Source organism: Amycolatopsis keratiniphila (assembly GCF_000400635.2).
Lineage (GTDB): Bacteria > Actinomycetota > Actinomycetes > Mycobacteriales > Pseudonocardiaceae > Amycolatopsis > Amycolatopsis keratiniphila.
This window is the reverse complement of record NC_021252.1, coordinates 8,269,492-8,325,897: the sequence shown is the minus strand read 5'-3', so window position 1 is coordinate 8,325,897 and position 56,406 is coordinate 8,269,492. Positions and strand designations below refer to the sequence as shown.

Here is a 56,406-nt window from a genome sequence, read left to right as displayed (position 1 = left end):
CCCCGGCCCGGCCGGTGTGCGGTGATGGGCATCCTGAACGTCACCCCGGATTCCTTTTCGGACGGGGGCCGCTATCTCGGCGTCGAGCAGGCACTGGAGCACGCGCACGAGATGTGGGCGCGCGGCGCGGATCTGATCGACGTCGGCGGGGAGTCGACGCGGCCGGGAGCGTCCCGGGTGGACGCCGGGACCGAGATTTCCCGGATCATGCCGGTGATCCGCTCGCTCGCCGCCGACGGTATCGCGATGTCGGTGGACACCACGCGCGCCGAGGTCGCCCTCGCCGCGATCGAGGCGGGCGCGTCCGTCATCAACGACGTCTCCGGCGGGCTGGCCGATCCGAACATGGCGAAGGTCGCCGCCGAGACCGGTGTCCCGTATGTACTGATGCACTGGCGCGGGCACAGCAAGGACATGAACGCGCTGGCGTCCTATGAGGACGTCGTCGCGGACGTGCGTGCCGAACTGCTGTCCCGAGTGGACGAAGCGCTCACTGCGGGCGTCGATCGCAGCGCGATCGTGCTCGACCCCGGGCTGGGTTTCGCGAAGAACGCCGAGCACGACTGGGCGTTGCTGAACGGCCTGGATTCCTTTCTGTCACTGGGTTTTCCGGTCCTCGTCGGCGCGTCACGCAAGCGGTTCCTCGGGCGGCTTTTGTCCGGAAAGGACGGAAAGCCCGCTCCGCCGGCCGGCCGGGAGAACGCGACCGCGGCCGTATCCGCGCTCGCGGCGGCGGCCGGTGCCTGGGGTGTGCGGGTGCACGAGGTCGGCGCGAGCATCGACGCCGTGACCGTCGCGGCGGCTTGGCGGAAGGGGAGTCCCGTTGTCTGACCGGATCACGTTGACCGGATTGAAGGTCTTCGGCAGGCACGGGGTCTTCGACCACGAAAAGCGGGACGGGCAGGAGTTCGTCGTCGACATCGTGGTGTGGCTGGACCTCGGTCCTGCCGCCGCGTCCGACGACCTGACCAAGACGCTGCACTACGGCGAACTGGCCGAACTCGCCGCCGGGATCGTGGCGGGTGAGCCGTACGACCTCATCGAGAGTGTCGCCGGGAAGATCGCCGAAGAGGTGCTGCGCGACGAGCGGCTGACCGCCGTCGAGGTGACGGTGCACAAGCCGTCCGCGCCGATCCCGCTGAACTTCGACGACGTCGCCGTCACGGTGCGACGCGAACGATGAGCCGCGCGCTGCTCTCGCTCGGCTCCAACCTGGGTGACCGGCTCGCGTACCTCCGGTCCGCCGTCGACGCGGTCCGGCCCGCGGTCGTCGCGGTGTCGTCGGTGTACGAGACCAAGGCTTGGGGAGTCGAGGACCAGCCGGACTTCCTCAACGCCGTCGTCCTGGTCGACGACCCGGCGCGCGACCACTGGGACTGGCTGCGCACCGGGCAGGCCGCCGAGCAGGCGGCGGAGCGCGTGCGCGAACTCCGGTGGGGTCCGCGCACGCTGGATGTCGACATAGTGACCGTGGACGGGGTTCGCTCCGACGACCCCCAGTTGCTGCTGCCGCATCCCGGCACGCCGGAGCGCGCGAGCGTGCTGATCCCCTGGCTGGAGATCGAGCCCGACGCGGTGCTCCCCGGTCACGGTCCCGTCGCCGACCTCCTCGCGGCCCGCCCCGCCTCGGACCGCGACTCCGTCCGCCTCACGCATTTCGTCCTCTGAATGCGGTAGTCGACCTGCGCATTCAGAGGACTAAACGCGCGTTAGGCGAGCGCGGAGCGCAGGGCGGCGATGATCCACTCGGCCTGCCGCATCTGCGACGGGAACGACGGCCAGCCGTTCATCTTCCCCAGCAGTAGCCAGTACCGCTCGGCTCGCGGGTCGGAGCTGATCGCCATCCCGTCGGTCAGCCGCTTCCGCCAGGCGGGGTCGTGCGGGTCCCGGCCGTTGCGCGAAGACTGCGTGAAGATCGTCTCCGCCAGCTCCCGGCCTTCGGGCGAGTCCGGCGCGAGGCCGGCTTCGAGCGCTTCGGTCGCCTTCGCGCTCCACGCCGTCCACAGCTCCTGCTGCTTCGCGCCGAAGTCCGCCCCGTCCTGCTTCCGGAGCTGTGAGTGCCACTCGCTCATCCGGCGGATGGACGCGCGGAACTCGTCGTCCTGTACGAGTTCGGCGAACTCGATCCAGGCCTCCAGCTGCTCGGGCGTCGGGTCGTCGGGCAGTTCCGGTTTCGCCGAGCGCATCCGCTCGTAGAACTCCGGATCCAGATCGAGCCCTTCGACCATGTCCGCCCAGAACTCGTCGAGCAAACGTTTGCGGTCTTCGTCCGACATCGACGCGAGTTTGTTCATCAGTTCGACCTCCTCCAGTGGTGAGTCCCGTTTGGCCACCGCTCGCAGGACCGCGCGGCGCAGTTCCAGCCGCCGGATCTGCTCGTCCAGGGCGGCGACGTGCTGGACCGCGAGGTCCCCGATGGTCGCTTCCCTGGTCAGCGCCCGCTCCACGTCCGCGAGACCCAGCCCGAGTTCCCGCAGCGTCCGGACCAGCTCCAGGCGCGCCATCGCGGTGGCGTCGTAGAGGCGGTAGCCCGAATCGGTGCGGCCGGTCGGGGGCAAGAGCCCTTCGTCGGAGTAGAAGCGGATGGTCTTCACCGGCAGGCCGGTCCGTTTGGCCAGCTCCCCGATGGTGAAAACCGCTGCGGTGCCCATATGCTTCATCGTCGACTCTCCAGTTGGTGGAGAGTCAAGCCTGCCAGGTAGCGTTGGACCATGCACTTCACCCGGCCACGCGAGCTGGCGGTGGCCGGCCTCCTGGGATTGGTCCTGGCCTATCTGCTCTTCCAGGTCGCGTACGGCTCCATCCCCGCGCTTCCGCTCTTCGCCGGAATCACGCTGCTCGTCCTCGCGCTCTGCGAGGCCGTGCTCGCCTTCATCATCCGTGCGCGGATCAAGAGCAACCGCGTGCTCTCCGCGATCTCCGTCGCCCGATCGGTGGCCCTCGCGAAGGCCTCGTCGCTCGCCGGATCCGTGATGACGGGGGTCTGGCTGGCGGCTTTCGCGTATCTTTTTCCGCGACGTGACGAACTCCTCGCGGCGAGCGGTGATCTCCGCTCGGCGACGGTCGGGATCGTCAGCTCGGTGGCGCTGGTAGCTGCGGCTTTATGGCTCGAACACTGCTGCCGGACCCCCGAGGGCGGTGATCGGGACAGCCATCCCGAGCCGACCGGTTAACGCGCGAGAGCCACCGCTCGAAGTACCGACTAGGTCTCGTTCGGATTACTAGAAGGTACGGTGTTGGGCATGACCGGGGTGGGTGACGACTCGCGCGGCCGCCTTGCGGGTAGGCCGTGGCTTGTCGTCGGCTTGGTTCTCGCCGTCGGCGCGACTCTCGCATTGGTGCTTTCCGACGACCTCCGCTACTTGCGGTTGGGCATCGTCGCGGCGCTGTGGGCCGCCTTGATCGGTGCGTTCCTCGCGGTCCGCTACCGCAAACACGTGTCGCAGAGCGAGGACGCCGTCGCCGAGGCGCAGGCCGTCTACGAGCTGGAGCTGGAACGCGAGATCGCCGCCCGCCGCGAGTTCGAGCTCGAGATCGAGGCGGAGACCCGGCAGGCCGCCGAGAGCCGTTCCCAGGAAGAGCTCGAAGCGCTCAGAGCCGAGGTGAGCGCCCTGCGTGAAAGCCTCCAGTCGCTCTTCGGCGGCGAGGTGCTCCTCGAACGCGTCGCGCTCACCGCGCAGGCCACCCGGATGCGGTCCCTCGACAACAAGCAGCTGATGAGCGCGGGGTCCGAGAACGGCAACGGCAAACCCCAGCTCATGGCGGCCAAGAGCACCACGATCGACGTCGACGAGCGTGAGCGCGAGCGCGAGCGCCCGACCGAGATGATCGACCGCGTCCTCGAACCCGCTTCCGCGCGGGCGGGCACCCCGCCCGCCGCCCGCCGCAAACCGGCGAATGGCCAGGTCAACGGCACGAACGGGTACGGGCAGAGCAATCAGGTCCAGCGGCCGAAGCCGGTCGACGAGTCGACTCGCCGCAGTATGCGCAAGGCGGACGCCCGCGCTTCGAAGGCGGCCGAAGCGCTCGCCGCCGAAGCCGCCCGCCGCGAGCGGCTCGAGATGTCGAACCCCGGGATGTCGCCCGCCGAGGTCTCCCGGCCGATGCCGAGGGTCGACGCCCCGCGCAAGACCCCGCCGCCGGTGACGCCCGCCGAGGTGTCCCGCCCGTCGATGCCGGGGGTGTCGCGCGCCGAGGTTTCGCAGCCGTCGATGCCCACCATCGCCCGGCAGCCCCAGCGTCCGGAGCCCCCGCGCAACGAACCGCCCCGCCGCCCGCAGCAGTCTTCGCTGCAGCAGCGGCTCGACGCCGGCACCGTGCAGCGTCCTCCCGCTGCGCGGCCCGAGGAGCAGACCCGGAAGCAGACGCCGCCGGTGAAGCCCCCGGCGCAGGCGAAGCCGGTCAAGAAGGTCGAGCCGGACCGTCCGCGGCCGAACCGCGAGCTCGGCCTGACCCGCCCCGGGATGAAGCCGGTCGAGCGGTCGCGGCCGGCCGGTGGTACGCCGCCGCCCGCGAACAAGCCCGCCACGCCGGAGCCGATGGAGGCCACCGGCGAGTGGAAGCCGTCGTGGACGCAGGAGCGTCCGGTCTCCGATCTGAGCGCGGCGTTCCCCCGGAAAGACGACTTCCAGGACCGGCTGCGTCCCACGCCGCCTGCCAAGCCCCAGCCCGCCGCCGCCCAGTCGCGCCCCGAGCCGAGGCCGGAGCCGCGTCGCGAACCGGAGCCGCCGACCCCGCCGTCGATCCCGGCCGTGTCCGAGCCACCCCGCCGGGCCGAGCCGGTGCGGCAGCCGGAGCCCGAACCGGTGCGCCGTCCGGCCGCCGAGGCGCCGTCGCGGCACAGCTCCCCGCCCGTGGAGGAGCCGCCCGCGGTGAACCCGACGTTGCCCGAAGAGATCCGGCTGGCGCAGGGCGGTGGCGGCGGACGCCGTCGCCGGGCCGCCGAGGACTCCTCGGTCTCGATCACCCCGGCGCCGAACGTCCCGGAGCCCACCGGTGGCGGCCGTCGCCGTCGTCCCGATGGGGAGCCCCCGGCCTGGCAGAGCGCCGCCGCCGAGTCCAGCGGCGGCCGTCACGGCGGCAGGCGGGCGAAGCCGGACGACGAGACGCCGTCCCGCAACGGCTCGTCGCACAGCCGTCCGGAGACCTCCGACGCGGGCTCGCACGCGTCCGGCCGCTCGGTGATGGACCTGCTCGCCGCCAACGGCGCGAACGAATCCACTCCGCGGCGCAGGCGGCGCGCCGAAGACTGACCGGATCCCGACGGTAGGGTGACCCGCTGTGAGCGAGCCTTCCTCCCCGGCGCCCGGTCTCGACCGGCCCCGCCGGTCTCGGTCGATCACCGTGCTGCTGCCGGTGCTCGGGCTGATCGCCGTCGCGCTGTGCGGGCTGTTCGTCTTCGGCACGGTGACCGAAAAGGTGGGCCCGCTCGCGGTGGGGATCGGTGTGCTCGCGGCGCTGGTCCCGGTCGCCGTGGTGGTCACCGCGTTCCTGTGGGTCGACCGCTGGGAGCCGGAACCGCCGAAGCTCCTGCTGCTTTCCTTCGTCTGGGGCGCGTGCGTCGCGACGATCATCGCGTTGCTGCTCAACAGCGGTGCCGAGGCCGTCGGCGACCTGCTGCTCGGTACGGGTGTCGGCGGCAAGATCAGCGGCCTGGTCTCCGCGCCGCTGGTCGAGGAGGCCGCGAAGGCCGCGTTCATCCTGTTGCTGTGGTGGCGCCGCCCGAGCGAGTTCGACGGCGTCGTGGACGGCATCGTCTACGCCGGGTTCACCGCGGCGGGCTTCGCGTTCACCGAGAACATCTATTACTTCGGCCGCGCGTTCGCCGAGCACGGCTTCGGTGACGGCACGAGCGCCGGCGTGCTGGCGGCGTTCTTCCTGCGTGGCGTGCTCTCCCCGTTCACGCATCCGCTGTTCGCCGTGATGACCGGGATCGGCCTCGGGGTCGCCGCGAGCAGCAAGGTCCGCTCGCTGCGGATCCTGGCGCCCATCGGCGGCTACCTCGTCGCCGTGCTGCTGCACGCGCTGTGGAACGGCGCCGCGCTGCTCGGCGGCGCCAAGACCTTCCTGAACGTGTACTTCCTGATCATGGTGCCGCTGTTCATCGGCGTCTTCTCGGTGGTGGTCATGCAGCGGCGCCGCGAGCAGCGGATCGTCGCCGCCGCCCTGCCGATGATGGTCGACGCGCGCTGGATCGCCCCGTCCGAGGTTTCGCTGCTGGCGAGCCTCTCCGGGCGGCGGTCGTGGCGCAAACAAGCGCGGAAGCAGTCGGGACGGGAGGCGGCGAAGGCCGTCGGCCGCTACCAGGCCAGCGTGACCGAGCTGGCGTTCCTGCGGCGTGGCCCGAAGCTCACCGACGAGGCGAAACAGCGGCAGAGCGAGCTGTTGCAGGTGCTCAAGACGTCGCGGGCCGAGGCCGTGCGGCTCGCCGACGGCGCGCCGCGCGGATGACCACGGTCAGGTGAAGCTGGTCACGAGCGCCGGTTCAGAGCCGGGCCGGAGGGTTACCCTCGCGCCGTCGTCTGGTACCCGCGACCGCAGAGCGGGACTGGAACGAGTTGAGGAGTTTTCGACCATGAGCGTCCATTGGCGCACGCCATGATGAGGCCCGCTCGCCTGGCCGTGGGCGTCGTTTCCGCAGGCCGCGTGGGCAGTGTCGTAGGCGCGGCGCTCACCAGGGCCGGGCACACGGTCGTCGCCGCTTCGGGCCTTTCCAACGCTTCGGTGCGCCGGGCGGAGCAGCTGCTCCCCGACGTGCCGCTCCTGCCGCCCGACGAGGTCGCCCGCCGGGCCGATCTGGTCCTGCTGGCCCTGCCGGACGACGCGCTCGCCGGGATGGTGCGCGGTTTCGTCGCCACCGGCTCCGTGCGCCCCGGGCAGATCGTCGTGCACACGTCCGGGTCGCACGGCATCGACGTCCTCGCGCCCGCCGCCGAGGCCGGTGCGCTGCCGCTGGCCCTGCACCCCGTGATGACCTTCACCGGCCGCCCCGAAGACCTCGACAGGCTCGCCGCCTGCAGCTTCGGCGTCACGGCGGCGGAGGGTGACGAAGCGGCGTGGAACGTCGGCGAGGCGTTGACCGTGGAGATGGGCGCGGAGCCCGTCCGGGTCCCTGACGAGGCGCGGGCGCTCTATCACGCGGCGCTGGCGCACGGGGCGAACCACCTGATGACACTGGTCGCCGATTGCGCGGAACTGTTGCGGGAGGCGGGAATCGCCCAGCCCGAACGCCTGGTGGCTCCGTTGTTGTCGGCGGCGTTGGATAATGTTCTGCGACACGGGGACCGGGCACTGACCGGGCCGGTGGCCCGTGGTGATCTCGGCACCGTGCGCAAGCATCTCGCGGTGCTGGCCGAACGTGGCCCCGGCATCGCCCCGAGCTACCGCGCGCTCGCCAAGCGCACGCTGGCGCGCGGCGACGCCGCCGGGCTCTTGGACGCCTCGGCCGCCGCCGAGCTCACCGAACTCCTCAGTGATCCCGCCGAAGGGCAGCAAAACCAGTGACCACACCGAAATTCGCCCGAGGCACGCTGCACACCTTCCAGCCGCCGGAGCAGGTCAGCCAGGTGACGCGTGCGCTGCACGGCGTCGGCCGCAAGGTCGCGCTGGTGCCCACGATGGGTGCCCTGCACGCGGGGCACCGCGAGCTGATCCGCCGGGCGAAGCGGCTGCCGAACACGGTCGTCGCGACGTCGATCTTCGTGAACCCCCTGCAGTTCGGGGAAGGCGAGGACTTCGAGGCGTACCCGCGTCCGCTGGACAAGGACCTCGAGGTGCTGAAGGAGGACGGAGTCGAGCTGGGCTTCCTGCCCAAGGCGTCGGATCTGTATCCCGAAGGGGCCACCGTCACGGTGCATCCCGGCGCGCTCGGCGACGAGCTGGAAGGCGCGGTGCGGCCGGGGCATTTCGCCGGCGTGCTCACCGTGGTGGCGAAACTGTTCAACATCGTGCGGCCGGACTACGCCTTCTTCGGGGAGAAGGACTACCAGCAGCTGGTGCTGATCAAGAAGATGGTGCGCGACCTGAACTTCGACACCCGCGTCATCGGGGTGCCGACGGTACGGGAGCGCGACGGGCTGGCGTTGTCCTCGCGCAACGTCTACCTGACTCCGGAACAGCGCGAGGACGCGATCGTGTTGTCGGCGGCGCTCACCGCGGGTGCCTTCGTCGGACGCGACGGAGCGGAAGCCGTGCTGGCGACCGCCAGGCAGACTCTCGCCGCGCGACCCGCGGTCGAGGTCGACTATCTGGAACTGAGGGGAACCGACCTCGGGCCCGCGCCCGTCGACGGTGAGGCGCGTCTGCTGATCGCGGCCAGGGTGGGGAGTACCCGGCTGATCGACAACGTCCCGGTGGTGCTCGGCGCGGCCGTGGACCATCCGGAACACGCGCCGGACGCAGGGGAATAGGGAGAGTCCACGATGTACCGCACGATGCTGAAATCGAAGATCCATAGGGCGACGGTCACCCAGGCCGATCTCCACTACGTCGGATCGGTGACCGTCGACGAGGACCTGATGGACGCGGCGGATCTGCTGCCGGGCGAACAGGTGTCCATTGTGGACGTCACCAACGGCGCACGGCTCGAAACCTACGTGATCGCGGGTGAACGCGGCAGCGGGGTGCTCGGGATCAACGGCGCCGCGGCGCATTTGGTGCACCCGGGCGACCTGGTGATCCTGATTTCGTACGCGCAGATGGAGAACGCCGAGGCGGCCGCGTTCCGGCCGCGGGTGGTCTTCGTCGACGCGGACAACCGGATCGTCGAGAAGGGCGCCAACCCCGGGCACGCGCCGGAGGGCTCCGGTCTGCTGAGCGGCACCGTGACCCTGGCCGACGACGACACGATGACCTTCCCGGTCGCCGAAACCGCCGACGCCCGCCGTCTCGACGCGCTGCTGCACGCCGAAAGCTGAGTCCTTGCTGCTCACGATCGACGTCGGCAACACCAACATCGTTCTCGGGCTGTATTCGGGAAACGAGCTGGCCGGTGACTGGCGGATGCGCACCGACGCGAGGATGACCGCCGACGAGCTCGCGCTCACCATGCGCGGGCTCCTCGGCTCGCACGCGGACGCGGTCACCGGGATCAGCGCGCTGTCCACGGTTCCCGCCGTGCTGCGGGAGCTGCGTGTCATGCTTTCGCGGTACTACGCCAGGGTGCCGAAGATCGTCATCGAGCCGGGGGTGCGCACCGGTGTGCCGCTCCTGGTCGACAACCCCAAGGAGGTGGGCGCGGACCGGCTGGTGAACACCCTGGCCGCGCATCACCTGCACCCGTCGACCGCCTGTGTGGTGGTGGATTTCGGGACTTCGACCAATGTGGACGCCATCTCGGCCAAGGGCGAGTTCCTCGGCGGCGCGTTCGCCCCCGGGATCGAGATCTCGGTCGACGCGCTGGCCGCGCGGGCCGCGGCGCTGCGCAAGGTGGAGCTGGTGCCGCCGCGGTCGGTGATCGGCAAGAACACCGTGGAATGCCTGCAATCCGGCATCCTCTACGGGTTCGCCGGCCAGGTCGACGGCCTCGTGAAGCGGATCAAACGCGAGCTCTCGCCCGGCGGGACGGATCCGGTCGCGGTGATCGCGACCGGCGGCCTCGCGCCCCTGGTGCTCGGCGAGTCCGAGACGATCACCGAGCACGCGCCGGATCTGACGCTCCTGGGCCTGCGGCTGGTCTACGAGCGCAACCACCGCGCCTAGTGAGGGGCAGAGCAAACGTGGCGTGATCGGTGCAGGTGGTCGTGAGTGGCGTTTCGGGTTCTAACCCGAAACGCCACTCACGACCCGCGCTTGACCAGGGCTGAAGGCTCCCTTCGCCGCATTAGATGTGGTGAAGGGAGCCTTCACCGTCGCTGGCCCCGGCCGCGACACGCCACCTTTGCCTTACCCCTCCATAGTCCTCTGAATGCGGTCCTTGCGTGGGCAACTACCGCGATCAGAGGACTAAACGCGGCGGGAGGCGATCATCAGCACCCGCCGCGTCATGAGGTCCTGGTTCCGCAGCGTCTGTTCGAGGCTCGCCCGGAGCCTCGAAGGGTCGTCGCCCGATTCGGCCGCGAGTTCCTCCAGCCGTTCGAGCGAAAGCTCCACGGTCCGCCGCTGCCGGGCCCGCCAGTCCGGCGTCTCCTCGTAGGAAAGGACGTCGAAACCGGCGGCCTCCAGCAGCGGCCGGTGGTCGGCGACCTGGGGCGGCCGGTTCACCGGCTGCCCGTCGAAGTCCCAGGTCGTGACGAGCAGCCGCCCGCCCGGCGCGAGGATCCGCGCGAACTCCTCGCAGGCGCGCCGCTTGTCGGGCGCGAACAGCAGCGCGTCGACACTCATCACCGCGTCGAACGAGGCATCGTCCAGCCCGGTGTCCTCGAAGTCGCCGATCCGGAACTCGGTCGCCTCGACGTCCATCGCCTCCGCGCGGCGCCGTGCCGACGCGAGCGCCGTCGCCGCGATGTCGATGCCGGTGAGCGTCGCGTAGGTGCGGGCGGCGACCCACAGCCCGGGACCGCCACGCCCGCAGCCGATGTCGGCGAGCCGGCCGCCCGGCTTCAGCCGTGCTTCGGCCGCGATACGGCGCAAGTCGGTCCGGGTCACGAAGCTGTAGGTGTCGAGCTCGGCGGGGTACTCGTCGCCGTACACCTCGGCCCAGATCCGCGCGGACACCGCCGACGCGGGAGCGCCGAACGTCGTCGTGAACGCCGCCTTCCAGTCGGTCATCGCTTCCGTGCCCGGAAGACGGTGGTGGTGATCGGCAGGTCGAATTCCCCCGTGGCGGTTTCCGGATTCCGGTCGAGGAATTCCCGCGCCGTGCGCAGTTTGGCTTCGCGTTCCTCCGCCGTGGCCACCAGCATGTGCGAATGGGTGGCGAGAGTGGCCACCAGGGTTTCCGCCGTCCTGGGTTGTTTGTGACCGAACGTCTTCTTCTCGAACGGTTCGAAGGCCTCGTGTTCCGGCAGCGATTCGTAGTCGCTCAGCCAGCGCCTGCTCATCGACGTCTTGATCAGCGCGTTCAACTCCGCCAGCCAGGCCGTCGACTCGTCGTCGTGGTTCCACAGCGCGGCAAAGACTCCGCCCGGTTTCAGCACCCTGGCCATCTCCGGATAGGCCCGGTCGAGGTCGAACCAGTGGACGGCCTGGCCCACCAGCACGGCGTCCACGGAGCCGTCCGGCAGCGGGATCTCTTCGGCGGTCCCGACGAGCGGCGTCACGGCGGGGAGCGTCCTGGTGAGCTCGGCGAGCATCTTTTCGTCCGGCTCGACGGCCGTGACCTCGACGCCCAGCGCCAGCAGTCCTTCGCTGACCTTGCCGGTCCCGGCCGCCAGGTCGAGGACCCGCTCCGGGGTTCCCGCCGCGCCGGCCAGCCCCCAGGCCAGTGCCTTTTCCGGATAGTCCGGCCGATGCTCGGCATAGGCGGCGGCCTCCGCGCCGAACGAGGCGGCACGGCGTGCTTGCAGTTCGGGTTCGATGCCGGGAGTGGATGAGTTCACGCGCTCAAGGTTAATGGAGAGAAAACCGGCCGGTCCGGACCCGGAAAAGGTAATCCGGTTGGCGTAGGGAAGTGGCGGGTTCGTACGCTAGGCGCCATGACTGAAATCCCCGCATCCGAGGGCGTGAGCCCCGACGAAGACCTGCCGGAACAGATGCGGGTGCGCCGGGACAAGCGCGACCGGATAATCGCGGAGGGTATCGATCCGTATCCGGTCGAGGTGCCCCGGACGCACTCGCTGGCCGAAGTGCGCGCGAAGCATTCCGGTCTTCCTGCCGACACCGCCACCGGCGACATCGTCGGTATCACCGGCCGGGTCATGTACATGCGCAATACCGGCAAACTGTGTTTCGCGAGTCTTCGTGAAGGCGACGGCACCGAGTTGCAGGCGATGCTCAGCCTCGCGAAGGTGGGCGAAGACGCGCTCGCGGCGTGGAAGTCCGATGTCGATCTCGGTGATCACGTATTCGTCTCCGGCGAGGTCATCACCTCCAAGCGCGGTGAGCTTTCCGTGATGGCCGACTCCTGGCGCATCACGTCGAAAGCATTGCGGCCGTTGCCCGTGGCGCACAAAGACCTGGCCGAGGAAACGCGGATCAGGCAGCGTTATGTCGATCTGATCGTGCGTCCCAAGGCCCGGGACGTGGTCCGCACCCGCGCCGGTGTGCTGCGTTCCCTGCGTGACTCGTTTCACGGCCGCGGATTCCTCGAGGTCGAGACCCCGATGCTGCAAACGCTGCACGGCGGTGCCGCGGCGCGGCCATTCGTCACGCATTCGAATGCCTTCGACCTCGATCTGTACCTGAGGATCGCGCCGGAGCTGTACCTCAAGCGTTGCGTGGTCGGCGGTATCGAGAAGGTCTTCGAGATCAACCGGAACTTCCGGAACGAGGGCAGCGACTCCTCGCACTCGCCCGAGTTCGCCATGCTCGAGTACTACGAAGCGTATGCGACCTATGACTCCAACGCGGTGATGACGCGGCAGCTCATCCAGGAGGCGGCACAGAACGTTCTCGGTACTCAGGTGGTCACTCTCGCCGACGGTTCGGAGTACGACCTGTCCGGCGAGTGGACCACGCTCGGAATGTACGAGTCGTTGTCGGAGGCGTTGTCGGAAGAGGTCACTCCCGAGACGTCCGCGGACAAGCTGCGTTCCTATGCCGAAGCGCGAGAGCTGGAGCTCGACCCAAAGTTAGGCCACGGCAAACTGGTCGAAGAACTTTGGGAACATCTCGTCGGCGATCATCTCCACGAACCCACTTTTGTCCGTGATTTTCCGGTCGAGACATCCCCGCTGACCAGGCAACATCGCAGCAAGCCGGGGGTCGCCGAGAAGTGGGATCTGTACGTGCGCGGATTCGAACTGGCCACCGGATACTCCGAGCTGGTCGATCCCGTGGTGGAGCGTCAGCGTCTGGTGGAACAGGCCCGGCTGGGTGCGCAGGGCGATAGTGAGGCCATGAACCTGGATGAGGATTTCCTCCGCGCGCTGGAGTACGGAATGCCGCCGAGCGGTGGTGTCGGAATGGGGATCGACCGGTTGCTGATGGCGCTGACCGGCCTTGGTATCCGGGAGACCATCCTGTTCCCGCTCGTCCGACCCGAATAACCCGTCCGCGTGACAGATACCTCGATCGTTCTCGTAAACAAGATTTGCGTTATGAGTCGGTAGCGGGTATTAATGTCGCTAGACAAAGTCTTCTGTCCGGGGCATGCCCCGTACCAGATCATTCGTGTAAGCCCCCAGCAGGAGGAAACAGATGGCACAGAAGGTGCTCGTCTCGCTCGTCGACGACCTCGACGGCACTGAGGCGGAAGAGACCGTCGAGTTCGGTTTGGACGGTGTGAGCTACCAGATCGACCTTTCCGCGGAAAACGCGGAAGAGCTTCGTGACGCGCTGGCCCAGTATGTGGAGCACGCCCGTCGCGCGGGTGGCCGTAAGCGCACCGCCATTCGTCCGGTCGCCGGCGTGAAGGCCGCCGCCCGTCCCGCGACCGTGGACCGCGAGCAGAACCAGGCCATTCGCGCCTGGGCCCGCAAGAACGGCTTCCAGGTTTCCGACCGCGGACGTATCCCGTCCGAGGTCGTGGAGGCCTACCACAAGAAGAACTGAGGTCTTTCAGACCAGACGGCCGCCGGGAAACTTTTCCCGGCGGCTTTCTTGTTCTTGTACACGGTTCAAGCGGGCGTACTCGCTGGGCGCCCATCCGGTCACGGAGCGGAAATCCCGGGTGAAGTGCGCTTGGTCGCTATAGCCCAGCGTGAACGCCAGTTCCGCGTAGTCCGGCCGTTCCTCGGCCGCGATCCGTGCCGCCGCCTCGTTCAATCGGTATACCTGAATCGCCCATTTGGGGGCGGTGCCGACATGTTCGGCGAACAGGCGTTGCAGGCTTCGTTGAGACAGGCCTGTCCGGCTTGACAGCTCGGCGACCCGGGTAATGGCCTGATCACCCGCGATTGTTTCCACCGCTTCGATGGCCTTCGCGGCCGCGGCGGTGAGCACGGGGTGTTTCGCGAGGAGCAGTTCCTCCGCGGCACGGACCATTTCGAAGTCGTCCGTCGCATTCCGTACCGATTCCGTCACTGCTGCGGCGCCGGGGAAGAGATCGGTGAGCGGAACGGAACCGCCGGAGATCATCGAGACCGGACCGCCGAGGAATGCCCGGAATGCCCCGGGGCGGAATCGCACGCCGATACCGTGGTCGGTGCCCTCGACGAGGTGGCGGAAAGGTCGTTTCCCCGGCCCGTACGCGCCCGCCGCGCGGCGGAAGAACGTGACGTTCACCGCGAGATTGGGCAAAACCGCCTGTTCCTCGCCCGGCAGGCCGCGCAGATCCCAGCGCAGCACCCAGTGGTGGTCGACGTACGGGCGCAGTTCGGGCCTGGGCGGATGCCGGACGAGGCTGAACTTCGCCGCCCGCGCGTTGACGATCCCCGCCGGGATCCGGTGCCCGCTCACCGGATCAACCTAACCCTGTCGCGTTTCTTCAAGACAGTGCGCCGGTGCGCGGGATTTCCTGCCCACATGACCGAACACGCTGCCCTGATCGCCCCCGCCGCCGCGGAATTCACCGGAATCCTGTGCGGGATCGGCGAATCCGGCCTCTCCGCCCGCACACCGTGCGCCGAGTACGACGTCCGCGCGTTGCTGAACCACCTTCTCTACTGGGGTCCCTGGCTCGAAGCCGCCGGGCGCAAGACGGCACCGCCCGAGATGTCCGTCGGCGAGGCCGAAGCGGGCCTCGCCGACGGCGAATGGCTCAGTGCCATCGAGAAACAGACCGCGCGGCTCGTGGACGTCTTCGGGACATCCGGGGCGTGGCAGGGCATGACGGCGCTCGGCGCGGCGGAAATGCCGTCGTCGATCGTCGGCGACATGGTGCTCGGCGAGTTCGTCTTCCACGGCTGGGACCTGGCGAAGGCGACCGGCCGCACGCTCGACGTCGCGCCCGAAGCGGCTGAAGCCGTCTTGGCGTCCGCCACGGCGATGGGGGAACAGGCCCGGACGATGAAGGTGTACGGAGAAGAAGTGGCCGTCGCGGAAGAAGCGACGCCGTTCGAGCGCGCTTTGGGAGTGACGGGACGAAACCCCGGCTGGACCCGTTAGCGGCTTCGCGGACAACCTCCGCATTCCGATTCCGCCGGAAGCAGATAGTTGAAACAGCAGGCCTCGCGGATTCTCGTCCACTCGCGGCTTCCGTCGGCGCAGGTGGCCAGCGTCAGCTTCGACGAAGAGGTCAACGGCGGGAACCGGGCTTCGAGGACCAGGGCGGCGTCCGCGACCCCGGCGCCCTCGGCCTCCGGAGTCCCGCCCAGCCGTCCCGCCGACCACAGCGCGTTGTCGAGCGCGTCCGTGGCGGCGGCCCACAACTGACGTCGCCCGAGCCTCGTCAGCGGCCCGTAGACGTCGATGAACCGGCTCGCGTGCGCGACGTACCGGCCCCGCAGGACGGTCGCCAGCGCCCGCTCGTCCGGGACCACGACGGCCCTCGGGTGCGCCGAGCCCGGGTCCGTGGGCAGGCAGTGGAACGTTTCGCCGAGGACGGCCACCGAGTCCGGGTGGGGCCGGTCGGCGCCGATCCGGAACGCCAGCGCGGACGGCGCCAGCGACGGGACGCGGCGTTCGTGATGGAGCAGCAACGCGCCGGCCAAGGCCGGGACGTGCAGGTACCAGGACAGGATCCAGCTCGCCGAGGTCCGCTCGGGGATCGTGGCCGCCTGCGGATACGTCTCGGCCAGCCAGCCGGTGAGCCGCTCCCGCCAGCGCACGAGCCCGGCCGGCTCGCCGAGCAGATCGCCGCAGCGGACCCAGCCCGGCTCGCCCTCCGGTACGTCCGCGCGGAGCCGGGTGTCTTCGGGCATCCTCGACAGGGAGGCGCGGAGTCCGTCCTCGCGCGACGCGAGCGTGTGAGGATGCGACACGCCGACCTCCCGTCATTAGGTACGGCTAACCTTACATACCGTCCGTGACTACTCCGGTCGGGTGTCCATCCACTGGGCGGAGCCGTGTTCGCGCTCAGCGGACAACCCTCGTCCGGCGGAATCCGGACGCGTGTTCGCACGTTGGGCTTGACGTAAAGGTGCAGGGCAACCGGAAGATGAAAGAGCGCACGGCCGGAGAACGGCCGGGGCGCGAACGGGCCGCAATCAGCCGTAGTGGTACGCCAGCGCGACCGCATGGCTACTAGAGTGGTCTCACGGTGCTGAATCCATCGCGGTGAAAGCACGATGGAAACGGGCCGCCGTCGCAGCAGTCGAGGGAGTGCACATGTTTGAGAGGTTCACCGACCGCGCGAGGCGGGTGGTCGTCCTGGCCCAAGAAGAGGCCAGGATGCTCAACCACAACTACATCGGCACCGAGCACATCCTCCTGGGTCTGATCCACGAGGGTGAAGGTGTCGCCGCCAAGGCGCTGGAATCGCTGGGCATCGCGCTGGAGGGCGTCCGCCAGCAGGTCGAGGAGATCATCGGCCAGGGGCAGCAGGCCCCGAGCGGGCACATCCCCTTCACCCCGCGGGCCAAGAAGGTGCTTGAGCTGTCGCTGCGCGAAGCGCTGCAGCTCGGCCACAACTACATCGGCACCGAGCACATCCTGCTCGGGCTGATCCGCGAGGGTGAAGGCGTCGCCGCACAGGTGCTCGTCAAGCTCGGCGCGGACCTCAACCGGGTGCGTCAGCAGGTCCTGCAGCTGCTGTCGGGCTACCAGGGTGGCAAGGAGTCGACCGAGACCGGCTCCGGACGCGGTGAAGGCACCCCGTCGTCGTCGCTGGTGCTCGACCAGTTCGGCCGCAACCTGACCGTGCAGGCCCGCGAAGGCAAGCTCGACCCGGTCATCGGCCGGGGCAAAGAGATCGAGCGGGTCATGCAGGTGCTGTCGCGGCGCACCAAGAACAACCCGGTCCTCATCGGTGAGCCCGGCGTCGGCAAGACCGCCGTCGTTGAGGGGCTCGCGCAGAACATCGTCAAGGGCGAGGTCCCGGAGACGCTGAAGGACAAGCAGCTCTACACCCTCGACCTCGGCTCCCTGGTCGCCGGTTCCCGGTACCGCGGTGACTTCGAAGAGCGCCTTAAGAAGGTGCTCAAGGAGATCAAGACCCGCGGCGACATCATCCTGTTCATCGACGAGCTGCACACGCTCGTCGGCGCGGGTGCCGCCGAGGGCGCGATCGACGCCGCGTCGATCCTGAAGCCGATGCTGGCCCGTGGCGAGCTGCAGACCATCGGTGCGACCACGCTCGAGGAGTACCGCAAGTACATCGAGAAGGACGCCGCGCTGGAGCGCCGCTTCCAGCCGATCCAGGTCGGCGAGCCGTCGCTCGAGCACACGATCGAGATCCTGAAGGGTCTGCGTGACCGGTACGAGGCGCACCACCGCGTCTCGATCACCGACGGCGCGCTGGTGCAGGCGGCCACCCTCGCGGACCGCTACATCAACGACCGCTTCCTGCCGGACAAGGCGATCGACCTGATCGACGAGGCCGGCGCCCGGATGCGCATCCGCCGCATGACCGCGCCGCCGGACCTGCGCGAGTTCGACGAGAAGATCGCCGACGTGCGCAGGGACAAGGAGTCCGCGATAGACGCGCAGGACTTCGAGCGCGCCGCCCGCCTCCGTGACGAGGAGAAGACCCTCCTCGGCCAGAAGGGCGAGCGGGAGAAGCAGTGGAAGGACGGCGACCTCGACGTCGTCGCCGAGGTCGACGAGGAGCAGATCGCCGAGGTCCTCGCCAACTGGACCGGTATCCCGGTGTTCAAGCTCACCGAGGAGGAGACCACGCGTCTGCTCCGCATGGAGGAGGAGCTGCACAAGCGGATCATCGGCCAGGAGGACGCGGTAAAGGCCGTCTCCCAGGCGATCCGCCGCACCCGTGCCGGCCTGAAGGACCCGAAGCGCCCCTCCGGCTCGTTCATCTTCGCCGGCCCGTCCGGTGTCGGTAAGACCGAGCTGTCCAAGGCGCTCGCGGCGTTCCTGTTCGGCGAGGACGACGCGCTCATCCAGATCGACATGGGCGAGTTCCACGACCGCTACACCGCTTCGCGGCTCTTCGGTGCCCCTCCGGGCTACGTCGGCTACGAAGAGGGCGGCCAGCTGACCGAAAAGGTGCGGCGCAAGCCGTTCTCGGTGGTGCTGTTCGACGAGATCGAGAAGGCCCACCAGGAGATCTACAACACGCTCCTGCAGGTCCTCGAAGACGGTCGTCTCACCGACGGTCAGGGTCGTACGGTCGACTTCAAGAACACCGTGCTCATCTTCACCTCGAACCTGGGTACCTCGGACATCTCCAAGTCCGTCTCGCTCGGGTTCTCGTCCGGCGGTGACAGCACCAACCGGTACGAGAAGATGAAGCAAAAGGTCAACGAGGAGATGAAGAAGCATTTCCGGCCGGAGTTCCTGAACCGGATCGACGACATCATCGTCTTCCACCAGCTGACCAAGGAACAGATCATCGAGATGGTCGATCTGATGATCGCCCGGGTCGAGACGCAGCTCAAGGCCAAGGACATGGAGCTGGAGCTCACGCCCAAGGCCAAGTCGCTGCTCGCCAAGCGCGGCTTCGACCCGGTGCTGGGCGCGCGGCCGCTGCGTCGCACGATCCAGCGCGAGATCGAGGACCAGCTGTCGGAGAAGATCCTGTTCGGCGAGGTCCAGCCCGGCCAGATCATCCTGGTCGACGTCGAGGGCTGGAACGACGAAGAGGGCGAGAAGGACGACAAGGCGCACTTCGTCTTCCGCGGCGAAGCCCGCCCCTCGTCGGTCCCGGACGCCCCGCCGGTGAGCATCGGTGCCGGCTCGACCGAAGAGAACGGTGAAGCCGAGGGCGAGTGACGCCTCTCTGCTCCGGAAGTGCCCGTCGCGGTTCGCCGCGGCGGGCACTTCCGCGTTTCCGGGTGTGTCGTGTCGTCCGTCCGATCACGCGAGTTCGCCCTCCAATCACGCGAGTTACGTGCCCAATCACGCGAGTTACGTCTTTCCGCACGGACGCCATTCGTGTCTGGGTGGACGACACGTGTGCGTGGATGGACGACACGCGTGATTGGGGGCGCGACTCGCGTGCTTGGGCGCGTGACTCGCGTGATTGGAGGCGGAACTCGCGTGCGGTCCTTGCGGTTGCGGAAGGTCCCAAGGCAAAAGCGCACCTTCGTGGGAACTCTGGTCTTCGAGCCTCGACCGATATAAGGTCTACATTATGGTCGGCTGATGCAGTGGGAGATCGAACTTCACGAGGAAGTGGATCGCTGGTTCGCGGCGCTGTGTCGGGAAGAACCGCGTACGGCCGACCGGGTCGAAGAGGCGATCGACATGCTGGCTCGTGAAGGTCCCCGGCTCGGGCGGCCACTGGTCGACCGGATCAGCGGCTCGCGAAGACACAACTTGAAAGAGTTACGCCCGGCGTCGGCCGGGCACACCGAGATCAGGATCCTGTTCGTCTTCGACCCGGTGCGCCGGGCCGTGCTCCTGGTAGCCGGTGACAAGGCCGGAAACTGGAAACGGTGGTACGACATCAACATCCCGATCGCGGAGGAGCGATACCGGCGGCATCTGGACGCGATGGAGGAAGGCTGAAATGGGTCGGTCCTGGAAAGAGGTCAAGGCCGAAAAGCTCGCCGCGGACCGTGAAGCCGGTCGCGACGTCGAAGCCGCGCGTGCCGAGGCGCGAGAAGCCACTCAGGCCTACGTTCTCGGCTTCCGGCTGTCGCGACTGCGTGAGGACATCGGGCTGAGCCAGGCCGAGGTCGCCAAGCGAATGGGCGTCAGCCAGCCGCGGATCAGCCAGCTCGAACAGGGTGATCCGAGCCAGATGGAGTTGGACACGCTCCGCAGGTACATCGTCGCGTTGGGCGGCCGCATGCGCGTGGTCGCCGATTTCGACGATCACGACGTCACCATTTCCACCGCCGTCTGAACCCGCCCCGGTCTCCCGATCTTCGCGTGAGACGATGCCATCGGGTCCGGGAGGGGGTCAGGTGGACGTTCTGGCGATCGATTTCGGTACCTCCAGCACGGTGGGGGTGCTTTCGATCCACGGCAGGGGGACGCAGGTCGTCGAGATCGACGGATCGGTGACGATGTCGTCCGCGATCTACGCCGACAAGGACGGCACGGTCTTCGTCGGCCGGGACGCCGAACGCCGGGCCCGGCTGGATCCGAGCCGGTTCGAGGCGAATCCGAAGCGGCGCATCGACAAGGGTGCCCTCCAGCTCGGTGACGTCTCGCTCCCCATCGCCGACGCCTTCGCCGCGGTCCTGCGCCGGGTCGGCGAGGAGGCCGAGCTGCTCCTCCAGCGGATGCCCGCGCAGGTGCGCATTTCGCATCCCGCGGGCTGGGGACCGGATCGCAAGCAGATCCTCCGCGACGCCGCCCTCAAGGCCGGATTTCCCACCACGGTGCTCATTCCCGAACCGGTCGCGGCAGCCGCGCATTACGCCTCGCTCGACAACGGCAGGCGGCCGCCCGGTCCGATCGCGGTGTACGACCTCGGGGCGGGCACCTTCGACTGCGCCGTCGTCGGGGTGAGCGCGCAGGGGTTCGCCGTGCTCGCCGAGGACGGGCTGCCCGATCTCGGCAGTCTCGACATCGACCAGGCGCTGCTGGTGCACATCGGCCGCGAGGTGTCGCATTCCGATCCCGCGCAGTGGCAACGGATCCTGCGCCCGCAGTCGGTCAGCGACCGCCGGACGCGCCGGTCGTTGCTGCAGGATGTCCGTGACGCCAAGGAAAGCCTGTCGCGGCACCAGCAGACCGAGATCCCGATGCCGGAGCCGTTCGGCGACGTGCGGGTGACGCGGATGGAGCTCGAAGCGCTCGTCCGGCCGAGTTTCCTGCGCAGCGGCGAACTCCTGGCCACCACGATCCATCGCGCCGGGCTGACCCCGGACCGGCTCGGCGGCGTCTACCTCGTCGGCGGGCCGAGCCGGATGCCGTTGCTGGCGAGCCTGCTGGCGAACCAGCTCAGGATCGCGCCGACCACGCAGGACCAGCCGGAGACGGCGGTCGCGTTCGGGCTGCATCACGTGCCCGCCGGTGGTGAGGATTCCCAGCTGACCGTGCCCGCTTTCGCGCCGGTTCGGCCACAGCCCGTCCAGCAGCCGGTGCAGCACCAGCCCCCGCCGCAGCGTGCCCAGCCGCCGCGTTGGACGCCGCCCCCGCCGCCGCCCGGCCGGAACTGGCAGAAGCCCACGACCTACGGCGTCGTGGCGCTCGCCCTCGCGGCGATCGTGACGACGATCGTCCTGCTCAGCGGCGGCAAGGAGGAGCCCGTCGCCGGGCCGGCCCCGGCGAAACCGGTGAGCTGCGATCAGCCCGGCCCGAAGGACGCGCAGGGGTTCACGGACTGTCTCCGCCGGATCGCCGCCGTCATCCCGCAGCGGGACGAGTGCCGGGACGCGCCCGACGCGGCCGCCACGGTGGGTGCGGCGTCGGCGGTCACCTGCGTGTTCAAGGACGCCAAGGGGTCGAACGCGATCAACTACTACCAGGGCGTCGCGATGACCGGCCTGGAGGACGGCGTCCGGCAGCGGATGACCAAGGGCAAACCCGCGGAGGGCACCTGGGCGGCCGACGGCCTCCGAGGGCGCTACGTGGCAGGCGTAGGCGCGCGAAGCGGCATCGTGCTCTTCGGGACCGAAGACGCGCCGTTGAGCGCGATGCTCGTCTCGACCCGCAGCGACGGCACCGCGCGGACGACCGCGGAGATGGTCGAGTTCTTCACCGCCCAGCTCAAGCCTTGATCAGTGCAGGGTGCCCGCCGGTGTCGAAAGGTCTTCGGTCACCGAAAGCGCCGTGTCCACGATGATCTCCAGCGCCTCGGCGGAGCGGTGCACGGCCAGGCTCGGCGCGGTGGTCCGCGCGGCCTGCTCCGGGGTGTACGGCACATGCACGAAACCGCCGCGCACACCGGGAAAGTCGTTGTCCAGCAAGTGCATCAGCCCGTAGAAGACCTGATTGCACACGTACGTCCCGGCGGTGTGCGAGACCGACGCCGGCAGCCCCGCGTCCTTGATCCCCGTGACACAGGCCTTCACCGGCAGCGTGGTGAAGTACGCGTTGGGCCCGCCGGGGATCACCGGGACGTCGACGGGCTGCGAGCCCGCGTTGTCCGGGATACGGGCGTCGATCAGGTTGATCGCGACCCGCTCCGGGGTGACGTCGGGGCGGCCGCCCGCCTGGCCGACGCAGATCACCAGATCCGGGCGGTACTCGTCGATCGCGTCGCGCAAGGTGACCAGCGAACGCGAGAAGACGCACGGCAGTTCGACGGCCACGGTGTCGTGCCGCCGGCCGGTGAGCAGGGAAACCGCCTGCCACGACGGATTCACCCGCTCACCGCCGAACGGTTCGAAACCGGTGAGGAGCACAGACGCCATGCCCTCACCCTAACGTGTGACGCAGGTCAGGCTGTGTCTCTCAAGGCGCGCTTTCGGATTTCCGCAGCCGGGCCGTGGTGTGGGGTGTTCGACTCACTTTGTGCGAGAGCGCGGCCCGTCTTCGCAAATCCGAGGCCTTCGGCCGAAGAGAAACGCGCGCGCGTGTCCTCGCTCGACCTGCCACCTCATTCGGTGAGCACACCTCAGGCGGCGGGCTTGAGGTCACCCGGGTAGAGGTACTCGGGCGCCGGCTTGGTGCTGCCGTAGAACCACGCGTCGAAGAAGCCCTGGAGGTTCTTGTGCGCGACGCGCTCGGCGAACTTCTGGAACTCCGGAAGGCTCGCGTTGCCGTCGCGGTGGATGGCGGGCCACGTCTTCAGGATGCGGTCGAACGGCGCGGCGCCGATGTAGTTCTTCAGCGCGTGCAACGCCACCGGGCCCTTCGAGTACACGTAGGTGAACTCGTTGCCGGGCCCCATGTCGTACAGCTTCCCGGCCCAGAACCGGTCCGTCGCCTTCTGCACGGCAATCAGGTAGCGCGCCTTCAGGTCCTGGCCCGACTTCGCCTCGGACCACAGCCATTCCGCGTACGAGGCGAAGCATTCGTTGAGGCAGACGTCCTTCCACTTGTCGACGGCGACCGAGTCGCCCCACCACTGGTGGGCGTTCTCGTGCACGATCGTCGGGATGTTGCCCGCCGCGCCCGAGTAGATCGGCCTGCTCAGCGTCTCCAGCGAGAACCCGATCGGCTCGGCGAGGAAGATGCCGCCCGCCGCGTCCACCGGGTAGCGCCCGAACTTCGACGCCAGGAAGTCGATGATCTCCGGCAGCCGCGCCTCGGCCTGTTTGGTCGACGCGGGGGTGCCGGGGGCGTAGGCGTTGACGACCGGGGTGCCGTCGGACAGCTTCGTCCGCTCGAATTCCCATTTGTCGATCGCGACCGTCGTCATGTACGGCACGGCCGGGGTCTCTTCGGCCCAGACGTAGGTGGTCTTCGCCCCGTCGGCGAAGTGCCCGCGCTCGCGGCCGTTCGAGATGACGCCCCATTCCGAGGGCACGGTGACGGCGAGGTGGAAGGTCGCCTTGTCGCGCGGGGTGTCGTTGACCGGGTACCAGGTGGTCGCCGATTTCGGCTCGCCCGCGACGAACGCGCCGCCGGATTTCGCGTACTGCCAGCCGTTCTCGCCCAGCGCCGGATCCTCGATCGGCTGCGGGACGCCGTGATACGCGATTTCGGCGGTGAACCGCTCGTGGTTCCGCAGCGGACGCGCCGGGGTGATCACGAGTTCGTGGTCGCCGGTGCGGGTGAAGGCCGCCTTCCGCCCGTCGACCTTGACCGAGTCGACGGTCAGCCCGTGCAGGTCGAGGTTGAACGAGCTCAGCGCCTGGGTGGTCCGCCCGGTGATCGTCTGCAGGCCGGTGAGCTGTTTGGTGGCGGGCTCGTAGCCGATTTTCAGGTTGTAGTCGCCGACGTCGTAGCCGCCGTTGCCGTCCTGCGGGTAGTAGCTGTCGCCCGCGCCGTCGGCGCCGGGTTTCCCGGTGTCGGCGAGGGCGGTCCCGCCGCCGAGGACACTCGCGGCCAGAACGGCGGCGACGACGGCCGCACTCCGGTACCTCATTCACGCTCCCAGTCGATCGGCTGTGACTTGGTCCCGAACGTAGCGCCGTGACCTCGGCCTTCCGCCCGGAAAGATCCTTCGTGCCCGGATAATCCCCACTTCCGTCGCCTGACCGGGGTATGCGTTTGCGGCTTCTGGAAAGCTGGGGTCCGTGCGTGTGACGCTGCTGGGCCCGGTCGGAGCGGAGGCCGGTGACGGCACCCCGGTCGACATCGGCGGTGCCCGCCTCCGCATGCTCTTGGCCAGGCTCGCGCTGGACCCCGGCCGTGCCGTCCCGGCGACGGCCCTCGTCGACGGTCTCTGGGGCGCGGAGCCGCCCGCCGACGCGGCGAACGCGCTGCAATCCCTGGTCTCGCGGCTGCGCAAGGTCCTGCGTGCCGAAGACGTCGCCCTGGACTCCGGGCCGGGCGGTTACCGGCTGGACGTCGCCCGCGAGGACGTCGATGTGTGCCGTTTCGAGCGGCTGGCCGCGGAGGGACGCGCGGAACTCACGGCGGGCCGGGACGCCGGGGCGGCCGCGATCCTCGCCGAGGCGCTCGGGCTGTGGCGTGGGCAAGCGCTGTCCGACGTCCTCGACGCTCCTTTCGCGCAGGCACCCGCGACCCGCTTGGAGGATCTGCGGCTCGAAGCCGCCGAAGACCGTTTCGAAGCGGAGATCCGGCTCGGCGGGCACGACCGGGTGCTGGCGGATCTCAAGGAGGCCGCCGGGCGGCATCCCCTGCGCGAACGGCTCGCCGGGCTGTGGATCCGGGCGCTGTGCGCGGCCGATCGCCAGTCCGACGCCCTCGCCGTCTACGAGGAGGTCCGGGAGGCGCTGGCCGATCAGCTCGGCGTCGACCCTTCGGCCGAGCTCCAGGAGATCCATCTCGCCGCGCTGCGTGGCGAACTCGGCCCGCCGCCCGCGCCCGCCGACCATCTGCCGGTGCGGCTGACCAGTTTCGTCGGCCGTGACGACGAGTTGAAGCTGATCGCCGAACTCCTCGCCGGTGCGCGGCTGGTGACGCTCGTCGGGCCCGGTGGCGCCGGGAAGACGCGGCTGGCCACGGAGGTCGCGACGCGGCATCCGGCGCACGCGCGCGGACGTGTCTGGTTCGTGCCGCTCGCCGGCGTCCGCGACCCCGGCGACCTGCCCGGCGCGGTCTTCGCGGCGCTGGAGCTGTGGGATCTCGGCCTTTCGCACGCCGGCGACCCGATGCGCCGCCCGGCGGACGCGCTGGCCAGGGTCGTGGAGACCCTCGGCGCCGGTGAAGCGGTGCTGGTGCTGGACAACTGCGAGCATCTGGTCGACGCGGCGGCGGAGCTGACGAACACCCTGCTGCGGCGCGTGCCGACCTTGCGCGTCCTCGCGACGAGCCGGGAGGCGCTGGCCATCGACGGCGAGACGCTGTGCCCGCTCGGTCCTCTGTCCGTCCCGGAGGGCACGCCGACGGTTTCCCAAGCGGCCGAGGCGGGCGCGATCCGGCTGTTCGTCGACCGGGCGGTGGCCGTGCGCCCGGACTTCAGGCTCGACGAGTCCACAGTGGACGACGTCGCGCAGATCTGCCGCAGGCTGGACGGGATGCCGCTGGCACTGGAGCTGGCCGCGGCGCGGCTGCGGTCGATGACCGTCGCGCAGATCTCGCAGCGCCTCGACGACCGGTTCCGCCTGCTGACCTCCGGCAGCCGGACGGCACTGCCGAGGCAGCGCACGCTGCGTGCCGTCGTCGAGTGGAGCTGGGACCTGCTCGACGACGCCGAACGTGTGCTCGCCAGGCGGCTTTCGGTGTTCGGGGGCGGTGCCGAGGTCGAAGCGGTCGAAAGCGTCTGTGCCGACGACGACCTTCCCGTCGAGGACATCCTGTACGTCCTCGGCTCACTCGTCGAGAAGTCCATTGTGGACGCGACCGCGGGGGAGCACGGCGAGCCCCGCTACCGCATGCTGGAGACCATCCGGGCGTACGCGGCGGAGCGGCTCGACGAGGCCGAAGAGCGGGAACGGCTGAGGAAGGCCTATCACCGCTACTACGCGCAGCTCGCCGAGAGGCTGGAGCCGATGCTGCGGACGGCGGATCAGCTCGTCGCCATCTCCCGCTACGACGTGGAGCACGGCAACATCGTGACCGCGCTCCGCCAGGCCATCGACGCCGACGACGTCGACATGGCGATGCACCTGTTCGGCGGCACGTTCTGGTATTGGCTGATCAAGGGAGACAGCGAGCGGGTCGAGTCCTTCGTCGCCGAAGTGCTCACCTTCGGAGACCGCCTGGAGGACGACTTCGCGGCCGCGTTCCGGGCGATGCGCGAGATCACCACGATGGTGCCGGGCGTCGGCGACCCGGTGGCCGTCCGCTCGCTCATCGACGAATGCGTGCGGACCGACGCGTACCGCCGGTTCGCCGGGCTGGCCATCGGCCTGCCCATGCTGGCCTTCTTCTCGCAGGACAAGAAGCTCGCGCACCGCGAGGTGGAGCGGGCACTGTCGAGCGAGGACCCGTGGGCCAGGGCGGCGGGATCGTGGGCGCACAGCTTCGTCCTCACCGACGACGGTGACCCCGACGGCGCCGAACAGGCCAGGGACCGGGCCTACGAAGGCTTCCTGGCGCTGGGCGACCGGTGGGGCACCGCGATGGCGCTGGGCATGAAGGCGAGCGACATCTCGATGTCCGGCGATCACGAAGCCGCGCTCGCGCTGTACCGCCGAGGGCTCGCGCTCGCGCTCGAACTGGGTTCGCAGGACGACGTGATCCAGCAGCGCTGGCGGCTCGCGACGGAGTACGCGCGGGCGGGCGACCTGGACACGGCGACGCGCGAGATGTTCGAGGCCGAGCGCTACGCGACCGAGAAAGGCAACGCCCAGCTCGCGGTGATGGTGCTGGTGGGCAAGGCCGATCTGCTCTGCCGAGCCGGACGTGTGGACGAGGCCCGCGAGGTCGCCATCCGGTTCCGGGAGAAGATGGCCCTGGTCGCGGCACCGGGCATGTTCGGCGAGGAGTTCGGCGGGTACATCGACACCGAGATCGCGCTGGCCGCCGGGGATCCGGACGCGGCCGCGCGCGGTGCCGCGGTCGTCGTGAAATCCACCGCGGAGCGCGGCGACATCGCCGACCTCGGGCGGATCGTCGAGGTCTGCGGCCTGATCCGGTTCCGGCAGGGTGACCCCGAGACCGCCGTCCGGCTGCTCGGCGCGGCGAAGCTGCTGCGCGGCAGGCTGGATCTCGGCGAGCCTGCCATCCGGGATCTGATCGGCGAACTGCGCGGGCGATTCGGCGAAGAGCGCTACGAAGCGTTGCTCGTGCAGGACGCCGGGCTGTCCCGGGCCGACCTGATGTCCTGGATCCTGCGGGAAGTGGGCGCGTGAAGAAGGGCCCCTCGCCCGGCAGTGGCGAGGAGCCCTTCACGCGCGTTCCCCCTGACCCGGAGTCAGACGCGCTTCCGGTAGGCCCAAGTGGCGAGCGGGAAGAAGACCGCGAGCGCGGCCGCCATCCAGATCAGCGCCCCGGTCAGCGGGCCGGCGATCGGTCCGCCGTTCATCAGCCCGCGCAGGACGTCGGACATCTGTGTCACCGGGCTGATGTCGGCCCACGCCTTCAGCCAGCCGGGCATCGTGCTCGTCCCCACGAACACGTTGCTGCCGAAGGTCAGCGGCATCAGCACCACGAACATCAGGCCCTGCACCGCGCCGGGGCTCTTCACCAGCATCCCGACGAACACCGAAGCCCAGCAGAACGACAGCGCGAACGCGATGACGAGCAGGATCGCCAGCGCGAACTCGGCGGGGCCGGTCTGGATCCGGTAGCCCATGATCGTCGCCACGACCATCAGCACGACCAGGCACACCAGGTACCGCACGATATCGGCCAGCACGGCGCCGATCAGCGGCGCGGACCGGGCGATCGGCATCGCGCGGAACCGGTCGAACACGCCCTTGGTGACGTCGGTGTTCAGCTGGACGCCGACGGTCATGCTGGCCTGCAGGATGTTGAACACCATGATGCCGGGCACGATCATCTGGAGGTAGCTCTCGGTGCTGCCCATGATCGCGCCACCGAACAGGTAGACGAACATGACCAGGAAGATGATCGGCGCGAGCGTGACGTCGGCCAGCTGCTCCGGGTTCTTGCGGATCTTCAGCACGCCGCGCCAGGCGAGGGAAAGCCCGTGCCGCGTGCTGCTCGACAGTGAAACGCGCCGTGGTGCGGGCGCGGCGATGGTCGTCATACCAGGCTCCCTTCCGGAGTAGTGTCCTTTGTGGACTCGTCGGTCTTCTTGCCGGTCAGCGCGAGGAACACCTCGTCGAGGCTGGGCAGCCGCAGCGCCAGCTCGTCCGCGGTGATCCCGGCTTCGTCCAGCTTGCGGACCAAAGTGGACAGCAGGACGGGATCGGCGACGGGCGCGGTGAGCAGCCCGGTGTCGTCGTCCCGGTTCGGCCGGACCCCGGTGAGCCCGGCCAGGATGCGCTCGACGGCGTCGAGGTCGGCGAGCGCGGACGGCCGCACCTGCAGTGTCTGGCCGCCGGTCCGCCGCTTGAGCTCGTCGGCCCGGCCGTTCGCCACGACGTGCCCGTGGTCGAACACGGTGATCGTGTCGGCCAGCTGGTCGGCCTCCTCCAGGTACTGCGTGGTGAGCAGCACCGTCGTGCCGTCGGCGACCAGCGTCCGGACCACGGCCCAGACCTCGTTGCGGGCGTGCGGGTCGAGGCCCGTGGTCGGCTCGTCGAGGTACAGCACCTTGGGACGGCCGACCAGGCTCGCGGCGAGGTCGAGCCGCCGCCGCATCCCGCCCGAGTAGGTCTTGATCGCGCGGCCGGCGGCGTCGGTCAGCTCGAACCGCTCCAGCAGTTCGGCCGCGCGCTGCTTCGCGTCCGCCCTCGAGAACTCCAGCAGCCTGCCGATCAGGACGAGGTTCTCCGTACCGGAAAGGTCCTCGTCGACCGACGCGTACTGCCCGGTCAGCCCGATCATGCTCCGGACCGCCATCGGGTTCTTGACGACGTCGTACCCGAAGACGCTCGCGTGGCCGCGGTCCGGCCGGATCAAGGTGGCCAGGATCCGGACGGCGGTCGTCTTCCCCGCGCCGTTCGGCCCCAGCACCCCGACCACCTTGCCCGCCGGGACCTCCAGATCGACCCCGTCGAGCGCCTTCGTCTCCCCATAGTGTTTGACCAGGCCCTCGGCCCTGATCGCGTGAGTCATCGCTTTCCTCCTGTGGATCTCGCCCCGCGGACAAAGGTGCACCCCGGGCCTGGCAGACCGCGCACAGCGCGCTGGCAGCGGCTGACAGGGGCTGATAAGCGCTGGTAGACGCCGTGTGAGGAGGTTGTGAAGGTGTTGTGGAGACCGCCGCCCCGGCGCGCGTGATCGGCATACTCGACGGCATGGTGATCGAAGAACGTCCGGTTCGTCCGGCGGCGCGTCCCGGCACCGGACGGAAGCTGGCCGGCGGGATCCTCATCGCGGCGGTCGTTCCGTTCGCGGTGCTGACCGCGCTGCGGCTGGTCGGCTACGACGGCAACACGTACACGATCGCGGCGCTCGCGCTCACCCCGTACGCCGGGATCGCGACGCTCGTGCTCGGCCTCCTCGCGCTGGGCCTGCGGCGCTGGTGGACCGCGGTCGTCGCACTGGCGCTGACCTGCACGATCGCGTCGATGGTCCTGCCGCGCGCGTTCGCGAACGAGCAGAAGGCGCTCGACGGGAAGCACGTCCGCGTCCTGGCGTCGAACATGCTCGGCGGCGGGGCGGATCCGGACAGGATCGTCGGCTACGTGAAGGAACACCAGGTCGACGTCCTGAGCCTGACCGAGCTGACCCCCGAGGCGATCACCGCGCTCGACCGGGCGGGGCTGTTCCAGGTCCTGCCGTACCGCGTGCTGCATCCGGCCGAGTGGGCGTCCGGCTCCGGGCTGGTGTCGAAGTACCCGCTCACGCCGTTGAAGCTGAGCGGCGACTCGGATCACAAGCAGCCGAGCGCGAGCGTGGATCTGGGGGACGGCGTCCGCGTCGAGGTCGTCGCGGTCCATCCGTCGGCGCCGATGTGGGACCGGTACGAGTGGGTCGCCGAGGCCAAGGACCTGCCGTACGCCGACGCCGAGCACGACATCAGGATCCTGGCGGGCGACTTCAACGCGAGCCTCGACCACGCGCTCTTCCGCGAGCTGCTGACCAGGGGATACGTGGACGCGGCCGATGAGCTGGGGAAGGCCTTGCAGGGGACCTGGACGAACGGGATCGCGCCGCCGGTGGCGATCGACCACGTGCTGGCGGACAAACGGACGGCCATCGCGGACTTCAAGGTGCTGGAGACGCCGGGGAGCGATCACGACGCCGTCTACGCGGAAATCGTCCTGCCCGGAAAGTGACCTTCCGCTGGCAGGCTTCCCGCTGATGAGGAAGCTCTGGGGAATTCTGGCCTTGTCGCTGCTCGCGGCCTGTGTCCCGGGACAGCTGCCCGCGGGCGCCCCGGAGAGCGCGCTCGGGTGACGCGGGCGCGACCTGGACGGTGTCGCCGGTTCAGGTGCACCTTGTGGATGTTCATGGCACGGTCCCTCACCCACGCGGTGAAGGGCGCTTTACCCGCGTCGCATGCGGTGAAAGTCCCCTTCATCCACCCCGAGACCGGAAGGCAAGGACCTGGGCCTAGCTGAGCAGGGCGTCCAGCGCTTCGAGCGTTTCCAGGCCGTTGGTCGCGAGGGAAACGCCGCGGCCGTGCCGGATCCCGGGTTCACGCGGGTTGATCCGCACCAGGGCGCCGGTCGCGGCGCTGGCCAGCTCCGAATACCGCCGCACCGTCGGCACGGCCTGCCCGGCGCCGAGTTCCACCACCACGAGGTCGCGATGCGCGCGGCGCCACGCGTTCAGCTCGTCGAGCTGGGCCTGGCTGCGCTGCCCGAGCCAGTCGTAGTCGCCGAACATCAGGATGTTGGGCCGGGCGAGACCGCCGCAGCGCGGACAGGACGGCAAGGGCGCCTGCGCGCGCATGGTGTCTTCGCCGATCGGGACCTCGACGTCGTCCGCGGGCCAGATCTCCTTGGTGCACCTGTCGAGGCACTGCAGATGATGGATGGAGCCGTGCGCCTCGGCGACGTGCGGATAACCCGCCTTCTGGAATTGTCCGTCCACATTGGACGTGAACGCGCGGGTGCCGCCCGGTTTCCGTGCTCCCCAGGACAGCAGTAGCCGGAACCCGTCGTGCGGCACGGTGGCGCGGTACAGCGCGAGCCGGTGCCCGTAGAAACCCCAGGCCAGCTCGGGATCTTCGGCGAAATGCCGAGGGTCGGCGAGCTCGACGAAGCTGATGCCCAGCCGCTCATACGGCGGATACGCCTTCCAGAAACCTTCATCGCCCCGGAAATCGGGCAGGCCGGAGTCGACGCCCATCCCGGCGCCGGCACAGACGAGCAGCGCGCCGGCGCCGTCGATCAGTTCCGCGGCTCGTTCGAGTTCACTCACCCGGCTTCGAAGCCTGGACGACCTCGAATTCCAGCAGGTTCGCACCCGTGGAGACTGGCTTCGCGCGCTCGCCCGCGTGCGCCTCACGCGCCGGGCCGGACGCCCACGCCTGGTACGCCTCTTCGGACTCCCACTTGGTGTAGACGAAGTAGCGCGACTCGCCGGAGACCGGGCGGAGCAGCTCGAAGCCGAGGAAGCCGGGCTGGTTGTCGACGGCGTGCAGCCGCGCGGCGAACCGCTTCTCCAGCTCGGGGCCAGCGCCTTCGGGGACCTCGATCGCGTTGATCTTCACGACAGCCATGCCGCCAGCCTACGACGAAATCCTTTTGCGCCGCGATGTGATGCGTGGGACCTTCCAGACGATGGCTGACACCAAGATCCTCATCTCCGGAGCGAGCGTCGCCGGACCGGCCTTGGCCTTCTGGCTCACCCGGTACGGCTTCCAGGTGACCGTCGTGGAGCGCGCGCCGTCGTTGCGCCCCGGCGGCCAGGCCGTCGACCTGCGCGGAACGGCCAAGGAGGTCGCCCGCCGGATGGGGCTGGACGAACGCATCCGCGCGGCCTGCACGGACACGAAGGGCGAGACGCTCGTCGACCGGAAGAACCGCACGAAGGCCACCATCCGCGCCGACGACTTCGACGGCGACGGTGTCGTCGCGGAGATCGAGATCCTCCGCGGCGACCTGACCGAAGTGCTCTACGAAGCGACCAAAGAGCGGACGGAGTACGTCTTCGGCGACCGGATCACCGCGCTGGACGAGCGGGACGACGGTGTCGGCGTCACCTTCGCGAGTGGTTCGAGGGCGACGTTCGACCTGGTCATCGGGGCGGACGGGCTGCATTCGGGCGTGCGGGCACTGGCCTTCGGCGAGGAGTCGCGGTTCGTCCGGCATCTGGGTTCGTACCTGGCGTTCTTCACCGTGCCGAACCGGCTCGGCCTGCGGAACTGGGCCGTCGGCTACGACGACGTCGGCCGGTCCGCCGGGATCCGTGCCGTCCGCGACGGCGACGAGGCGATGGCGTACTTCGGGTTCGCTTCGCCGAAAATCGACTACGACTATCGCGACGTCGAGGCACAGAAGGCGCTGGTCCGGCGGTTCGCCGCCGGGATGGAGTGGGAGGCGCCCTGGCTGCTCGACCGGATGGACGAGGCGCCCGACTTCTACTTCGACTCGTGCGCCCAGGTGATCATGGACTCCTGGTCGCGAGGCCGTGTCGGGCTGCTGGGCGACGCCGCTTTCTGCCCGTCGCCGCTGTCCGGGCAGGGCACGAGCCTGGCGTTCGTCGGCGCGTACGTGCTCGCCGGGGAACTCGCCGCCGGTCTCGACACCGGGCTGAAGCGCTACGAAGCCGTCATGCGCGAGTTCGTCGAGAAGACGCAGGAGCTGGGGCGGGAGAACGCGGAGTCGATCTTCGCGAAATCGCGGACGGGCTTGCGGATGCGGTACCTGGCGATGCGGGTCATGCGGCTGAAGCCCTTCGCCGCGCTGGCCTCGCGGAAGATGCGGGACGTCGTGAACGGCATCGACCTGCCGGACTACCCCCGCATTTAGAGGACTAAATGCGTGGGTGGCGTCAGCCGCGCAGGGTGCCTGGAAGCAGTTCGGCGTCCGGCGGGATCGTCGTCCCGTGGAACCACGCGTCGAAGAACGGCCGCAGGTCCTGCTCCGAAAGCTTGATCGTGAACGCCTCGAAGTCCGCCCAGGTCGCGTTGGCGTTCCGGTACGCCGCAGGCCATTCCTTCAGCAGCCGCGCGAACGCGCCTTCGCCGATCTTTCGCCGCAGCGCGTGCACGGCCAGGATCCCCTTGTCGTAGACGCCGCGGAATTCCTGCCCGGCCCCCATGCCGACCAGCTTCGGCTTCCAGAAATCCGCGCTGCCCCGCATGATCTCCAGCGCGGCGCGATAACGGACGTCCAGGTCCTCGTTGTCCCGCGACTCCTGCCACAGCCACTGCGCGTACGAAGCGAGACATTCGTTGAGGCAGATGTCCGACCACGAATTCAGCGTCACCGAATCGCCGAACCACTGGTGCGCGGTTTCGTGCACCACGGTGATCAGGTCGGCCCATTTCGCGTAGGTCGGCCTGGTCTGGGTCTCCAGCGAGAAGTGGATGTCCTCGTCGAGATAGATACCGCCCGCCGCGTCCACCGGATACGGCCCGAACTTCGAGCTCAGGAAGCCGATGATCTCCGGCAGCCGCCTGCCGGTGTCGCGCCGGTCCTCGGCGCCCGGCGCGTACGCGTTGACCACCGGTGTCCCGTCCGGGAGCGCCATCCGGTCGACGGTGAACTTGTCGATCGCCACCGTGGTCAGGTACGCCGCCACGGGGGTCCGCTCCTGCCAGGACGTCGTCGTCCAGCCGTTCGCCGCGGCCTTCTGGATCTCGCGCCCGTTCGAGATGACGGTCCAGCCGTCCGGCACGCGGGCGGTGAGGGTGAACATCGCCTTGTCGCGCGGGGTCTCGTTGACGGGATACCAGAACGACGCCGAATGCGGCTCGCCGACGATGAACGCGCCGCCGTCCTTCGACTTCTGCCAGCCGTTCTCGCTGCCACCCGCCTTGGGCGTCGCCGAAGGGTCTCCGCCGTAGAGGACCTTCGTGCGGAAGGAGGTCCCGTTCCGGATCGGCTCGGCGGGTGTCACCACCAGCTCGAACTCGCCCTCGCGGGCGAACTTCGCCGGTTTCCCGTCCACTTCAACGGATTGGACCGTCAAGCCGCGTAAGTCCAAGTTGTACCGATTGAGGTCTTGGGTCGCTTTCGCGATCACCGTGGTGTCGCCGTCGAGACGCCCTTTCGCGGGGTCGTAAGTGATCCCGACCTGGTATTCGGTCGCGTCGTAGCCGCCGTTGCCGTCCATCGGGTAGTACGGGTCGCCCGCGCCAGGAGCACCCGGCGCCGGGTTCATCGGCGGCGGCGGAGGGGGCGTGGCCGGAGGAGGATCGGCACTGCAGCCGATAATCAGGGCGCAGACGACCCCCAGGACGAGACCGGCGGCGGGGACACGGCTGCGCATGGAGGGGAGCTTAGTGGTGATTCAGCGCGACGGGTTGGTCACTTTCGGCGGCGACGGGCCGCCGATCGTCCTTCTGCACGGGTTGATGGGCAGGGCGACGACGTGGTGGCGGGTCGCGCGAAGGCTCGAACCGTACGGGCGTGTCCACGGCCTGGACGCGCGCGGGCACGGGCGCGGGCCGCGCGGCGGGCCCTGGCGCACCGAACGGTTCGCCGACGACGTCGCCGAGGTGCTGCGGACCCTCGACGAACCCGCGGTCCTGATCGGACATTCGATGGGCGGCCTGCACGCGTGGGTCACCGCGGCCACGCATCCCGAGCTCGTCCGCGCCGTGGTCTGCGAGGACTTCGCGCCGGATCAGCGCGGCCGGACCGTGGACACCTGGCGCGGGTACTTCGAGTCGTGGCCGGTCCCGTTCCGGTCGCTGGCCCACGTGCGCGAGTTCTTCGGCGACACCGGCGACTACTTCATCGAGTGCGTCGAGGAACGCGAAGACGGCTACCACCTCATCGCGTCGCTCACGGACCTGTACGAGATCGCCGCCGAGTGGGGACGGCGTGATTTCTGGGAGTTCGTCGAACGCGTCAAGTGTCCGCTGCTCGCGATCGAGGGCGAACGCACCGCGATGCCGCACGGCCAGCAGGCCGAACTGGCCGCCCGTGTGCCCGGCGGCCTCGGACGGCACATCGTCGTCCAAGGCGCCGGGCACGTGGTGCACGACGAAGCGCCGGAGACCTACCTCGGTGCCGTCGAAGCGTTTCTCTCCGACGTCATCGGTCAGCCCTTCGCGAGCTGAGCGTCGATCCAGGCGCGCAACCGCGCTTCGCCCGGGTAACCGATGTTCCGCGACGACGGCAGTTCGGCGGCGTTGCGGACGCCGACCAGCGTCGGGAGATAGCGGATGTTGTACCGGGTGGACAGGTCACGGCTCTGGTCGACGTCGACCTCGCCCAGCAGGAACCGCCCGCCGTATTCACCGGCGAGCCGCTCGATCACCGGCTTCATCTGGCGGCACGGCGGGCACCAGGTCGCGCCGAAGTCCATGATGACCAGCTTCTGCTTCGAGATGTTCATGACCTCGGCGTAGTTGGCCGAGGTCACCGTCTTCACGTTCTCGGCCTTCGGTGCGGCCGAAGCCACGCCGCCGCCGAATCCGGTGACGAGTGCCAGCGCACCGGCCAGCACGCAGACGAATCGTTTGACCTTGGACAAGACGATCTCCTTTCAGGACGAAGACCAGGTCGGAAGATCGTTCGCGACCCAGTCTTCGATGCCTTCGCGGTACTTGCGGACGTTCGTGTATCCGAGCTCCAGCAGGCGCCGTCCGACGAATTCGCTGTTGCGGCACGGCGTGTTCGCGCAATAGACGACGATCGCGGCGCCCTTGTCCGGAAGCACCGTGGGTGCCAGCCGGTCGGTGAATTCGGCGGCCTGCTCGTACGGGAAACCCGGAATGTTGCGCGCTTCCGGCAGATGCTCCTTTTCGAAATAGGCGACCGGCATCGTGTCGACCACGACCACCGAGCCGGACTCCATCCGGGAAAGCAGTTCCGTACGGGTGATCAACGGCAGCATGGTGCCCCTTCTTTCCGGCGACCGTGATTGACGATTCACATCGTCGGCCGCCTCGCGGGACACGCTCTAGTGCCGCCTCGGCATGCCGAGGGGTTATCCGGCGGCCACCCTGCCGTGGCGGTGCAGCCAGGAGCGGTACGACGCCGTCCGTTCGGCGAGCCGCCAATAGCCCGCCCTCGCCTCGGTGGCGAGTTCCGGGACACCGCGTGCGCACGGACCGTCTTCCCGCCACGCGAGCACATGCCGCACGCACATCGGCGCGCCCGCCAGCGGCCGGATGGCCAGCCCGTCCGCCGGTGGCCGGGTCGGCTGGACCAGCCCGACCCCGTATCCGCCGCTGACCAGGTCTTCCCGCACGGTGTCGATGTCGACGTCGTGGCTGATCCGCGGATCGAAACCGTGCGCGAGACACATTTCCCGGAACACCACCCGGCAGCCGTCGCCGCCGCTCGACACGATCCAGTCCTCCCCGGCGAGTTCGGCGAGCTCGATCTCCTCTTCGCCGGCGAGCGGGTGTTCCGCGGGGATGGCGACGAAAGACGGCTCCTCGACCAGGGTCAGCGTCCGCACTTCCGGTGGTACCGGAAGACCGCGACGGCCGCAGATCATGATCAGCGCGAGGTCGATGCCCCGGTTCGCGACCTGCGCCAGCAGCCGCGTGCGCGAAGTGTCGGCGCGCGTGCGGAACGGCTCGCCGGGGCGCAGGTCGCGCAGGCCGCCGAGCAGCGAACCCGTGATGGCGCTGTCGTTCCAGCCGATCCGGATCGATTCGCCCGTCTCGGGTTCCTGGCGGTGGAAGTCGTGCTCCAGTTCGTCGAAGGTGAGCACGATCGCGCGTGCCCGCCGCAGGATCAGGGCGCCGAGTTCGGTGGGCCGCACCCCCTGCTGGTCGCGGTGGAACAGCGGGCCGCCGACCATCCGCTCGATCCGGCGCAACTGGTGGCTGAGCGCCGGTTGACCGAGCCCCAGCCCGGCCGCGGCACGATTGAGACTGCCGGCGGCGGCGATCTCACAGATCACGCGAAGATGCCGAACCTGAATCTCCATGACTTCGTATACCGCGACCGGTTCGCGCCCGGCACCCCCGAAAGTAGAGACAGCCGATTTCTCATAACCCGGTGACAACATTCGACGGCAATACCCGCACGACCGTGCCGTGGCTACGTTCGGTCGACGCCTTGCAGATCACGCGAATCAGGAGCCGTCTTGCCGCGACCACTGCCACTCACGGAGCATTGCGCCGATCCGCTGGCGCGGGCCGAGCACGTTTGTCTCGGCGTCAGCCCGTTCAACAGCCATTTCACCGTGGAACGTATCGCCGATCTCGCCCGCTGGGCCATGTCGGCCTTTCGGGGATTCCATTTCTTCGTCCCGGACGGCCCGTCCGCGTTCACGCTCGAAGCGCTCGGTTACGACCCGGTCCGCGCCGCGCAAAAGGCGCAACGGCAGGGGAATTACACGCGTAACAAGATCGTCCGCGCGCTACAGCAGGTCTGCCCTTCAGATCCGCACACGTTGATACTGGACGCCTCGGTGCTGGAGGCCGACAGCGCGTATCTCGGCCTGCTTTCCGAGGCGCACCACCGGTTCGCCACCGATCCGGAGTTCGCCGAGCAGTGCCTCGGCGCCACGGGCTGGGTGCTGGACCGGCGCCTGCCCGAAGGCGAACACCCCACTCGTGACCAGCTGCGCAGCGCGGTCCGGTACTTCCTCGCCGAGTTGCCGATGTTCGTCGGCACCGTCGCCGTGGCCGGCGTCGAAAGCTCCGTGTTCGCCTATCACCAGCGGGTCGGCTTCCTCGAACGGCTCTACCGCGGCGAACTCTCGTGGCGGCCGTTGCCGGGCCAAGGTTTCGTCGTCCTCGAACAAGCCGTCCCGGAACCGGTGGAGTGAGCGTGGAACACGACGACTTCTCCCTGCGCCGGGTGCCCGCCGACCGCCGCTACTCCTGGGTTTCCGTCGCCCTGCAACGGTTCGGGCAGGTTTCCTCGTTCCATCAGTTCCTGCTCGGCGCGGTGCTGGGCTTCGGGATGACGTTCTGGGAGGCGGTACTCGCCATCACGATCGGCTCCGTGCTGCTGGAGATCATCACCATCCTGATGGGGGTCGCCGGCACGCGGGAAGGGCTTTCGACGTCGGTGCTCGCGCGCTGGGCCGGCTTCGGCACCGGCGGATCGTCGCTGGTGGGGCTCCTGATGACGGTGAGCCTGGCCGGCTGGTTCGGGGTGCAGAACGACGTCTTCGCCCACGGTCTGCACGCGTTGATGGGCGGCCCGCCGGTGTGGGTGTGGGCGCTCGCGGGCGGTGCGCTGGTCACCGCGATCGTCGTGTTCGGCTTCCACGCGATGGCCTGGACGGCGTATCTGACGGTGCCCGCTTTCCTGGCGCTGGCGGGGTTTTCGATCATCTCCGCCCTCGGCGACCATTCGCTGCCAACGCTGATGTCCGAGCCGCCGCCGGGCCCGGCGATGTCGCTGGCGCAGGGCACCACGCTGGTGGCGGGCGCCTTCATCATGGGCGCGATCATGACGCCGGACATGACCCGGTTCAACCGCACCGCGTCCGACGTGGTGAAGCAGACCCTGGTCAGCGTCACCCTCGGCCAATACCTGATCGGCCTGATCGGGGTGCTGCTCGCGCACGCGGCGAAAAGCGCCGACGTGGTCGGGATCATCACCTCGTCGTCCGGGGTGCTCGGCACGCTGATCCTGGTCACCGCGATCCTGAAGATCAACGACTGGAACCTCTATTCGTCCTCGCTCGGGCTGGTGAACGCCGTGCAGGTGCTGCTGTCCCGGCGGCTGGACCGCACCACCGCGACGCTGCTGCTCGGCGGCCTCGGCACGGTGCTCTCCGCGATCGGCATCCTCGACCACTTCACCACCTTCCTGACGTGGGTCGGCGTGCTCACGCCGCCGGTGGCGGGGGTGGTGATCGCCGAGTACTACGTGGTCCGGCGCTGGAAACCGGATCTGGAGGCCGGCCGCGCGTCGGGGGAGCTGCCGTCCACCTGCCCGTCCTGGGTGCCCGCCGCGCTGATCTGCTGGGCGGCCGGAGCGGCGGTGGGGATCTGGCTGCCATGGGGGATCCCCACGGTGAACTCCGTTTTCGGCGCTTTTCTGCTGTATGTTCTTCTCGGCAGACGGACCACGGCCGCGGCGGTTCCCGCGGCCACGACTTCTTCCGGCGGGTCGAAAACCCGTTCGTGACAAAGGAGTTCGACGTCGTACAGCTGGATGTCCACCACCTGCGGGTGATCCGGGCGATCGCGGACACGGGCAGCCTTTCCCGTGCCGCGATCGCGCTGGGCGTCACCCAGCCCGCGGTTTCCGCGCAACTCAAACGGCTGGAGAACATGCTGGGCTACCAGCTATTCGATCGGTGCGAGGGCGGCGTGACCCCGACCCCGATGGGGGAGCTGCTGTTGCGCCGCACCGCCGCTTTGCTGCCACAGCTGGACAAACTGCTCGAAGACATCGAGCAGCGCGTCTGCCCCAGCGGCCCGCCCGCCGTCGTCCGGGTGGCCGCGGTGGCCAGCGCGCTGGTGGCGTGCCTGCCGTCGCTGGTGACCCGGTTGTGGCCGGAGGTCACCGAGGTGCAGGTCGTGCACGACGACCATCCCGAGCGGCTGTTGCCGCTGCTGGCCCAGCGCCGCGCGGAATTGGCGCTGGTCAAGGACTATCCTGGCTACGAGCTCGAAATCCCCGCGAACGTGGACACCGCGGTGGTGGTGACCGAGCCGACCTTCGTCCTGCTGCCCGCCTGTCACCCGTTGGCGCGGGAGAAGGTCGTCGACCTGCGCGACCTGCGGGACGAATCGTGGGTGATGGTGTCCGATTCGTCGGCGGCCACGTTCACCAAGTACTTCGCCGACACCTGCGCGCGGCACGGCTTCACGCCGAAATTCACCCATCAGGTGACTTCGCAGCAGGTGGCGCTGCTGGTGGTCAAGGCGGGTGCGATCGGGCTGTCCCAGCCGATCTGCGACCCGGGTGACCACGGCATCGTGACGCGGCCGCTGCGCGGGGATGTGTTGCCGCGCAGGCATGTTCTCGCTTGGAACAAGGAGACTTTCGTGGCGGGGCGGCGGGAAGAGCTGCTCTCCGCGGTGGTCGACGCGTACTGGGCCGAGGCGCGGACGGCACCCGTTTATGCCGAGTACCTGGACAGGCCTCGTGAGTGGTGAGGACGGTTTTGGGCGGTAAGGCAAAGGTGGTGTGTTGTGCGCGGCTCACCGTCCACAAGGGACACCAAGGGGGTCGGCGCGGGTGGGTGACCGGGGTGAAGGCTCCCTTCACCGCATTAGACGCGGCGAAGGGAGCCTTCGCCTCATCACCGACCCGCCCGCGATCACGACACCTCTGCCTTACCCCTGAATAGAACCACTGTCCTCACCACTCACGAGGTCGTTCAGCTCCCGGGAAACAGCAGCGAGTCCGGCGGCCGCACCGTGCCGTCCAGCCAGGCGTGGGTGAACTCGCCGAGATCGCGTTGCGTCATCGCGGAGACGTAGAGCTCGAAGTCGTGCCAGTTCTGGTTTCCCTGCGGGTTGATCACCGGAAAGCCCGCCAGGATATGGAAGAATGCGTCGTCGCCGACGAGACGGCGCAGCGCGTGCACCATCAGCACCGCTTTGGCCGTGGGCGCGAATTCCATGCCCTTGCCCGGATCGGTGAGCTTCGGCGCCCAGAAAGCCGCGTCGTCGCGCACTTTCGCGACCATTTCGCGGTAACGCCGATCCAGATCGACGCCGTTCTTCTCGTCCCACAGCCACACCGCGTACCGCGCGATGGACTCGGGCATCAGCGCGTCGCGCCACATCTTGCCGCTCACGCCGGCGCCCCACCATTGGTACGCGCTGGCGTACACGAGATCGGCGATGGTGGCGGCGCGGCCGTACACCGGCCTGGTCTGGGCGCCGTGCGTGTAGCCGAGGGAGCGGTCGAGAAAGAGCCCGCCCGCCGCCGACTGCGGATAGTCGCCGAACTTCCCGGTGAGGAATTCCAGCACCTCGGGCAGCCGCCCGCCGATCTTCCGCTTGTCCACGGCGCACGGGTGGTAGGCGTTGATCGCGGTCCGCCCACCGGGAAGGGTGATCCTCTCGACTTCCCAGCGGCCGATGCCGAGCATCGCCGTGCTCGGCGCGAGGGCGGTTTCCTCCGACCAGGTGACGGTGTGCCGCCCGACTCCCGCGGGTACGTCGGAGACCTGGAAACCGTTGCCCAGCACGGAGAATTCGTCCAGGACGGTGACGGAGACGCGCAGGGTCGCTTTGTCGACCTCGGTACCGTTGACGGGGAACCAGGTCATCGCCGAACGCGGCTGCCCGGTGGCGACGGCGGAATCGCCGTACGCGGCCAGCCAGCCGACGCGTCCCCGCGCGGTGGGGATCGGTTCCGGACGCCCGTCGTAACCGACCACCACGGTGAACCGCGCTCCGTTGGCGAGCGGGGTGCGAGGCGTGATCACCAGCTCGTGTTCGCCCTCCCGGCGGAACGCCGCGGCCACGCCGTCGACGGTGACCGACCGGACGGTGAGACCACGCAGATCGAGGTCGAACCGGTCCAGGTCCTGTGTCGCGGTCGCGGTGATGGTCGCCTTGCCGCTCAAGAACATCGAGTACGGCGCGTAGTCCAACGCGAGTGAGTACCGATCGACGTCGTAGCCGCCGTTGCCGTCCTTCGGGTAGTAAGGATCGGGTCCGAGGACGGTGCCGTCGGGTGAGACGTGCACGTACCCGTCGCTGCCGGGGGCCGGCTTGGCCACCGCCGAGGCCGGGCAGGCGCCGAGCATCGTGGTGGCGAGCAACGCGGTGCACAGTGGCTCCTGCCACCGAATCCGCACGGTCATGAACGAGCCTTCTCTCTAACGGGGAGGATGCCCGGCCATCGTGCGTACGCCCGCGCGGCGCGCGGCACTGTCAGTCCGTCATGCCGCCGGGTTATCCAGGCCGATAACCGCGCGGCATACCCGCCAGGGACTACCCGCGTCGCCCAGGGGAAGAGATCGTCGGGGCATGCTGCCCCTCCCGGCGCTGCTCGCGCTGACGACCACGGTGTTCCTCGGCTGCCTCACCGAAGTGCTGCCCGCCGGGCTGTTGCTGGGCATGTCCGAGGAGCTGGGCGTTTCGCCGTCGGCCACCGGGCAGCTGGTGACGGTCTACGCGATCACGACCGCGCTCACCGCCGTCCCGCTCACCGGCGCGACCCTCCGGGTGCCGCGCAAACGCCTGCTGCTGGTGCTGATCTTCGGCTTCCTGGCGACCAATCTGGTGATCGCCGTGTCCTCGTCGTACCCGCTGATCCTGGCCACTCGGGTCGTTTCCGGTGCGCTGACCGGGGTGATGTGGTCGCTGGTCGCGGGTTATGCGATGCGGCTCGCTCCAGCGGGACTCACCGGGCGCGCGCTGGCCGTGGCCATGTCCGGCACACCGATCGGCTTCGCGCTGGGCGTGCCCGCCGGTACCGCGCTCGGTGAATTCGCCGACTGGCGCTGGGCGTTCGCCGCGATGGCACTGATCTCCGTGCCGTTGCTGGCGTGGGTGTCCGTCGTGGTGCCCGCCGTACCCGCGGAACGGACGGAAGTCACCCGCCCGCTGGCCGCGTCGAGGCTGCCGGGAATGCGCCCCGTACTGGCGACGGTGGCGCTGTTCTCCTTGGGGCACAACGTGGCCTACACCTACATCGGCCCGGTGCTCGCCGGGCTGGGCGTGGAGCAGATGCTGGGCGCCGCGCTCCTGGTGTTCGGCTGCGCCACGGTGGGCGGGTTGATCGCGGTCGGCTCCGCACTCGACAGCCGTCCGCGCGCCGTGCTCCTGTCGTGCTCCGTCGCGACCGCCGCCGCCATCGTCCTGATGGGGATCAGCGACGGCGTCCACGGACTGGTGCTGGCCGCCGCGGGCTTGTGGGGCCTGGGATTCGGCGGCGCGCCGACCGCTTTCCAGGCCGTCACCGCGGTGCTCGCGGGCCCCACGGCCGACGCCGCCCAGTCGCTCACGATCGCGGCCTGGAACGGCGCCGTCGCCGGGGGAGCCCTCGTCGGCGGGCTGCTGCTGCCGCTGGGAACGTCGTCGCTCCCGTGGTGCGCGGCCTTGCTGATCCTCGTGCCGCTGCTGTTCAGCCGGCGAGTCGTGCTTTCAGTGCCCGCGGATCGGTGCCGGAGCCGACGATGAGCGGCCAGACGTCGGAGCCGAGGAAGCCGGTCTCGTCGGTCGCCGCCGTCGCACCGCAGGCATCGCGTTCCAACCCGTTCCGGGCCGCCACCGCGGCGACCGCGTCCTTTGTGGACTGTCCGAACAGGCCGTCGACCGGGACCGCGAAACCGCGAGCCCGCAGGAGTTCCTGCGCCGTCCGCACACGAGGCCCGGAGTCGCCGGGTTTGAGCAGCGGCCACTCCGGCAGGTCCACCTTGGGCGACGCGGTGCCCAGCAGCTTGCCGACCTCCGTGCGCAGTTCGGGAAGCCGGTTGTACAGCACGGTTCCCGGGCATTCGGTCGAGTTGAAGTCCCGGTGCCCCTTGATGAACTCCGGCGAGATGTCGTACTGCGACGCGATGTACGCGACCAGCTTCACCAGCGAGTCCCAAAGCGCGGGCGTGACGTCCTCTTTGCTGTAGAGGCCCTCGTTCTCGATCCCGATGCAGGTGCTGTTGTTGTTGCCCACGTTCGCGCCCAGCACGTGCTGGGTCCCGCCGCGCAGGATCTCCAGGCTGCGGTGCCGCCCTTCGGTGATGTGCCCGCCGCGGCTGTTCGTGAACTGCTGGCCGGTGTCGATCCAGCCACGGGTGTCCATGTGGAAGTTCTGGATCGAACGTGACGCCCAGAAGGCGTGTTCGAGCGTGTAGTCGGTGACGTTCCCGGGCTCGACCGTGTGGTGCACGACGATGTACGTCGGTTTGTGGTTCTGTACCTCGATCGCCCCGCTCGGCGGCCGCGCGTTCCACGCGGCTGTTCCGTAGATCTTCGGTTCCGCCACCCCGGACGCCGCATCGGCGGCGGAAATCGTCGCTGTCCCCAGTAGCCCGACGGCGCTTACCGTCAGGCCGCCCTTGAGCGCGGTACGTCGGTCGAAGTCGGCCACGGGCGTAACTCCCATCATGCGCGTTGGCCGGAAAACTAACCCGCCACCGCGCCGATGACAACCATTGACCAACTTTTGTCGTAATGCGTTAGTGTTCGCCGGGGAGGGCGAACAGGCCGTCCCGGGTCTGTTCGAGGAGGCCGTCGACGAGCAGGGAGTCGAGGCACCGGTCGCGCTGCCCGGATTCGTGCCACACGAGATCGAGCCGCGCCTTCTCGACCGGGCCTTCGCTGCCGCGCAGGACGTCGAGCAGCAGACCGCGCACCTGGCGGTCGGTGCCGGCGAACTTCTGGACCTGCTTCGCGGGCCCGGCGTAGGCGGGTCTGCCCGCGTGCTGCCAAGCGCAGTCTTCGAAGATCGGGCAGTCGGCGCAGCGCGGCGAGCGCGCGGTGCAGACGAGGGCGCCGAGTTCCATCAGTGCCGCGGAGAGTTTGGCCGCGGGCGCGTCCTCCGGCGGGAGCAACGCCTCGACGTCGGCCATGTCGCGGGTGTTCGACGGCGGCCCGGCGTCACCCGCGCCGTGTACCGCCCTGGCGACCACGCGCCGGACGTTCGTGTCCACCACCGGCGCCCGCTTGCCGTAGGCGAAGGCCGCGACCGCGCGGGCGGTGTACGCGCCGATACCCGGCAACGCGAGCAGAGTGTCCACATCGGACGGAACGACGTCGCCGTGTTCGGCGGCGATGACGGCCGCCGCGGCATGCAGTCGGAGCGCGCGCCGCGGGTAGCCGAGTTTGCCCCAGGCGCGCACGACCTCGCCCTGCGACGACGCCGCCAGCGCCGACGGCACCGGCCAGCGCGCCATCCATTCGAGCCAGATCGGCTGGACGCGCGCGACCGGGGTCTGCTGCAACATGATCTCGCTGACGAGCACGCCCCAGGCGGAGCATTCCGGTTCACGCCAGGGCAGGTCGCGCCCCACTTCGTCGAACCAGCCGGTCAGCACATCCGCGTCGACGCCCACCGGGCCAGCTTAAAAGGTGCGCCCGCGCGTCGAACGTGGGCCCAGGGCGTAGCTGAAGGGGACTTTCCCCTCGTCTCACGCGGTGAAGGGCGCCTTCCCCACATCGCATGCGGGGAAAGTCCCCTTCAGCTCTACTCGACCTCGCTGAGGCGGCCCGTCTTCACGTCGTAGACGAAGCCGCGCACGTTGTCGGTATGCGCCAGGAAGTCGCTGCGCCGCACGCGCTGCACCGACCGCCGCACGCTGTCCTCCACCACCCGGAACGCCTCGACCGACCACGTCGGGCGCAGCCCGCTGGCGGCTTCGAGTTCGTCCTTGAAGTCGTCTTCGGTGACCATGGACAGGCCGCAGTCGGTGTGCTGCACGATCAGCACCTCACGCGTGCCGAGCTTCCGCTGGCTGAGCGCGAGCGAGCGGATCATGTCGTCGGTGACGACGCCGCCCGCGTTGCGCAGGATATGCGCTTCACCCTGGATCAGGCCGAAGATCTCGAACACCCGGATCCGGGCGTCCATGCAGGTCAGGATCGTCACGTGGAGCGATGGCCTCGGAGACGAGCGGTCACCGGGAGTGACATCACCCAGCTCCTGGTTCCGCTTGAGCAGTACGTCGATTGAGGTCACGTGTTCATTGGAACCGACGCGCCGGGCGACGGCAACGCGGGCGGACGCGGATCACGGCCCGAACCAGCGTTCCTCGGCCGTCCGCGGCGGCGCGGACGTGCGCCCGACGCGGAGTTCCGTCTGCAGGGTGATCACCTTCGGCCCGACCCGGTCGGCGGAGCTGAGCAGCAGCTTGCCCGCCGCCTTGCCCTTTTCGAGCACCGGCTGGTGGACCGTGGTGAGCCCGGAACGCTCGGCCTCGGTGATGCCGTCGAACCCGGTGACCGTCAGATCCTGCGGCACCCGCAGCCCGCGGCGCTCCGCCTCGGCCAGTGCGCCGAGGGCGAGGATGTCCGACGTGCAGATCACGGCCGTGACCTGCGGATACGCGTCCAGCAGCTGGCGCGCGGCCGACGCGCCGTCGTCCACGGTGTGGTCGAAGCGCTCGACCACCGGCACGGTCGCCCAGTCGACCCCGGCCGCCGAGAACGCGGCGGCCAGCGCCTCCAGCCGGATCCGCTGGACGTGGAAGTGGGCGGCGCTCTGCCGCTGGATGGAGACGAAGTCGTCGTTGCGCTCGCGGGCCAGCCGCATGCACAGCACGCCGATCTGCCGGTGGCCCAGCGAGATGAGGTGCTCGGCCATGGCGGTGACCGCGGCCGCGTCGTCCGGGCCGACCCGGTCGACGCCGTCCACCCGCGGCTGGTCGACGATCACCGTCGGCACCGGGCGCTCCAGCACGGCGCCCAGATGCGGGTCGTCGTCGGGCACCGAGTAGACGACGAAGCCGTCGACACCGGCACGGTGCACGGCCGCGACGTCCTCACGGCCCGGGCTGGCCGGGACCAGGTGCAGGCCGACGCCCGCGTCCTCGCAGGCCAGCGCGAGCCCTTCGAGCACGCCGACGGCGGCTGGGTCGCGGAAGGCATAGGAGAGGTTCTCGGTGAGCAAAAGACCGACAGCGCCGGCCTTGCGCGTCCGCAGTGAACGGGCCACCGGGTCCGGGCCCGGGTAGCCGAGGCGGCGCGCGGTCTCGAGGACGCGGCGGCGCAGCTCAGGGGACAGCTGGTCGGGTCGGTTGTAGGCGTTGGAGACGGTGGTCCTCGACACACCGAGCTCTGCGGCCAACGACGCCAGTGTCGCCTGCCTCCTGGTGCGGATAGGACGGCCCATCCGCAAACCGTAACGGTTCAGAACGTTTTGCAGAAGCATCACCCGACGTGTGGCAGGTCTCGATTCAGAGTGACCCTGGGTACAGCTCGCGCCTGGACGGGGAACGCGGTAATCCGGATGGGGTACAGTTGAATCTGACAACGGTTTCCATTACCCGGCATTGGGGACACCTGGCCTGGGCATCCGCAGGAGTGCAGTAAATGAATTCCCGCCGTACTAAGAGTGTTTTCGCGGCCGTGTCGGCCCTGGCCGTCCTCGCGCTCGGCGCGACGGCTTGCGCGTCGAGCGACAAGGCGTCGACGGGCTCCGGTTCGCCGAACGCGTCCGCCGCGAACCCGGGTGGTGGCGAGAAGATCAAGGTCGTCGCCTCGACCGACGTCTGGGGCAGCGTCGTGACCGCCGTCGGCGGCGACAAGGTCGAGGTCACCTCGATCATCCACGACCCCTCGGCCGATCCGCACTCCTACGAGACCACCGCGAGCGACGCCATCGCCGCGAAGAACGCGAAGCTGACGCTGTCCAACGGCGGCGGCTACGACGACTTCTTCTCGAAGCTCGCCGACCAAGCCACCGGCGCGCAGAAGCTGGTCGCCGTCGACATCGCCGCGACCGGCAACGAGAACGAGCACGTCTGGTACAGCCTCCCCGGTGTCGAGAAGATCGCCGACCAGGTCGCCGCGAAGCTCGGCGAGATCCAGCCCGCCTCGAAGGACGCCTTCACTGCCAACGCGACGGCGTTCAAGGGCAAGACCCAGGAGCTGCTGAAGAAGGTTTCGGGCCTGGGCGCCTCGAACGCCAAGGTCGTCGCCACCGAGCCGGTCGCGCACTACCTGCTCGACAGCGCGAAGGTCACCGACGCGACGCCGCCCGCCTTCGCCGAGGCCGTGGAAGCGGAGCAGGACGTGCCCGCCGCCGCGCTGAACGAGGTCAAGCAGCTGATCTCCGGCAAGCAGGTCAAGGCCCTGATCAACAACGCGCAGACCACCACCCCGGTCACCCAGCAGGTCGTCGGCGACGCCAAGACCGCCGGTATCGCGGTCGTCGACGTCACCGAAACGCTCCCGCAGGGTGTGACCGACTACATTGCATGGATGACCAAGGAAGTGGACGCGCTGGCCGGAGCACTGAAGTAGTGACCTCCGTACCCGCCGAAGCCCGCCCCGCGGTCCGTGTCCGCGGGGCGAGCCTCGCGTTCGGCACCCGGACCCTCTGGTCCGGGCTCGACCTCGACGTCGAGCCCGGCGAGTTCCTCGCGATCCTCGGGCCCAACGGTTCCGGGAAGAGCAGCCTGCTCAAGGTGCTGCTCGGTCAGCAGGGGCTGCCCGAGGGCACGGTCGAGATCGCGGGGCGGCGCCCCGGCGGGACCAACCGGCGGATCGGCTACATCCCGCAGCAGCGCGCCCTCGACGAGGGCCTGACGATGCGCGGGGTGGACCTGGTCGGCCTCGGCCTGGACGGGCACCGGTGGGGCACCGGGCTCTTCGGGATTTCGAAGCGGCGTCAGCTGGTGGCGAAGGCGATCGAGTCCGTCGGCGCCCAGGCGTACGCGAAGCAGCCGGTCGGGCGGCTTTCCGGTGGCGAGCAGCAGCGGCTCCGCGTCGCGCAGTCGCTGGTCGGCGACCCCGAAGTCCTGCTGTGCGACGAGCCGCTGCTCTCCCTCGACCTCGCGCACCAGCGCGCGGTCAGCGAGCTGATCGACGAGCGGCGGGCCTCGGCGGGGACGGCCGTCCTGTTCGTCACCCACGAGATCAACCCGATCCTGTCCTATGTGGACAGGGTGCTCTATCTGGTGAACGGCCAGTTCCGGGTCGGCAAGCCGGACGAGGTGATGAACTCGGAGACGCTGTCCGAGCTGTACGGGACGCGGATCGAGGTACTCAAGGTCGGTGGGCAGATCCACGTCGCCGGGGCGCAAAGCGCGCTGTGCGAGGACGAACCCCACCACATCGACGAACGGGCCAGTTAGCACCGTGGACAAGATGTTCGACTTCGCCCTGACCGGCGAACTCCTCGGCCTCGACTTCGTGCAGACGGCTTTGCTCGCGGCCGCCGTCCTCGGCCTGGTGGCCGGCGTGCTCGGCCCGCTGGTGGTCATGCGGCGGATGTCGTTCGCCGTGCACGGCACCGCCGAACTGGCCTTCACCGGTGCGGCGGGCGCGCTGCTGCTGGGCGTCGGCGTCGAACTCGGCGGCCTCGCGGGCGCGGTCATCGCCGCCCTGCTGATCGGGCTCCTCGGCGGCCGCGAGTCCGAACGCGACTCCGTGATCGGCGTGATCCTCGCCTTCGGCCTCGGCATGGGCGTCCTGCTGCTGTCCTTCTACGAAGGCCGCAGCGCCAACAAGTTCGGCATCCTCGTCGGGCAGATCATCACCATCGACTCGACCAACCTGAACCTGCTCGTCGGCGCGTCGGTCGTGGTGCTGGTGGTGCTCGCGGTGATCTACCGGCCGCTGCTGTTCGCCACGGTCGACCCGGCGGTCGCGACGGCGCGCGGTGTGCCGGTGCGGCTGCTGTCGCTGATCTTCGCGGTGCTGGTCGGGATTTCGAGCGCGCTCGGCGTGCAGATCGTCGGCGCGCTGCTGGTGGTTTCGCTGATGGTGACCCCGGCCGCGGCGGCCGCGCGGGTCACGGCGAGCCCGTGCAAGGCGACCGTGCTGTCGATCGTGTTCGCGGAGATCGCCGCGCTCGGTGGGATCATTCTTTCGTTGGCGCCGGGGAAGCCGGTGAGCGCGTTCGTCACCACGATCTCGTTCGTGATCTACCTGGTCTGCCGTCTCATCGCGTGGCTGCGCGGGCGTACGTCGCGGGTTCGCGTCGAGCCGACGGCGACCGCGCAGCCTGCCTTGCGCTAGCGGATGGGGTTCTCGGCGAGCGCCTTCTTCAGCGGTTCGAGGAAATTCGGGTCGATGAAGGCGAGCTGACCGCCGGCCACACTGCGCTCCACGGCCTCGACGACCACGACGTTCGCGTTCACGAAAGCGTCGACGGCCTCGGCCTGCGACGTCTTCTGTGTGAAGTGCGCCAGCATCGTCAGGTTCGTGAACGCGCCCGAGAGATACCGCGAAGACGCCTTGGTGAACGAGTCGCCGTAGATCAGGATCTTGTCGTCCACGGTCCCGATCAGCGGGCTCGCCGTGCGGTAGACGGGCCGGTCGATGTCGCCGTTCGGCTCGCCCGCGCGCTCGACGACGCCGTCCGGGCGGAGGCTGTACAGCGTGTTCGTCTTCGTGCCCTGCTTGCTGATCAGCGGCGGCAGGTCGGCGACGGTGTCGTACTGGCCGACGGGAACGCTGACCCAGGTCTGCGTGACCCCCGGTTTGATCGCGTTCGCGATGGCGCGCGTCATCACCAGGGCGCCTTCGTCGGCCCAGTGCGTGTCGTTCGGCGGATAGATCGGATGCTGCACCCGGCCCTCGGACGCACGGAGTTCGGGCCGCAGGTCGATCGCGCGAGCGTCCTTGAGCATCCGGTGCCAGGTGGACGCCTCGGCCGCGCGCGAGCAGTCCTTGCCGGGGTAGGTGTCCGGCAGGAACTGCGGCACCATCGTCGACTTGTCCGGCGCGATGACGAACTCGAACCGGCGCCCGGACTGCTCGACCGCGCGCCGCAGCTCGTTGATCTTGGCGATGGTCTCGGGCAGCGGACGGGACGGATCGCATTTCGCGTCGGCGTCGTAGCCGTAGTACAGCCAGCCGTCGCGGCCCTGCACGACACGGCGGTAGCCGGACGCGGCGTTCGGCGTCGGCCCCTGCGTGGGCGCGGTCTTGGACGGCGACGGTGCGGGCGGCGCGGGGATCGGGCCCGCCTGCTGCTGCGGTGGCGGCTGGTCGAGCGGGGCGCCCTCGCCGAAGACGCCGCGGCTGATCGCGTCGGCGGCGGCGATCGCGCCCGGCCGGAACGACAGCTGGTCGATCGCCCAGGCAGGCATGTCGGTGAAGAAACCCCAGCCCCGGTCCAGCCCGGGGAAGCTCGCGAGCTTGTGGTTCTCGATCTCGCCCGGCCGGACGCCGAACACCCACAGCAGCGCTGGCGTGGTGAAGAACAGGAGCGCGCTGATCAACGCGGTCAGCTGCCTGCCACCGTGGCGGGGACGGTGCAACGCGTGCTCGCGCGGAAGCCACGCCTCGTGGACGGCTGGCAGCTGCTGGGGTTCGGACGCCACCCCTCCACCGTAATCACCCCGTGTCTCCCGCAGGTGAGAACGCCTCACTTTCGCGCCCCGGATCGCGTTTAGCCCGCTAACTGCGATCCGGCCGCGCCGGGACCAGTGCTCCCAATGTGGCATTGGAGACACTGAGCGTCCCCAACGCCACATTGGGGACATCGCGCTCCTCGGCGGCCCCGAGGCCCCATCCCGCGCCTCGCCGCCCTCCGATCGCGTTTAGCCCGCTAAACGCAGGTCAGTGCAGCATCAGCAGGACCTGTAGCTCACCGACCACGAAGCCGATGAGCCCGCCCACCGCGATGAGCTTCCATTCGTCCTGCCGGAACGCGGGCCTCAGCAGCCCCTCGAACTCCAGCGGCGTCAGCCCGAGCATCCGCCGTTCGACGATCTTCGCGACGTCCATCGCCTCGGTCAGGTAACCCTCGGCGTACCGGATCGTCGGCGGCAGCCGCTCCAGCGCCTTCCGCGCCGCCGCCTGCTTGATCTCCTGCAGCCGCTGCCCGCCGACGGCCATCGCGACCATCGGCTTCGCGATACTCGCCTGCTCGTCGACGGCCTGCGCCACGAGCCGCTCGACCAGCGCGTACAGCCGATCCGACCGCGGCCCGCGCAGGACGGCGTCGAGCAGGTTCGGCACGGTGAGGATCTCGTTCGCGATCATCTCGCCGTACTGATGCGCGACCTCGGCCCGCCGCCGCTGGAACTTGCCCTGCAGGATCACCCGGCCGACCCGCACCGGCTCGCGCGGCACGAAGATCAGCTTGATCGCCAGCCAGTCGGTGAACAGCCCGATGCAGCCACCGAAGATCGGCAGCACCCACGGCTCCTTCGTCAGCGCCCAGACGAACGCCTGCACGATGCCGAGCCCGAAGCCGAAGTAGATCCCCGTGCGCGCGATGAACGCCATCTCCGGCCGCGACGTCTCGCGGATCAGCCGGACGAGCAGCTTCTTGTCCCTGGTGAGCCGCTGCACGGTCATGTGCTGGAAATCGAGCACCTCGTCGAGGTTCTCGGTCATCTCCTCCATGAACTCGCGCACCAGCCGCGGCGTCGACGCCTGGACCTGCTTGATCAGCAGCTCCTGCGCCATCGTCGGCATGACCTCCCAGAGCCTGGGATGGTGCTTTTCGAGCACTTCGCGGGCGACCTCGTCCACGGCCCGCAGCAGGGGCTGCTCGATCTCGCGCGTGATGATCGCCGGATCGATCCGGCGGAAGACCTCCTTGACGTCCAGCAGGTTCGACGTCAGCAGCTCGGTCGCGACGGCGGCCATCCGCCCGCCGTGTTTGGGCACCACGCCCTGCCAGCCGAGGAAGGGTTTGATCCCGACGAACTCGAGCGGCCGGAACATCATCTCGATGGCGACGCGTTTGGTGACGTAGCCGATCAGCGCGGCGACGAACGGGATCGCGGCGTACAGCCACCAGTGCCGGGCGAGGTCGTCCAGGACGGCGTCCACACGACCTCCTCGCTTCGCTCAGGGAAGGGGGAAACCGTATCGGTTGGCCTTCAGTGAAGCAGTAGAAGCACCTGAAGTTCACCGACAAGGCCGCCGATCACCGCGCCGACGGCGATCAGCTTCCACTCGTCCTGCCGGAACGCGGGGCGCAGCAGCTGCTCGAATTCGAGCGGCTTCAGCCGCCGCATTCTGTCCACAATGGTGTTCCGGACGTCGAGCGCGTTGACCGCGTAGCTCTCGGCGTGGCGGATCGTCTCCGGGATCCGCGCCGCGGCCTTCGCGGCCGCCGTCTGCTTCATCTCCTGGAACCGCCTGCTCCCGACGGCCAGCGCGACGAACGGCTTCACGACACTCGCCTGCGCGTCGATCGTCCGCTGCACCTCGCGGGTGATCATCGTGAACAGCTTGTCCGACTTCGGCCCGCTCAGCACCGCTTCGAGCAGGTTCGGGATGGTGATGATCTCGCGCGCGATCATGTCGCCGTAGTCGGCGGACACCTGGTCCTTGCGCTTCTGGAACACGCCTTGCCAGGTGTAGAAGCCGAAGAACCGTTTCGGCTCGCGCGGCAGGAAGATCATCTTCAGGGCGATCCAGTCGGTGAACCAGCCGATGCCGATACCGAACAGCGGCAGCACGATCGGCGACTTCGTCAGCGCCCACACCAGCAACTGCACGCAGCCGAGGGAGAACCCGAACACGATCCCCGACCGCGCGATGAACCGCATCTCCGGCCGCGAGATGTCACGGATCAGCCGGTTCAGCAAGGCCTTGTCGCGCACCAGGTTCGTCACGACCATGTGCTTGAGGTCGAGGACGTCCTCGATGTTCTCCGAGATCTCGCCCATGATCTTCGTGATCGCCCGCGGCGCCTCTGCCTGCACGCGTTTGAGCAGCAGTTGCTGGGCGGTGTTCGGGAGAACTTCCCAGAGTCTGGGCTGGTACTGCTCCATCACCTCGCGGGTGACGTCCTCGACGATCCGCAGAAGCGGCTGCTCGATCTCCTTCGCCACCTGGGCCGGGTCGAGCCTGGCGAAGATCTCCTTCGGGTCGACGAGGTTGTTCGTCAGCATCTCGGTGGCGGTGGCCGCCATCCGCTCCGCGTTCGCCGGCAGTACCCCTTGCCAGCCGAGGAACGGTTTGACGCCGACGAATTCCACCGGTTTGAACATCATCTCGATGGCTACGCGTTTGGTGACGTAGCCGATCAGCGCGGCGATGAACGGCATGGTGACGTACACCGGCCAGTGCTCGCCGAGATCGGCGATGACGGCGTCCACTTCCGAGCCCCTCCCGCGTCCTGCTTGAAGGGCAACCTAGCCGCCTGTCCTCAATGGAGGAGTAACAGGACCTGAAGTTCACCCACGAGCCCGCCGATCACCGCGCCGACCGCGATCAGCTTCCATTCGTCCTGCTGGAAGGCGGGACGGAGGATCCCCTCGAACTCGAGCGGGGTCAGCTGCTGCATCTTCGTGACGATGGTGTTGCGGACGTCGAGCGCGTCAGTGGCGTAGCTCTCCACGTGTTTCACCGTTTCGGGGAGATACGCGATCGCCTTTTCCGCCGCGGCCCTCTTCATCTCCTGGTACTGGACCCCGCCCACGGTCAGCGCCACCAACGGTTTCGCGATGCTCGCCTGCGCGTCGATGGTCCGCTGCACCTCGCGGGTGATCATCGCGAACAGCTTGTCCGATTTGGGCCCGGTGAGCACGGCCTCCATCACGTTCCGCACGGTGAGGACCTCGTCGGCGATCAGCGCGCCGTAGTCCTTGGCGACCGCCTGGCGGCGTTTCTGGAACATGCCCTGCCAGCTGAAGAACAGGAACCGGCGCGGCTCACGCGGGTAGAAGATCATTTTCAGGGCCAGCCAGTCGGTGACGAACCCGGTGACGAAACCGAAGATCGGCATGATCAGCGGCTGCTTCGTCAGCGCCCACGCGACGAACTGGATCAGGCCGATGACGAAGCCGAACCAGATGCCGGACCGGGCGATGAAACGGAGCTCCGGGGTCGCGACCTCCTTGATCAGGCGGCAGGTCAGCGATTTGTCGCGGACCATCGAGTTGATCAGCATCTCGTTGACGTCGAGGACCTCGTCGATGTTCGTCGACACCTCGCGCATCAGCCTCGCGACGACCTTCGGTGCCTGCGCCCGGACCTGGTCGACCAGCATGCGCTGTGCCCGGGTCGGCAGCAGTTCCCACAGCCTGGGCTGGTACTGCTCCATCACTTCGCGGGTGACGTCCTCGACGGCCTTGAGAAGTGGCTCTTCGAGTTCCTTGACCATTTCCTCGGGATCGAGCCGGGAGAAGATCTCCTGCGGATCGACGAGGTTCTTGGTCAGCAGGTCGACGGCGGTGGTCGCCATCCGGCGCGAGTTGGCCGGGATGACCCCCTGCCAGCCGAGGAACGGTTTGATCCCGACGAACTCCAGCGGCCGGAACATCATCTCGATGGCGACGCGTTTCGTGATGTAACCGATGAGCGCGGCGATGAAGGGCATCGTGGCGTAGACGTGCCAGTGCTCGCGGATGTCTTCGAGGATCGCCGAGATGTCCAACCGGGCCTCCGCTGCTTACGACCTGTCAACAATGCAGGATGCCATGTGATCGGTCCACCACACGCCGAGTGCAGCCGTTTGGCGGTACTGCCCGACGGGTGCCCGCTCATTAAGGTGGCCGCCATGGTCGCTCCTGAGAAGACGGCGCCTCAGGCGCCCTCAGCGAAATCGTCCCCGTTCGCGGGCTCCGTCCGCGGTTACGACAAGCGTCAGGTCGACGAGCGCCTCGCCGAGCTGGCGACCGAACTCAAGCAGACCTCACGCAGCCGCGATGAGGCCGTGGCGACCGCCGGTGAACTCACGAAGGCGCTCGGCCACGCCCAGAAGGAACTGGACGAGACCAAGGCCGCCCTCGTGCGGATGAGTTCGAGCCCGTCCGGCGCCGGCGCGATGGCCGAACGCGTCCGCATGATGATGCAGCTCGCCGAGGAGGAGATCGCCGACCTCAAGGCAGCCGCGGAAGCCGACGCCAAGGCGACGCGGGCCGAAGCGGACAAGTACGCCCACGAGACGCAGCGCGCGAGCGACAAGGCGGCCAAGGACGCGCAGGCGGAACGCGAGAAGCTGCTCGCCGACGCCAAGGCGGAGATCGAGCGCCTGAACACCGAGGCGGCGCAGAAGCGCAAGGAACTGGACATGGAGAGCGTCCGGGCCCGCGCCGCCGCGGACAGGAAGGCCGAGGAGGCTTCGGCGGCTCGTCGCGCGGCGGCCGAGAAGGCGTCCGCGGACAAGATCGCGGAAGCCGATCGGGTGTCGGCGGCCAAACGTGCCGAGGCCGAGCGGATCTCGGCGGAGAAGATCGCCAAGTCCGAGAAGTCTTCGGCGGAGGACATCGCCGCGAAGCAGGAGCAGGTCGCGGAGGCTCTCACCGACGCGAAGACCCAGCAGGCCGAAGCCCAGCAGGCCCGGAAGCTCGCGCTGGAACTCCGGTCCAAGGTCGCCGATCGGCTCTCCGCCACGGACGTCGCCGTCCAGGAGGCCATCCGGCTGCTGGCTCCCGCCCCTGATGCCGACGAGGCGCCCGCGCCGAAGCCCGCTCCCACCAAGTCCAACGGCCCACGCCCTTCCTGATCTCTTAACGCCGGACGACGGCGAACAGCTCGTCGTCGATCCAGCCCCTGGTGTGCAGCTCGGCGCAGAATCGCTGGTACGACTCGGCGAGCGCGGCACTCTCGCGCTCGTCGGGCTCGACCAGTGTTCCCTCGCCGAGCCCCGCGGACGCCTCGGTGAGGCCGCCCGGCAGGACCCCCGCCGCGGCGAGCAATGCGGCGCCGTAGCCCGTTTCCGCCTGTGGTGACACCCGCAGGCCGAGGCCGCTGACGGTCGCCCTGATCCGTGTCCACAAAGGACTTCTGCTGCCGCCGCCCGCCGCCAGCAGCGGATCGGTGACGTCGACGCCGAGGCGACGCAGGTGGTCCAACGCCAG

At 69.0% G+C, this 56,406-nt stretch carries 54 protein-coding genes (2 of these 54 cut by a window edge); 29 read left to right on the top strand and 25 right to left on the bottom strand.

Features of this window, described 5'->3' with window-relative positions; translation table 11 throughout:
- The 3 genes in view from folP to folK are tightly spaced (each overlapping or abutting the next) and all read left to right on the top strand, a layout consistent with a single transcriptional unit that may run on beyond the window.
- Positions 1 to 831 carry the 3' portion of a dihydropteroate synthase gene (folP, locus tag AORI_RS78595; protein ID WP_016337776.1) on the top strand. 12 nt of this gene lie to the left of the window's left edge, so only the last 831 of its 843 coding nucleotides appear in the window; its start codon lies off the left edge, out of view; its stop codon occupies positions 829 to 831.
- A complete protein-coding gene (folB, locus tag AORI_RS78590) occupies positions 824 to 1,183 on the top strand; it encodes a dihydroneopterin aldolase (RefSeq protein WP_016337775.1) in 360 nt (119 codons plus the stop codon). Before folP ends, folB begins: the two co-directional genes overlap by 8 nt.
- Positions 1,180 to 1,668 (top strand): 2-amino-4-hydroxy-6-hydroxymethyldihydropteridine diphosphokinase, encoded by a 489-nt coding sequence (folK, locus tag AORI_RS78585; protein ID WP_016337774.1) that lies wholly within the window; start codon positions 1,180 to 1,182, stop codon positions 1,666 to 1,668. The genes folB and folK overlap by 4 nt, the downstream gene beginning before the upstream one ends.
- 41 nt (positions 1,669 to 1,709) lie before the next feature.
- On the opposite strand, the gene AORI_RS78580 is transcribed toward folK, so the two are convergent.
- A complete protein-coding gene (locus AORI_RS78580) occupies positions 1,710 to 2,651 on the bottom strand; it encodes a MerR family transcriptional regulator (RefSeq protein WP_016337773.1) in 942 nt (313 codons plus the stop codon).
- 60 nt (positions 2,652 to 2,711) lie between these two features.
- Here AORI_RS78580 and AORI_RS78575 point away from each other — a divergent pair, with 60 nt between their 5' ends.
- The 7 genes from AORI_RS78575 to AORI_RS78545 all read left to right on the top strand — a co-directional run bounded on the left by AORI_RS78575 (position 2,712) and on the right by AORI_RS78545 (position 9,699).
- Positions 2,712 to 3,173 carry a DUF3180 domain-containing protein gene (locus AORI_RS78575; RefSeq protein ID WP_016337772.1) on the top strand — a complete coding sequence of 154 codons (462 nt, stop codon included), beginning with the start codon at positions 2,712 to 2,714 and terminating at the stop codon, positions 3,171 to 3,173.
- 69 nt (positions 3,174 to 3,242) lie between these two features.
- On the top strand, positions 3,243 to 5,252 hold the full coding sequence (locus tag AORI_RS78570) for a DUF6779 domain-containing protein (RefSeq protein WP_016337771.1): 2,010 nt from the start codon (positions 3,243 to 3,245) through the stop codon (positions 5,250 to 5,252).
- Between the two features lie 28 nt (positions 5,253 to 5,280).
- Positions 5,281 to 6,450, top strand: a complete 1,170-nt coding sequence (locus AORI_RS78565; RefSeq protein ID WP_016337770.1) for a PrsW family intramembrane metalloprotease — start codon at positions 5,281 to 5,283, stop codon at positions 6,448 to 6,450.
- Positions 6,451 to 6,585: 135 nt separating this feature from the next.
- Entirely contained in the window at positions 6,586 to 7,503 is a 918-nt protein-coding gene (locus AORI_RS78560; RefSeq protein WP_394329687.1) for a Rossmann-like and DUF2520 domain-containing protein, read from the top strand.
- A complete protein-coding gene (panC, locus tag AORI_RS78555; RefSeq protein ID WP_016337768.1) occupies positions 7,500 to 8,408 on the top strand; it encodes a pantoate--beta-alanine ligase in 909 nt (302 codons plus the stop codon). Before AORI_RS78560 ends, panC begins: the two co-directional genes overlap by 4 nt.
- A gap of 12 nt (positions 8,409 to 8,420) precedes the next feature.
- Positions 8,421 to 8,915, top strand: coding sequence for an aspartate 1-decarboxylase (gene panD, locus AORI_RS78550; RefSeq protein ID WP_016337767.1), 495 nt, complete (start codon positions 8,421 to 8,423; stop codon positions 8,913 to 8,915).
- A 4-nt stretch (positions 8,916 to 8,919) separates the two neighbouring features.
- Positions 8,920 to 9,699, top strand: coding sequence for a type III pantothenate kinase (locus AORI_RS78545; protein WP_016337766.1), 780 nt, complete (start codon positions 8,920 to 8,922; stop codon positions 9,697 to 9,699).
- Positions 9,700 to 9,942: 243 nt separating this feature from the next.
- On the opposite strand, the gene AORI_RS78540 is transcribed toward AORI_RS78545, so the two are convergent.
- Both AORI_RS78540 and AORI_RS78535 read right to left on the bottom strand, forming a co-directional pair.
- Positions 9,943 to 10,707, bottom strand: a complete 765-nt coding sequence (locus AORI_RS78540) for a class I SAM-dependent methyltransferase (protein ID WP_016337765.1) — start codon at positions 10,705 to 10,707, stop codon at positions 9,943 to 9,945.
- The gene (locus AORI_RS78535) at positions 10,704 to 11,477 is read right to left on the bottom strand and encodes a class I SAM-dependent methyltransferase (protein WP_016337764.1); all 774 of its coding nucleotides are present in this window, start codon (positions 11,475 to 11,477) and stop codon (positions 10,704 to 10,706) included. The genes AORI_RS78540 and AORI_RS78535 overlap by 4 nt, the downstream gene beginning before the upstream one ends.
- A 96-nt stretch (positions 11,478 to 11,573) precedes the next feature.
- On the opposite strand from AORI_RS78535, the gene lysS reads away from it, so the two are divergent.
- Positions 11,574 to 13,085, top strand: coding sequence for a lysine--tRNA ligase (gene lysS, locus AORI_RS78530; RefSeq protein WP_043848432.1), 1,512 nt, complete (start codon positions 11,574 to 11,576; stop codon positions 13,083 to 13,085).
- 151 nt (positions 13,086 to 13,236) lie between these two features.
- Positions 13,237 to 13,590 (top strand): histone-like nucleoid-structuring protein Lsr2, encoded by a 354-nt coding sequence (locus tag AORI_RS78525; protein WP_005165380.1) that lies wholly within the window; start codon positions 13,237 to 13,239, stop codon positions 13,588 to 13,590.
- A 6-nt stretch (positions 13,591 to 13,596) separates the two neighbouring features.
- On the opposite strand, the gene AORI_RS78520 is transcribed toward AORI_RS78525, so the two are convergent.
- A complete protein-coding gene (locus AORI_RS78520) occupies positions 13,597 to 14,436 on the bottom strand; it encodes an AraC family transcriptional regulator (RefSeq protein ID WP_016337762.1) in 840 nt (279 codons plus the stop codon).
- A gap of 66 nt (positions 14,437 to 14,502) precedes the next feature.
- Here AORI_RS78520 and AORI_RS78515 point away from each other — a divergent pair, with 66 nt between their 5' ends.
- Complete coding sequence (locus AORI_RS78515; protein WP_016337761.1) at positions 14,503 to 15,084, top strand: TIGR03086 family metal-binding protein; 582 nt, start codon at positions 14,503 to 14,505, stop codon at positions 15,082 to 15,084.
- On the opposite strand, the gene AORI_RS78510 is transcribed toward AORI_RS78515, so the two are convergent.
- Positions 15,081 to 15,899, bottom strand: coding sequence for a (2Fe-2S)-binding protein (locus AORI_RS78510; protein ID WP_016337760.1), 819 nt, complete (start codon positions 15,897 to 15,899; stop codon positions 15,081 to 15,083). The genes AORI_RS78515 and AORI_RS78510 overlap by 4 nt on opposite strands.
- 346 nt (positions 15,900 to 16,245) lie before the next feature.
- Between AORI_RS78510 and AORI_RS78505 the strand changes: the two genes are divergently transcribed.
- The 4 genes from AORI_RS78505 to AORI_RS78490 all read left to right on the top strand — a co-directional run bounded on the left by AORI_RS78505 (position 16,246) and on the right by AORI_RS78490 (position 21,707).
- Positions 16,246 to 18,804 carry an ATP-dependent Clp protease ATP-binding subunit gene (locus AORI_RS78505; RefSeq protein WP_016337759.1) on the top strand — a complete coding sequence of 853 codons (2,559 nt, stop codon included), beginning with the start codon at positions 16,246 to 16,248 and terminating at the stop codon, positions 18,802 to 18,804.
- A gap of 372 nt (positions 18,805 to 19,176) precedes the next feature.
- Positions 19,177 to 19,542, top strand: coding sequence for a type II toxin-antitoxin system RelE/ParE family toxin (locus tag AORI_RS78500; protein ID WP_016337758.1), 366 nt, complete (start codon positions 19,177 to 19,179; stop codon positions 19,540 to 19,542).
- 1 nt (position 19,543) lies between these two features.
- Positions 19,544 to 19,882: a helix-turn-helix domain-containing protein gene (locus AORI_RS78495; RefSeq protein ID WP_016337757.1), complete on the top strand. Its 339-nt coding sequence runs from the start codon at positions 19,544 to 19,546 to the stop codon at positions 19,880 to 19,882.
- Between the two features lie 61 nt (positions 19,883 to 19,943).
- Entirely contained in the window at positions 19,944 to 21,707 is a 1,764-nt protein-coding gene (locus AORI_RS78490) for an Hsp70 family protein (protein ID WP_016337756.1), read from the top strand.
- Here AORI_RS78490 and pcp read toward each other — a convergent pair whose 3' ends face one another.
- Together pcp and AORI_RS78480 are read right to left on the bottom strand one after the other, a co-directional pair.
- A complete protein-coding gene (gene pcp, locus AORI_RS78485; RefSeq protein WP_016337755.1) occupies positions 21,708 to 22,343 on the bottom strand; it encodes a pyroglutamyl-peptidase I in 636 nt (211 codons plus the stop codon).
- A gap of 203 nt (positions 22,344 to 22,546) precedes the next feature.
- A complete protein-coding gene (locus AORI_RS78480) occupies positions 22,547 to 23,962 on the bottom strand; it encodes a M1 family metallopeptidase (RefSeq protein WP_016337754.1) in 1,416 nt (471 codons plus the stop codon).
- Positions 23,963 to 24,113: 151 nt separating this feature from the next.
- On the opposite strand from AORI_RS78480, the gene AORI_RS78475 reads away from it, so the two are divergent.
- A complete protein-coding gene (locus AORI_RS78475; protein WP_016337753.1) occupies positions 24,114 to 27,299 on the top strand; it encodes an ATP-binding protein in 3,186 nt (1,061 codons plus the stop codon).
- Between the two features lie 62 nt (positions 27,300 to 27,361).
- Here AORI_RS78475 and AORI_RS78470 read toward each other — a convergent pair whose 3' ends face one another.
- Both AORI_RS78470 and AORI_RS78465 read right to left on the bottom strand, forming a co-directional pair.
- Entirely contained in the window at positions 27,362 to 28,159 is a 798-nt protein-coding gene (locus AORI_RS78470) for an ABC transporter permease (protein WP_016337752.1), read from the bottom strand.
- Positions 28,156 to 29,133, bottom strand: coding sequence for a daunorubicin resistance protein DrrA family ABC transporter ATP-binding protein (locus AORI_RS78465; protein ID WP_016337751.1), 978 nt, complete (start codon positions 29,131 to 29,133; stop codon positions 28,156 to 28,158). The genes AORI_RS78470 and AORI_RS78465 overlap by 4 nt, the downstream gene beginning before the upstream one ends.
- A gap of 137 nt (positions 29,134 to 29,270) precedes the next feature.
- Between AORI_RS78465 and AORI_RS78460 the strand changes: the two genes are divergently transcribed.
- The gene (locus AORI_RS78460) at positions 29,271 to 30,299 is read left to right on the top strand and encodes an endonuclease/exonuclease/phosphatase family protein (RefSeq protein ID WP_016337750.1); all 1,029 of its coding nucleotides are present in this window, start codon (positions 29,271 to 29,273) and stop codon (positions 30,297 to 30,299) included.
- A gap of 277 nt (positions 30,300 to 30,576) precedes the next feature.
- Here the strand turns inward: AORI_RS78460 and AORI_RS78455 are convergent, their stop codons facing one another.
- Positions 30,577 to 31,389, bottom strand: coding sequence for an SIR2 family NAD-dependent protein deacylase (locus AORI_RS78455; RefSeq protein ID WP_016337749.1), 813 nt, complete (start codon positions 31,387 to 31,389; stop codon positions 30,577 to 30,579).
- Positions 31,382 to 31,690, bottom strand: a complete 309-nt coding sequence (locus AORI_RS78450; protein ID WP_016337748.1) for an antibiotic biosynthesis monooxygenase family protein — start codon at positions 31,688 to 31,690, stop codon at positions 31,382 to 31,384. Before AORI_RS78450 ends, AORI_RS78455 begins: the two co-directional genes overlap by 8 nt.
- Positions 31,691 to 31,751: 61 nt before the next feature.
- Here AORI_RS78450 and AORI_RS78445 point away from each other — a divergent pair, with 61 nt between their 5' ends.
- On the top strand, positions 31,752 to 32,942 hold the full coding sequence (locus tag AORI_RS78445) for an FAD-dependent monooxygenase (protein ID WP_043849223.1): 1,191 nt from the start codon (positions 31,752 to 31,754) through the stop codon (positions 32,940 to 32,942).
- Positions 32,943 to 32,964: 22 nt separating this feature from the next.
- Here AORI_RS78445 and AORI_RS78440 read toward each other — a convergent pair whose 3' ends face one another.
- Positions 32,965 to 34,407, bottom strand: a complete 1,443-nt coding sequence (locus tag AORI_RS78440) for a M1 family aminopeptidase (protein WP_043848431.1) — start codon at positions 34,405 to 34,407, stop codon at positions 32,965 to 32,967.
- Between AORI_RS78440 and AORI_RS78435 the strand changes: the two genes are divergently transcribed.
- Positions 34,406 to 35,203 (top strand): alpha/beta fold hydrolase, encoded by a 798-nt coding sequence (locus AORI_RS78435; protein WP_200870944.1) that lies wholly within the window; start codon positions 34,406 to 34,408, stop codon positions 35,201 to 35,203. The two genes, AORI_RS78440 and AORI_RS78435, sit on opposite strands and share 2 nt — an antisense overlap.
- Here the strand turns inward: AORI_RS78435 and AORI_RS78430 are convergent.
- From AORI_RS78430 to AORI_RS78420, 3 genes are all read right to left on the bottom strand, one after another.
- On the bottom strand, positions 35,185 to 35,619 hold the full coding sequence (locus AORI_RS78430) for a thioredoxin family protein (protein ID WP_016337744.1): 435 nt from the start codon (positions 35,617 to 35,619) through the stop codon (positions 35,185 to 35,187). The two genes, AORI_RS78435 and AORI_RS78430, sit on opposite strands and share 19 nt — an antisense overlap.
- A gap of 12 nt (positions 35,620 to 35,631) precedes the next feature.
- Complete coding sequence (locus AORI_RS78425) at positions 35,632 to 35,982, bottom strand: rhodanese-like domain-containing protein (RefSeq protein ID WP_016337743.1); 351 nt, start codon at positions 35,980 to 35,982, stop codon at positions 35,632 to 35,634.
- 93 nt (positions 35,983 to 36,075) lie between these two features.
- On the bottom strand, positions 36,076 to 37,029 hold the full coding sequence (locus AORI_RS78420) for a LysR family transcriptional regulator (RefSeq protein ID WP_016337742.1): 954 nt from the start codon (positions 37,027 to 37,029) through the stop codon (positions 36,076 to 36,078).
- A 159-nt stretch (positions 37,030 to 37,188) separates the two neighbouring features.
- Between AORI_RS78420 and AORI_RS78415 the strand changes: the two genes are divergently transcribed.
- Genes AORI_RS78415 through AORI_RS78405 form a run of 3 tightly spaced genes read left to right on the top strand, consistent with a single transcriptional unit; the run spans position 37,189 to position 40,168 of the window.
- A complete protein-coding gene (locus AORI_RS78415; protein ID WP_016337741.1) occupies positions 37,189 to 37,875 on the top strand; it encodes a tRNA-dependent cyclodipeptide synthase in 687 nt (228 codons plus the stop codon).
- Between the two features lie 2 nt (positions 37,876 to 37,877).
- Entirely contained in the window at positions 37,878 to 39,191 is a 1,314-nt protein-coding gene (locus AORI_RS78410) for a purine-cytosine permease family protein (protein WP_043848430.1), read from the top strand.
- Complete coding sequence (locus AORI_RS78405) at positions 39,188 to 40,168, top strand: LysR family transcriptional regulator (RefSeq protein ID WP_016337739.1); 981 nt, start codon at positions 39,188 to 39,190, stop codon at positions 40,166 to 40,168. The genes AORI_RS78410 and AORI_RS78405 overlap by 4 nt, the downstream gene beginning before the upstream one ends.
- Before the next feature lie 224 nt (positions 40,169 to 40,392).
- Here the strand turns inward: AORI_RS78405 and AORI_RS78400 are convergent, their stop codons facing one another.
- Complete coding sequence (locus AORI_RS78400) at positions 40,393 to 41,832, bottom strand: M1 family metallopeptidase (protein WP_016337738.1); 1,440 nt, start codon at positions 41,830 to 41,832, stop codon at positions 40,393 to 40,395.
- Positions 41,833 to 41,998: 166 nt separating this feature from the next.
- Between AORI_RS78400 and AORI_RS78395 the strand changes: the two genes are divergently transcribed.
- On the top strand, positions 41,999 to 43,153 hold the full coding sequence (locus AORI_RS78395; RefSeq protein WP_016337737.1) for an MFS transporter: 1,155 nt from the start codon (positions 41,999 to 42,001) through the stop codon (positions 43,151 to 43,153).
- Here AORI_RS78395 and AORI_RS78390 read toward each other — a convergent pair.
- The 4 genes from AORI_RS78390 to AORI_RS78375 form a co-directional block, all read right to left on the bottom strand.
- Positions 43,098 to 44,060, bottom strand: coding sequence for a peptidoglycan recognition protein family protein (locus AORI_RS78390; protein ID WP_123798681.1), 963 nt, complete (start codon positions 44,058 to 44,060; stop codon positions 43,098 to 43,100). The genes AORI_RS78395 and AORI_RS78390 overlap by 56 nt on opposite strands.
- A gap of 88 nt (positions 44,061 to 44,148) precedes the next feature.
- Entirely contained in the window at positions 44,149 to 45,024 is an 876-nt protein-coding gene (locus AORI_RS78385) for an HhH-GPD family protein (protein WP_016337734.1), read from the bottom strand.
- Between the two features lie 131 nt (positions 45,025 to 45,155).
- On the bottom strand, positions 45,156 to 45,647 hold the full coding sequence (locus AORI_RS78380) for a beta-class carbonic anhydrase (RefSeq protein WP_016337733.1): 492 nt from the start codon (positions 45,645 to 45,647) through the stop codon (positions 45,156 to 45,158).
- Positions 45,648 to 45,698: 51 nt separating this feature from the next.
- Positions 45,699 to 46,799, bottom strand: coding sequence for a LacI family DNA-binding transcriptional regulator (locus AORI_RS78375; RefSeq protein WP_005165317.1), 1,101 nt, complete (start codon positions 46,797 to 46,799; stop codon positions 45,699 to 45,701).
- Positions 46,800 to 46,999: 200 nt separating this feature from the next.
- On the opposite strand from AORI_RS78375, the gene AORI_RS78370 reads away from it, so the two are divergent.
- Genes AORI_RS78370 through AORI_RS78360 form a run of 3 tightly spaced genes read left to right on the top strand, consistent with a single transcriptional unit; the run spans position 47,000 to position 49,651 of the window.
- Positions 47,000 to 47,932 (top strand): metal ABC transporter solute-binding protein, Zn/Mn family, encoded by a 933-nt coding sequence (locus AORI_RS78370; RefSeq protein ID WP_016337731.1) that lies wholly within the window; start codon positions 47,000 to 47,002, stop codon positions 47,930 to 47,932.
- Positions 47,932 to 48,765 (top strand): metal ABC transporter ATP-binding protein, encoded by an 834-nt coding sequence (locus tag AORI_RS78365; protein WP_016337730.1) that lies wholly within the window; start codon positions 47,932 to 47,934, stop codon positions 48,763 to 48,765. Before AORI_RS78370 ends, AORI_RS78365 begins: the two co-directional genes overlap by 1 nt.
- A gap of 4 nt (positions 48,766 to 48,769) precedes the next feature.
- A complete protein-coding gene (locus AORI_RS78360) occupies positions 48,770 to 49,651 on the top strand; it encodes a metal ABC transporter permease (protein ID WP_016337729.1) in 882 nt (293 codons plus the stop codon).
- On the opposite strand, the gene AORI_RS78355 is transcribed toward AORI_RS78360, so the two are convergent.
- From AORI_RS78355 to AORI_RS78340, 4 genes are all read right to left on the bottom strand, one after another.
- The gene (locus AORI_RS78355) at positions 49,648 to 50,961 is read right to left on the bottom strand and encodes an alginate O-acetyltransferase AlgX-related protein (RefSeq protein WP_016337728.1); all 1,314 of its coding nucleotides are present in this window, start codon (positions 50,959 to 50,961) and stop codon (positions 49,648 to 49,650) included. The genes AORI_RS78360 and AORI_RS78355 overlap by 4 nt on opposite strands.
- A gap of 238 nt (positions 50,962 to 51,199) precedes the next feature.
- Positions 51,200 to 52,423 (bottom strand): DUF445 domain-containing protein, encoded by a 1,224-nt coding sequence (locus AORI_RS78350; RefSeq protein WP_016337727.1) that lies wholly within the window; start codon positions 52,421 to 52,423, stop codon positions 51,200 to 51,202.
- Positions 52,424 to 52,473: 50 nt separating this feature from the next.
- Positions 52,474 to 53,700, bottom strand: a complete 1,227-nt coding sequence (locus AORI_RS78345) for a DUF445 domain-containing protein (RefSeq protein WP_016337726.1) — start codon at positions 53,698 to 53,700, stop codon at positions 52,474 to 52,476.
- 50 nt (positions 53,701 to 53,750) lie between these two features.
- Entirely contained in the window at positions 53,751 to 54,980 is a 1,230-nt protein-coding gene (locus AORI_RS78340; RefSeq protein ID WP_016337725.1) for a DUF445 family protein, read from the bottom strand.
- A 123-nt stretch (positions 54,981 to 55,103) separates the two neighbouring features.
- On the opposite strand from AORI_RS78340, the gene AORI_RS78335 reads away from it, so the two are divergent.
- A complete protein-coding gene (locus AORI_RS78335; RefSeq protein ID WP_016337724.1) occupies positions 55,104 to 56,051 on the top strand; it encodes a coiled-coil domain-containing protein in 948 nt (315 codons plus the stop codon).
- 4 nt (positions 56,052 to 56,055) lie between these two features.
- Here the strand turns inward: AORI_RS78335 and AORI_RS78330 are convergent, their stop codons facing one another.
- On the bottom strand, positions 56,056 to 56,406 hold the 3' end of the coding sequence (locus tag AORI_RS78330; protein ID WP_016337723.1) for an FGGY-family carbohydrate kinase. It continues 1,089 nt past the right edge of the window; only the last 351 of its 1,440 coding nucleotides appear in the window; the start codon falls outside the window, past its right edge; its stop codon occupies positions 56,056 to 56,058.

Excerpts from the sequence above, each read along its gene's own strand:
- folK (WP_016337774.1), top strand. The coding sequence starts at position 1,180 with ATGAGCCGCGCGCTGCTCTCGCTCGGCTCCAACCTGGGTGACCGGCTC.
- AORI_RS78580 (WP_016337773.1), bottom strand. The coding sequence starts at position 2,651 with ATGGGCACCGCAGCGGTTTTCACCATCGGGGAGCTGGCCAAACGGACC.
- AORI_RS78575 (WP_016337772.1), top strand. The coding sequence starts at position 2,712 with ATGCACTTCACCCGGCCACGCGAGCTGGCGGTGGCCGGCCTCCTGGGA.
- AORI_RS78570 (WP_016337771.1), top strand. The coding sequence starts at position 3,243 with ATGACCGGGGTGGGTGACGACTCGCGCGGCCGCCTTGCGGGTAGGCCG.
- panD (WP_016337767.1), top strand. The coding sequence starts at position 8,421 with ATGTACCGCACGATGCTGAAATCGAAGATCCATAGGGCGACGGTCACC.
- AORI_RS78540 (WP_016337765.1), bottom strand. The coding sequence starts at position 10,707 with ATGACCGACTGGAAGGCGGCGTTCACGACGACGTTCGGCGCTCCCGCG.
- lysS (WP_043848432.1), top strand. The coding sequence starts at position 11,574 with ATGACTGAAATCCCCGCATCCGAGGGCGTGAGCCCCGACGAAGACCTG.
- AORI_RS78525 (WP_005165380.1), top strand. The coding sequence starts at position 13,237 with ATGGCACAGAAGGTGCTCGTCTCGCTCGTCGACGACCTCGACGGCACT.
- AORI_RS78515 (WP_016337761.1), top strand. The coding sequence starts at position 14,503 with ATGACCGAACACGCTGCCCTGATCGCCCCCGCCGCCGCGGAATTCACC.
- AORI_RS78505 (WP_016337759.1), top strand. The coding sequence starts at position 16,246 with ATGTTTGAGAGGTTCACCGACCGCGCGAGGCGGGTGGTCGTCCTGGCC.
- AORI_RS78500 (WP_016337758.1), top strand. The coding sequence starts at position 19,177 with ATGCAGTGGGAGATCGAACTTCACGAGGAAGTGGATCGCTGGTTCGCG.
- AORI_RS78495 (WP_016337757.1), top strand. The coding sequence starts at position 19,544 with ATGGGTCGGTCCTGGAAAGAGGTCAAGGCCGAAAAGCTCGCCGCGGAC.
- pcp (WP_016337755.1), bottom strand. The coding sequence starts at position 22,343 with ATGGCGTCTGTGCTCCTCACCGGTTTCGAACCGTTCGGCGGTGAGCGG.
- AORI_RS78480 (WP_016337754.1), bottom strand. The coding sequence starts at position 23,962 with ATGAGGTACCGGAGTGCGGCCGTCGTCGCCGCCGTTCTGGCCGCGAGT.
- AORI_RS78470 (WP_016337752.1), bottom strand. The coding sequence starts at position 28,159 with ATGACGACCATCGCCGCGCCCGCACCACGGCGCGTTTCACTGTCGAGC.
- AORI_RS78465 (WP_016337751.1), bottom strand. The coding sequence starts at position 29,133 with ATGACTCACGCGATCAGGGCCGAGGGCCTGGTCAAACACTATGGGGAG.
- AORI_RS78450 (WP_016337748.1), bottom strand. The coding sequence starts at position 31,690 with ATGGCTGTCGTGAAGATCAACGCGATCGAGGTCCCCGAAGGCGCTGGC.
- AORI_RS78445 (WP_043849223.1), top strand. The coding sequence starts at position 31,752 with ATGGCTGACACCAAGATCCTCATCTCCGGAGCGAGCGTCGCCGGACCG.
- AORI_RS78435 (WP_200870944.1), top strand. The coding sequence starts at position 34,406 with ATGGAGGGGAGCTTAGTGGTGATTCAGCGCGACGGGTTGGTCACTTTC.
- AORI_RS78440 (WP_043848431.1), bottom strand. The coding sequence starts at position 34,407 with ATGCGCAGCCGTGTCCCCGCCGCCGGTCTCGTCCTGGGGGTCGTCTGC.
- AORI_RS78425 (WP_016337743.1), bottom strand. The coding sequence starts at position 35,982 with ATGCTGCCGTTGATCACCCGTACGGAACTGCTTTCCCGGATGGAGTCC.
- AORI_RS78420 (WP_016337742.1), bottom strand. The coding sequence starts at position 37,029 with ATGGAGATTCAGGTTCGGCATCTTCGCGTGATCTGTGAGATCGCCGCC.
- AORI_RS78400 (WP_016337738.1), bottom strand. The coding sequence starts at position 41,832 with ATGACCGTGCGGATTCGGTGGCAGGAGCCACTGTGCACCGCGTTGCTC.
- AORI_RS78395 (WP_016337737.1), top strand. The coding sequence starts at position 41,999 with ATGCTGCCCCTCCCGGCGCTGCTCGCGCTGACGACCACGGTGTTCCTC.
- AORI_RS78375 (WP_005165317.1), bottom strand. The coding sequence starts at position 46,799 with ATGGGCCGTCCTATCCGCACCAGGAGGCAGGCGACACTGGCGTCGTTG.
- AORI_RS78370 (WP_016337731.1), top strand. The coding sequence starts at position 47,000 with ATGAATTCCCGCCGTACTAAGAGTGTTTTCGCGGCCGTGTCGGCCCTG.
- AORI_RS78335 (WP_016337724.1), top strand. The coding sequence starts at position 55,104 with ATGGTCGCTCCTGAGAAGACGGCGCCTCAGGCGCCCTCAGCGAAATCG.